We start from the raw sequence: 57,671 nt of genomic DNA on the forward strand, positions 1-57,671 counted from the left end.
CCCCCCCCCCCCCCCCCCCCCCCCCCCCCCCCCCCCCCCCCCCCCCCCCTAACTGCCCCCGCCCCCCCCGACAACTCCACCTACGCCTTCGTCGGCAGCGTCAGATGTGTATAAGAGACAGATATTATTAACTTCTTTTTTAAAATTACTCCCATAAAGATACTTACTATTAGTTAAATATTTATTACATGCTAAGCCAATTATTGAAACTGTTACTCCAGCATTTTGTTTAGCATTGTTAGCCCACTTAAAAGATCGATACCCAAAAGAAATTTCTATTGACATTTTAAAGATTTGAGGCCATAAAATAGGGACTTGTTGTCCTTGAATAATAGAATTCGTAGTAACAAAGCCTAACTTTGCAAAACTATTTTGAAGATACTTAGCTCCCTGTATAAACCAACCAGTAATATAGTCTAAAGAATTAGCCCCTTTTATAAAGGGCATAACACAGTGCAGATCACTTTTTTGAATACTATTCATCTTTCTTGCTCCAAGATATGGTGGATTACCAAACAAGTAAACCTCATCAGCTTTATCATGTGGCATTACTTCTTCCCAATCAAGTCTCAAAGCATTGCCACAAATAATAGCTCCAGCATGTTGTAAAGGTAGTGTAGGTCTAACAGCATCTTGAATTTCTTCATGTAACTTAACATTCATTTGGTGTTCAGCAATCCATAATGAAAGACGTGTAGTATCACAAGCAAAATCATCAATTTCGATTCCATAAAATTGATCTAAAGTGACTGATGGAATATACATTGTTTGATATCCCAAATTATTTTGTTCTTTCAAAATATCAATTTCAAGTTGGCGTAGTTGCTTATAAGTAACAATTAAGAAATTTCCTGAACCACAAGCAGGATCCATAAACTTGATCTTACCGATTCGTTCATAAAGGGCATTTAATTTTTTATTATTCCCCTTTGCTTTTTCAAATTTCTCTTTTAAATCATCAAGAAATAGTGGCTTAATAACTTTCATAATATTAGGTACAGATGTGTAGTGCATACCTAAATGAGAACGACTATCTTCACTAGCAACAGCTTGCATCATTGAACCTAAAATATCAGGATTAATTTGATCCCATTCCAGTTTTTCACCAGCATCAATAATTAACTTTCTTGATTTAGCAGTAAACTTTAAAGATTCATGTGGATCTTTAAATAAATCCCCATCAACATATGGAAACTCCATTAACCAACTTGGTGTATTTTCGGAACGATTCTTTTTCTCTACATCAAGTACACCAAATAACTTACTAATGAAATCATCTAAATCACTACCATCTAAGTTGGTTAGTTGTTTAATCTTATTAGTAAACAAGTTCTTCGAAAATATATCTGTATCTTCAGCAAATAAGCAAAATAAAATTCTTATCAAAAAAAGGTTTAATCCATGTCTACTTACATCGGGATTATCTTTAACAATAACATCATAAAGCTTAGCAAATCTTTCTGCCGCTCTAATATCAGCTGGATTCTCTTTATCAAAATCTGCCTTTTCAATACCATTCCAAGCCAAAAAGAACTCAAACTTTTGAGGTAATCTTTCAAAAGGAGCAGTCAAAGTATCTTCGGTCTTAGTATCATATGCCAGAACTTCTTTAAAATCAGTTACTAAGATATATCTTGGCTTTGAGCCCAACTCATCAATCTTTTCTTTAACATCAGTAAAAGCCTGCATTAGTTCACCATTAGTTTGCTTGTAATATAACTTATTCTTTAAGTAAACCTCACCAGGAACATCAGAAAGATTATTTATTCCCTTTCTTAATTTAGTAATCGTTGCTTTAGGGATGTTATATACTCCCAAAAAGTCATAAATAAAGCTACTCTTATCATCTTTCTCAATAATATTGGATATTTGATCTTCTATTTCAGTTATTGCCATATTATGTTCCTCGCATAAATAATATTCATTAATACTATTATCGTTGAATCTAACATCTAACTCAATACTTCAAACATAACAAAAGCCCTTAGTTATCACACTAAGAGCTTCTTCTTTTTGGCATACTTCTATGTCAATTAATACCTTTTTAAGTAGTTTTTGTTCCTGTTAAATGCTGATATATCGGCATTCCAACTCTAACTAACATAATAGTTTTATTCCCATTCAATAGTGGAAGGTGGCTTACTGGTGATATCATAAACTACACGGTTAATGTGGTCACATTCATCTACAATTCTAGTAGAAATCTTGCTCAAAACATCCCATGGCAATCTTGCAAAGTCTGCAGTCATACCGTCAATTGAAGTTACGGCGCGAATACCGATAGTATAGTCGTAAGTTCTGCCATCGCCCATGACACCGACTGAACGAATACCTGGCAGCACTGTGAAGTATTGCCAAACATCTTCTTGAAGGCCAGCATTCTTAATTTCTTCACGTAAAATTGCATCAGAATCACGCACAATCTTGAGCTTATCTTCAGTAACTTCGCCAAGAACGCGAATACCAAGACCTGGGCCTGGGAAAGGCTGACGCCATACTAAGTCATGTGGAATACCTAACTTTTCACCCAGTTCACGAACTTCATCTTTGAACAACTTACGAAGTGGTTCAATTAATTCAAAGTGCATGTCTTCAGGAAGACCACCAACATTATGGTGAGACTTGATAGTTTGAGCAGTGTTAGTTCCTGACTCAATAACATCTGTATATAAAGTACCTTGTGCTAAGAAGTCAGCATCTTTTAACTTCTTAGCCTCTTCGTTAAAGACTTCGATAAATTCTTTACCGATGATCTTACGTTTTTGTTCAGGGTCAGTTACGCCCTTGAGCTTATTTAAAAATCTTTCTTGAGCATTAACGCGAATAATGTTAACACCAAGATCCTTGTTTAAGGCCTTCATTACTTGGTCGCCTTCGTCTTTACGAAGCATCCCGTGATCAACAAAAATTGCAGTTAATTGATCGCCAATTGCCTTGTGAAGCAAAGTTGCAGTAACGCTTGAATCCACACCACCAGAAAGGCCCAAGATAACTTTCTTATCGCCAACTTTATTGCGGATTTCTTCAACTTGCATATCGATGAAGTCATCCATAGTCCAGTTAGCTTTAGCATTGCAAACTTTAAAAGCAAAGTTCTTCAAAACATCTAACCCGTATTCTGAATTACGAACTTCAGCGTGAAATTGAATGCCGTAAAATTTCTTTTCATCGTTAGCAATTGCAGAAATTGGACAATTCTTGCTCTTGGCAGTTACCTTAAATCCGGCTGGAGCCTTAGTTACCAAATCCCCGTGACTCATCCAAACGTATTGCTCTCTTGGTAAGTCCTCAAATAAGACTGCATTAGGATCCGTTACTTCGATATCAGCACGCCCATATTCTGAGTTATCAGCTTTTTCAACGCTACCGCCTAAGTCGTAACTCATAAGTTGCATCCCGTAACAAATTCCCAAAATTGGAATGCCTAACTTGAAGATTTCAGGATCAACTTTCAAAGCACCCTCATCATAAACACTATTTGGGCCACCAGAAAAAATAATTCCCTTAGGATTCATTTCTTTGATCTTTTCAATGCTCAAGTCATGTGGTAAAAGTTCTGAATAAATACCGAAATCACGAATTCGACGAGTAATCAATTGATTGTATTGACTACCAAAATCTAAGACAATAATTTTATCAAAGTCGCTAAGATTTTTTGTTGCCACGTTTTTGCTCCTTTTGTTCATCTACATTTTTAATTAACTTTACTAGGAAAAAAATAAAAGGTCAATCAAAAATATTAAAATCAGTAAAATTGTTCGGTTTTACAAGACTGCATCACTTAAAATACAAGTAAAAAGCTGAATAATAAAATCCTTTTCGCAAACTTAATTCGCCTTTTTCTGTAAATTTGCTTGTTTTCTAAAGACGATTTTGCTAACATAAAAGGCAACTTAATAATACTTATATATCGTCGAAATAAGGTCGACAGTCTCTACCCGGAACCATAAATTCTGGACTATAGGTAAAACGTCAGATAATTGAGCAATTTAATTAAGGACCTCTTTTACCCTTTAGTCGGGTATGAGTAGGTCCTTATTTGTTTGCTTTTTGGAGGAAATTTTGAAGTTACTAGAAGAAAGAATTCGTAGAGATGGTGCCGTTTTACCTGGTGATGTCTTAAAGATAAATTCATTTTTGAATCACCAAGTTGATCCAGAACTAATGATGCAAATAGGTCAAGAGTTTGAACGTCTTTTTAAAGAAAGCGGCGTAACTAAGGTTTTAACATGTGAAGCATCTGGAATCGCACCTGGTGTAATGACTGCATATTGTTTAAAGGTGCCAATGGTTTTTGCAAGAAAGAAAAAGCCATCAACACTTAACGATGCAGTATATTGGGCAGACGTATTTTCTTATACTAAAAAAGTTACTAATAAGATTTGTGTTGAAGAAAAATTCTTAAGTAAAGATGACACATTATTGATCATCGACGACTTTATTGCTCATGGCGAAGCTGTCAAAGGAATGGTTAATATTGCAAAACAAGCTGGTTGTAAAATTGCTGGAGTCGGTGCAGTCGTAGCCAAAGAATTCCAAGGCGGAAACGAATGGATTAGAGAGCAAGGCTTACGTTTAGAGCCTCTTGCAAATATTTCAAGTTTTGAAAATGGTCAGGTTCACTTTGTAGGAGAATAATAATGCAAAACAAAAATACCCAAGTTAACCACAAAAAAGCAGCTCTCTTAGGTCTGCAACACCTCTTAGCCATGTATTCAGGAGCCATTGCTGTTCCACTTTTAATTGGTACCGCGTTGAAATTTAACTCAACACAGATGACCTATCTAGTTTCAATTGATATCTTCATGTGTGGTCTGGCAACTGCATTGCAGCTATTAAGAAATAAGTACTTTGGAATTGGTTTACCGGTTGTTTTAGGATGCGCCATCCAAGCTGTTGCTCCTTTACAGATGATTGGAAAGAAATTTTCTATCGGAACAATGTATGGTGCAATTATCGTTGCTGGTATTTTTGTATTTTGTATTGCGGGATACTTTTCTAAGATCAAAAAGCTTTTTCCACCAGTTGTAACTGGCTCCTTGATTACGGTTATTGGTTTATCGCTAATTCCAGTCTCTATTCAAAATATCGGTGGTGGCAGTGCCGCTGCTAAAAACTTTGGCGATCCTAAAAATTTAATTACTGGTTTTATCACGGTTGCAATTATCTTAGCTCTCCAAGTATGGGGGAAAGGTTTTATTAAATCGATTGCCGTATTGATTGGTTTAATCATCGGGACTTTAATTGCTGCAGCTTTAGGGATGGTTACTTTAACACCTGTGAGCCAAGCTTCATGGTTTCACTTACCACAACCGTTTTACTTTGGAATGCCACAATTTGAATGGTCATCAAGTCTAACTATGATTATCATTGCCCTTGTTTCTATGGTTGAATCAACTGGAGTTTTCTTTGCAATAGGTGACCTATTAAAAAAGGACATCACAGCGAGCGATCTTAAAAAAGGTTATCGCGCCGAAGGTTTAGCTCAAATCTTAGGTGGAGTATTCAACACCTTCCCTTATACTACTTTTTCTCAAAATGTGGGCCTGCTCGAACTATCTGGAATCACCACCAAAAAACCAATCTACTGGGCTGCTGGATTTTTAATGTTAATGGGATTACTTCCAAAATTTGGTGCTTTAGTTACTATTATTCCTACTTCTGTATTAGGTGGGGCAATGCTTGTCATGTTCACTATGATCGCGGTTCAAGGAATGCGAATGCTCAAAAATGTTGATTTTGAAGACTCTCGAAACATTTTAATTGTAGCAATATCGATCGGCCTAGGATTAGGAGTTACAGTTTATCCACAGCTTTTCCAAAACCTACCTGAAACTGTTCAATTATTCTTAGGCAATGGAATCGTTGTTGCTAGTTTAAGTGCAACTTTACTCAACATTCTCTTTAAGGGCAAAGAAGGTTTGCACAATGACAAAATTATTAAGCGCGAAGAAAAAGCGGACAGTCAAGTATTTGACAATCCACTTTAATTTTCAAAATATTAAAAATCAATCTGCTTTCCGTTGACACTCACTTCATATTCTAAGCTTTGCAAATCGACATGTAATTCTGCTTTTCGACTTTTATCATGATTCATGCGAATAATTCTAATCTCATGGTCGCTAGGAGTTGTAACTTTAATTTTGCCATCAAGATCAAAAGCCGTTTCTGTATTTCTAAATCTAAATAAGTTTAAGAGTTTTGCGACAACTGGACGCTTAACTTCATCAGAAACTTCCTGACGACTATAATAGTGACGATTAATATTGCGTCCTTCTTTAGTTTCTTCTAAGAGCTTAATATCGTTTTTGCCAGCAAGCATCCCTACATAGTATACTTGAGGAATTCCTGGAGCAAAAACTTGTAACAAACGGGCAATAAAGTATTTTTTATCATTATCACCCAAGGCAGAATAAAAAGTTGTATTAATTTGATAAATATCTAAATTATGGTACTCAGCACTTGAGTACTTTTTTTTGACGTTTGCACCAACTTTATATAGTTCTTGGCTAGTATAGTCAACTTCATCAGGACTTAAAATATCACGAGCATCAACTACTCCAATCCCGTCGTGAGTATCTAAAGTAGTAAACTGCTTCATCGGACACTTATTTAGCCAATCGGCCAAGCGTTTACTTTTGCCACTATATAATGAATATAATGTCACCATTGGCAAAGCAAAGTCATAAATAAAGTAGCCATGCTTTGAAATCTTAAATGGCATTGAATAATGTTCATGAATTTCAGGTAAGATCATCGCTCCCTTAGCAGCGATATCATCACGCACCTCAGCTAATAAATCCCAAATTTCTGGTTCTACGAAGAAGTCATTACTATCAAGTTTTTTGACTGCATAAGCAAATGCATCAAGTCTAATAATATCAGCCCCGTGATCAATTAACTGATTTAAAGTTTCTTTGATAAATTCTTTTGTGACCTTTTTACGTACATCTAAATCAATTTGTTCAGGCCCAAAAGTATTCCACAATTTTTCGCTAGTGCCATCAGTAAATGTGATTTCTTGATATGGAGCGCGATCTTTTCTCTTATAGATCAAATCAACATCGGCCTTAGTTGGTCGATCTTTTGGCCAAAATTTGTCCCAACTCAAGAATAAATCAGCATAGTGGCTTTGATCCTTTTTTTCTTGAAAATCCTTATAATACTTAGACTGACGCGAAATATGGTTAATCATAAAGTCAAACATCAAATAATAATCTTCACCTAATTTTTCAATATCAGACCAATCACCAAATTTAGGATCTACCTTCGTATAATCCGTTGGCGCAAAGCCGCGATCACCAGTTGATGGGAAAAATGGCAGTAAATGCACACCACCAACTGCTCCTTTTAAATCTGTATGTAAAACATCATCTAGATCTTTAATATTCTTACCTAAGCTGTCAGGATAAGTAATCAGCATTACTTTGTTAGAAATTGTCATTATTTTTTCTCCCTAATCGATTGCCTTAAAATGATACAAATATGCTTTAAAGTCTCCATGTTCAACTGGATCATAAAGACCTAAATTCATCAATTCATCTCCGCCGTAAACCTTGTGAGTGTTTTGATCTTCATAATGCTTTTCTGGATCAAGACCAACTAGCTTTGTCTTAGTCAAATATGGTTGCGCACTTGCCATTACTTTAACCACTGATAAAACTGCTTCAGTTTTATCTTTTGAAACAGTTTCCCAGGCACATTGATTGCTAGTTTGAGCACTCTTTAAACGATAAAAAGTTCCATATTGGGTAACTTGTCTAATTTTCTTATATTCTGCAACCTGATCCTTAACTGCTTGACGATCTTCTGAGCTCATCTTAGTTAGATCAAGTTCGTAACCTAAGTCACCCCACATAGCAACAATTCCACGCGTATTAAATGGTGTAATTCGACCATTTTGTTCATTTGGACTAACTGAAACATGAGAAGTCATCATTGATTGTGGATAAGCTAAACTAGTACCATATTGAATACTCAATCTATCAATTGCATCACTGTCATCACTAGCCCAAATTTGTGGATTGTAATATGCCATACCAGCATCAAAGCGACCACCACCACCAGAACAGCCTTCAATTAAAAGATCTGGATAAACGTCAACTAATCTTTCTAATAAGTCATAAAGCCCTAAAACATAACGGTGGTAAACTTCACCTTGTCTTGAACTTGGTAAATCTGCCTCATAAATATCTGACAAGTGACGGTTCATGTCCCATTTAATATAATCAATTTTCCCTGAAGCAAGAATCTTATTCATCTGTTCAAAAATGTTGTCACGGACTTCTTTTCTGCCTAAATCCAAAACATATTGATTACGAGATGGACTTGGAGTTCTACCAGGTACGTGCATTAAGTAGTCAGGATGTTCTTTGTATAAGTTTGAATCCATGGAAATCATTTCCGGTTCAAACCAAAGACCAAATTTCAAGCCTTGTTTGTGCACATAATCAGCAAAGTGATCTAAGCCATTAGGGAACTTTTTCTTAAAGACGGTCCAATCACCCAAAGAAGAATTATCATCATCACGATGACCAAACCAGCCATCGTCTAAGACAAACATTTCAATGTCCATCTTTTTGGCATCATCAACGATTGGCTTTAACTTTTCTTCAGTAAAGTCAAAGTAGGTTGCTTCCCAATTGTTGACTAAGATTGGACGAACTTGATCTTTATACTTACTTCTAATAACACGATCATGAATCAAACTGTGGAAGGCTTGACTCATTTTATTTAAGCCTTGAGCCGAATAAACCATCAAAACTTCTGGCGTTTGAAAACTATCCTTAGGATCAAGCTCCCAGTTAAAGTTGAAATCATCAATTCCAATATTGACATGAGTTTGAGCGAATTGATCTTTTTCTACTTCAAACTTGTGATTACCAGAGTAAACAAATGCAAAACCATAAGCATCCCCGGCAAATTCAGTTGTATCAGGATCAACCAAAGCCATAAATGGATTCATTTGGTGACTAGAAGTACCACGGTGACTAGCATAAACATGAATACCTTGATTGATTTTACTGCGGTCAACCCGTCTTTCATGAGCGTGTGCTCCAGGTAAAGTAATTGATTCAAAGTCACGATCAACAAAATCAATCTGCATTGAAGCAACCTTTTCAATATTAACTGGATCATTGCCATTATTAACAACTTTGACTGAACGGGTAATTACTGGACGATCGCGGTAAATCGTATATGCCAATTCGAATTCAACTTGGCTTTTTTCGTCAAGTAAGTTAACAATTAAAGTTTCAGCTTCATCATCGTTTTCTACAAATGAATGTGGCAATCCTACTAAATCTGGCTTACCTGCAACAATCTTATAGCCTTGGTAGGTCAAAAAGAGCGCATTAGAACCATCTTTTTGACGAACAACAGCAGCTGGAGTATGATAGTCCATTTCGCCAGCGCTGCTATATTCTTTAGGCAAAGAGTCACGAGAGAATGTTCTATCAAGTGAGCCTGGCAAGTTACCAGAAAAGCCACGATCTACCCGAGGATAGCGTAATTGACCATGATAATTTTTAATCGCTTTACCAAAATATAAATGAGCCAAAGTTTTCCCATCTTCAACAGATAGTAAATATGAAATTTGATCATTATGTAAATGGAATACCTGCTCGTCTTTATTAAAAGATATCATCTGCATATTTTTCTCCTAAATTAATTCTTTCCTTTAGTCAAAAAGCTAGAACCTTACTGCAGTTCTAGCTTTTGATTTTTTTCAAAATGTCCTAATTATTTAACCGCACCATTGCTCATACCAGCAATAATATTCTTTTGGAAAATTAAGTAAACAATAGTAATGGTGATAATACCTACAACATAAGAAGCAAAACTTGGACCATAGTCGTTGAAGTATTGACCTGTATAGTTGTATTGGAACAAAGGAAGTGTCCACATTTTTGAATCTCTGTTCAAAATTAACAATGGAAGCATAAAGTCATTCCAGAACCACATTGCATTGATAATCAAAGTTGTAGCATGCATTGGCTTTAACAATGGGAAAATGATCTTAAAGTAAGCAGTAAATTTATTAGCACCATCAATTTCAGCTGCTTCATCTAAACTTTCTGGTACGCTTTGTTTAATATAGCTAACATAAAGAAAAAGTGTCTGTGGAACAGCGTAAGTCAGATACAAAATAATCAATCCCCACATATTAGCTAATCCAAGTTTACTCATCATAACTGTAATAGGAATCATAATTACTTGGAAAGGAACAAAGATACCAATAATCAGTAAGATGTACATCCAATTGAAGGCCGTCTTTTTAGACATGTTTCTTGCAATCGAATAAGCTGCCATTGGAACGAAAATCATTACTAAGATAATTGATCCCACAGTAATAACAATTGAATTCCAGAAATAGTTAAGAACACCATCTGCAAACAATCTTTGGTAGTTGGCAATTGTCCAAGGATTCGGCCAAGCAAAGAAGTGTTCCATAATTTGCTTAGTATCTTTGAATGAACTAAGAATTGTATATAGAAGTGGGATAAGAATTAATATTCCTCCAACTACAAGGAGTGCATAGTCCCAAAATTTTTTGGTTTTATTATCTTTTTCCATTCTTAAAGTTCCTCCTTAATCAACCCCATACTTATTCGACAATTTAATTTGAATAAATGAGACAATTGCAATCAAAATGAACAAGACAATCGCAATCGCATTGGCATAACCGAATGAATTATTGTTAAAAGCATAATTATAAACAAGCAAACCCAGTGATGTAGTTGAGTTATTTGGTCCACCAGCAGTCATTGCGAAGATTTGGTCAAATGCTGTCAAACCTGACTTCAACGCTAAAATGAAGACCATTGAAATGCTTGGTAACATATATGGCAATTCAATTTTCCAGAAGATTTGCCGACTATTAGCTCCGTCAACTGAAGCGGCTTCTTTAATTTCATCAGGAATACTTTGAAGTCCTGCCAAAAAGATAATAATTGGCATTGCGACACCTTGCCATAACAATACAAAGATCGTGGCAATAATTGCTCCAACATTTGATCCTAACAAACTAGTTTGAAGCCAACTAATATGTAAAAAGTTCCCAATTGCAGGCAAACCATAGTTAAATATTTGTTTAAAGATCAAGGCTACTGTTAAGCCAGCTAATACTGCTGGGAAGAAAAACCAAGCTCTAAAGAATGTTTGACCTTTAATCTTTGAATTTAAGGCTCTTGCTACCAAAATTCCGATTACAATTTCGCCAACGATCAGACAAATTGTCAAAATCGCAGTAAAGCCGATAGACTTAGCAAAATTTTGATCCATGAAGAGTAACTTATAGTTATTTAAACCAACAAACTTGTAGTTATAAGTCAATCCTGTCCAATTAGTAAAACTGTAAAATGCTCCTTGAAATAATGGAAAATAGAAAAATACAGCTTGTAAAATCAATGGGACTATAAGAAATAGCCAGCCCCAATGTTTTTCTAGAAAACTCTTTGATTTCATTTTTGATTCTCCTTAGTTAGAAGCTTTCATTGGGTTAAAGAAAGTATTCATATCATTAACCATTTGTTGTTTATTACCTGTCATCAAGTAACTTGCCGTTAAGTTAAAGAAGTCATTTTCACTCGTCCAATCTTGAGCAAGCCATACCATATCATGTTTAGTAAAGGCTAATTGTGAAAGACCACCTAGTTGTGAATTAGGACCCTTTTGTTTAACCCCTTTAACTGCAACAGGACTTCCATCAACGTCGTAGTATTTTTGCATTGCTGCTGGGGTAGTCATATAGGCAACAAATTTTTCAGCAGCTTTTTTATGCTTAGACTTAGCAGAAATTGATAAAGCTAAATCTCCAGATCCGACTGTCATTTCATGACCTGCTTTAGCAGCAGGAAAAGCAAATGTTCTTACTTTAAACTTAGGCTTTTGCTGATTAATCATTGGTAAAGCCCAAGAACCATTTGGCATGATCAAACTCTTTCCACTTGCAAAAGAAATAACCGCATCGTTATAACTTGCACCTCTCCAGTTCTTTTGAGCATTAAATCTTAACAAATTAAGACGATTGAAATCCTTTTGAATATAAGGATTATTTACTTTGATACTGTTTGGAGCAGAAAATCTCAATAAATCATTTGCTTGTTTGGCTCCGCCAGTAACAGTGGCTAATGATAATTGATGGTAACCATTTAAAGTCCATGGTTCAGTTCCGGCCACTGCAAATGGAGCCTTGCCACTACTTTTAATCTTCTTAACAAGAGCTTCAAATTCGCCCCATGTCTTTGGTGGTTTTATTCCTAGCTTTTCAAATTCGGTTGCATTATAGAAAAAGCCATAAACATTTGCACTCAATGGTGCATTATAAATTTTGCCGTTTATCTTAAATGAATCAGCATAGTGATTTTTGATATTTTTAATATATGGGGCATGGGTCATATCTTCGAAGTAACCAGCTTTAGCCCATTCTCGATAATCAATGTTTTGTGGATAAATATTGATTACATCAGGAACATCACCTGAAAGCATTCTTGTTTTTAATACAGTTCCTGCATTAGGAACATCTGATTCTTTAACGTGAATGTTAGGATTCTTCTTTTCAAAGTCCTTAATGATCTCTTTTAAAGTACCAGACATTTCTTTTTTCTGATTGAAAAACTCAATCGTAACTTTTTTATCTTTTTGACTCTCTTGACTAGTGCCTTTATTGCCACAAGCTGTTAAAGTCAGGCCGAATGCAGCTAGCCCAACTAATGCTAGTTTTTTGACCCATTTTTTCATATAGTTTCGCTCCTCCAAATTTAAATTTACTACTTAAAGTCTTAAACTTAAGTAAGCGTTTGCAATTAACAAATTAATAATACCTCACTATAGATAATTTTCAATGGATTTTCACAAATTTACACATTTATTTTTTATATTTCCTTATTTTTAGCTATTAGTGATATGATAATTTACATATGGAGGTGGAAATCATGCCTGTAACTATTAAAAATGTTGCTGAAAAAGCAAATGTGTCGATAGCAACTGTTTCTCGTTATCTAAATCATAGCGGATATGTAAGTCCAACAGCGGCTCTTAAAATCAAACAAGCAATTGCAGATGTCGGCTATAAGCAAAAAACGACAAGCTTTATATCTACACAAGTAAAGCTTGTCGAAGTTAATTTTCCAAATATTGATAATCCTTTTTATGCTGAATTATTTGAATATCTTTCTAGTTACTTAAAAGAAAAGGGATACGACTGCATTTTGCACCTAGATCATTTTCGAATTCAAGATTTCGATTATTATTTAGATCGGTTTAAAAAGCATGAAATCTCTAGTCTAATTACTAGTTCCCTACTCAATATTTCAAAAAAGGATTTAAATCGAAATTTTCCGATCATTAGTTTTGATCGTAAGATCAGTCCTAAAATACCAACTGTTCAATCGAATAATCTAGACGCTGGCACACAAATTGCGCAAGCAGTTTTAAGTCGTGGCAAGCAAAAAATTTTAATTATTGCTGGCGCCAAAGAAGATTATTATCCAATTAATGATCGCATTAAGGGAATGATGCGTGTTTTTAATAACAACAATATGAAGATTACGCTTAGATCATTAAATGCTAGTGAATCGATTATTGCTAAGAAAATTATGATTCAACAATTCTTGCAAAAGAACGAATACGATGCAATTTGCTGTACAGATGATATTACTGCTCTTTTAGCTAAACAATCTAGCGATCTTTTAAAGATAAATCCATTAATTACAGGTTTTGATGGCACCAATTTAATTCAGACGCTTTTTCCTTCCTTGATTACCGTTCGTCAGCATACCAAAGAATTAGCCCAGCTAATGAGCGATCTACTTATTAAAAAAATGCTCCACCCACTTTATCCACTTGAAGATATCTATATTCTTCCAGTACATCTAGTTAATCAATTTAATCAATAATTTAGTCACTTTAATTACAACAAAAAAGGTCTGAAGCTGCAGCTTCAGACCTTTTTGATAAAGTATGAATTTTAGTTATCTACGACTGTAACGTCGCCGCCTAATTGACGAATTTTTTCTTGAACGCGATCATAACCACGCAAAATATTACCCGCATTGGAGATAACCGTTTCACCATCTGCCATAAGACCAGCGAGCATTAAGCATGCTCCAGCTCTAATCTCTCCAGCACTCACGTGTGCTCCATGAAGCTTAGAAGTTGGATGAACTAAAATAATATTATCTTCAACTTTAATATCAGCACCCATCTTTTGGAGTTCTGGAATATGTCCGACACGTTTAGGATAAATATTATCAATTACGACGCCTTCTCCTGACTTGGCAGTTAATAAAAGCGGTGTAATTGGCTGCTGCAAATCCGTAGCAAATCCAGGATAAACGTCAGTCTTAACTTGAACCATCTTCAAGTCGCCGGCTGGATATACATATAGCGAATCTTCGTCAGAATCAATGACTACGCCCATTTCTTCGACTTTAGCTAAGTATGAATCTAGGTGTTCTTCAATAATATTATGAATCCTAATCCCATCTCCTATACAAGCTGCCAAAGATACATAGGTTCCTGCTTCAATACGATCGGGAATAATTGTATGCGGAATCTGAGCTTTAAGTTGCTCTACTCCCTCTATCCTAATTGAATCAGTTCCTGCCCCACGAATTACAGCTCCCATATTGTTTAAAAATGTAGCTAAATCAATGATTTCGGGTTCCTTGGCAGCATTTTCGATAATCGTTTGGCCTTGAGCTGTAACACTAGCCATAATAATGTTCATCGTTGCGCCAACTGAAGGCATCTTCAAATGAATTTTTGCGCCATGAAGACCATCTGCTGGAGCAGTAATAATTATCTGATCATTTTCATTAGTAACTGTTGCTCCAAGTGCTTCAAAACCTTTAATATGCTGATCAATCGGACGTGGGCCAATATCATCGCCTCCAGGAAAACCAACAACAGCTTTTCCAAAGCGACCAAGTAAAGCTCCCATAAAATAATAAGATGCACGAAGAGACTTAATTTTTCCTGCTGGCAGAGGACTCATCTTAATCTCATCAGGATTAATTTCTAAAGTCGTCTCATGGAAATTACACTTAACATCCATTTCAGTGAGCAGGTCCATTAAGTTATCAACATCCGCAATTCTCGGTACTGCTTCTAAAGTAACGGGAGTGCGAGAAAGTATTGACGCTGGAATCAAAGCAACCGTGGAGTTCTTGGCTCCACCTATCCATACGTCACCCTTTAAGGGCTTTCCGCCATGAATAATCATTTGTTTCATTGGGGAAACAATCCTTTTCATCTTATTTGTAATATCAAAAATGTATCACAAAATATAATATAGAAAAATTGACAAAAAAACAAGAGGATCAGTCTATACCAACCCTGCTTGTTATCAAATTTTAATCTTCTTTATCAGAGTGTAAGCTTTTTGGTAATTAATCAAATTTTGATTCAGGCAAGTTACTTGCAGCTCCAATAAATGCTTTAAACAATCCTTCAGGACGTTGTGGACGACTCAAAAATTCTGGGTGATATTGAGCTGCAATAAAGAATTTGTTCTTTGGCAATTCAATAATTTCTACTAAACGATTATCTGGTGAAACTCCAGAAAAGACCATCCCTGCTTTTTCAAAAGCTTCACGATAATCATTGTTAAACTCGAAACGATGACGGTGACGTTCTTGAATTACATCTTGATCATCGTAAGCTTTACGAGTCTTAGTGCCTTGCTTTAAAGCAGCTGGATAAAGTCCTAAACGCAAAGTACCGCCGATATCTTCAACGTCACGTTTATCAGCCATAATATCAATAATATTATTCGGAGTCTTAGGATCAGCTTCTGCAGTATTTGCATCCTTTAATCCTAAAACATTTCTAGCATATTCAACGCTAGCCATTTGCATCCCTAGACAAATTCCTAAGAACGGAACATCGTTTTCACGAGCATACTTAATTGCAGTAACCATTCCTTCAAGACCACGAGTACCAAATCCACCAGGAACAATCAAACCATCTGAATCTTTCATGATATCAGCGATATTATCTTCAGTAATATCTTCAGCTTGAACCTTATCGACTTCAATCTTGGTATTGTAAAGATATCCAGCATGTTGCAAGGCATCTGTTACCGAAATATATGCATCTTCTAATTCTACATATTTACCAACCAAGGTAATCTTAGTAGTATGTTTTAAGTTCTTTGCTCTTTCATCAAGTTTAGTCCAAGCTTCCATATCTGCTTTAGGAAGTGGACTTTCAAGATGCAAGAAATCACATACTAATTGATCCATCCCTTGTTTTTGGAAAGAAAGTGGAACATCAAATAGTGAAGGTTCATCAATTGATTCAATGATTCTTTCAACTGGTACGTCAGTAAAAGTAGAAATCTTATTCTTTAATTCTTGAGCTACTGGCTTTTCAGCACGTAAAACAAGCATATTAGGTTGAATACCAATACTGCGAAGTTCTGCTACTGAATGTTGAGTTGGCTTAGTTTTCATTTCGTGGGCTGCGTGAAGATAAGGAACCAAAGTACAGTGAATGTACATTACATTTTCCTCACCCACTTCACGACGCATTTGACGGATTGCTTCCATGAATGGAGTAGATTCAATATCACCAACAGTACCACCAATTTCAGAAATAATGACATCTGAATCAGTAGTAAGTGCAGCACGCATGATCTTCTTTTTAATCATATCAGTAATATGTGGAATTACTTGAACAGTGGCGCCATGGTAGTCACCGCGACGTTCTTTTTCAAGCACTTCTTTATAAATTTTACCGGTAGTAACGTTTGAATACTTACTTGTTCTAACATCCACAATTCTTTCATAGTGACCTAAATCAAGATCAGCTTCTGTACCATCATCAGTTACATAAACTTCACCATGTTGGTAAGGATTCATTGTACCAGGATCAATGTTGATGTATGGATCGAATTTTTGCATGGTAACTTTTAAACCACGATTTTTTAATAAACGTCCTAAACTTGAAGCGGTAATTCCTTTACCTAAAGATGATACAACCCCACCAGTTACGAAAATATATTTGGTCATGCCTGCTTCCTTCCCTTTCAATAAAAACAAAAAAAGCTCCCACTTGGGAGCTAAATGCACATAGAGTGCCCATACAAAATACTAAAGGGAATTTATCTCTTCGTCAAGTATTTTATTCATCATCATCGTCATCTAAATCATCTTGATGAAGTTCTGATAATTGACCTTCGATACCATCATCTAAATCATCATCATCGTTAGCATCATCTAAATCGTCGTCATCAGAGTACTCATCATCATTTTCTTCATCATCAATATCCAAATCGTCATCTTCTGGATCATCAGAATCGTAATCGATAATGTCGTCGTCATCAGCATCTCCAATAAAGGCATTAACCTTCTTGTGGTGCTTTTTACGTGGAACGTCTTCTTCGTCTTCAGGGTGATTTACTTCTTCATCCACTGATTCAAATGGGAACCATGAACGTAATGCCCAAACGTTGTCACCCATAGAAATAAATTCGCCGTCAGTGTTTAAATCAGTATAAAATTGTGGTAAACGTTCACGGATCTCTTCATCACTCTTGCCCAAGAAATTTTGAACAGCGTTCACGATGTCAGCAAAGGCCATTCTCTTGCCGCTATCTTGCAAAATTGCTCGAGCAACTTCAATCATTGACAATTCGTCTTTATTTTGGCCCTTAAAATCATCTAAACCCACTAATGGCACGTCCTTTCACTTTAAATCTTTACCATTTTACTAAGCTTGGTGGTAAAAATCAATCTTGATTGCATAGTTACCTACTAAGTATAGACCAGAAAAGAGATCATATTCAACATTTAGTTGCATATTCTCTCCGATTTCTCCAGAAAAATCTAGTTTATTGGTGACACTAGTTAAATCCATAATCTTAGAATGAGCAATAATACGACAATTCTTCTTTTCACCTGGTTCAAATTTCATCATCGTATAATCGTTGTCTTCAATTTTTCCACGCTGCATCACCAATTCTTTTGGCTTAATCAGCAATTTAACGGGTACATTGCCGTTTTTATTTTCTTCTTGATAATTTACCCTAAAGCCGGTGTCAATCTTCTCTATGGTACCAAAACCAGTGCGAGAAAAGGTGGCACTTTCATCTTCTTGAGTAATTTTGCTTGTTAGTTTAATTTTTATATTTTCCATCATACAATTGTCCTCAAAAATGCCCTGCATAGCCAGATCGATGCATTATTGTTATAATCAATTTTAGTAAAGAAATAAAGAATTTTGATTTTTAGTAGACTAGAAAATATTATAAGAAAAATGGAAAAATTTCAAAGCGAACAATTAGATCATGAAAAAGTATTTCGTGATCCAGTACATACTTACGTACATGTTAAAGACAAAGTTATTTTTGATGTAATCAATGCCAAAGAATTTCAACGTTTAAGACGTATTAAACAATTAGGTCCAGCAAGTTATGTTTTTGCTGGCGCAACTCATACACGTTTCGAACATAATCTAGGTGTTTATGAATTGACACGCCGCATTTGCAATATTTTTGAAGAAAAATATCCAAGCAGACAACCTGGTGATGGCTTATGGGATAAAAACGAAACATTACTTGCTGAATGTGCCGCACTTCTTCACGACATTGGTCACGGACCTTATTCTCACACCTTTGAGCACTTATTTGACACTAATCATGAAAAAATGGGACAGCAAATTATTACTGACAAAAATACTGAGGTTAACAAGGCATTACGTCAAGTTGGACCTAACTTTCCTGAATTAGTTGCTAGTGTCATTGCGAAAACTTATCCTAATCCTCAAGTGGTGAAATTAATTTCAAGTCAAGCAGATGCCGACAGAATGGATTACTTATTGCGGGATGCTTATTTTACAGGCGTAACTTATGGTGCGTTTGACTTAACTAGAATCTTAGAAGTAATTCGTCCTTACCGTGATGGGATTTGTTTCACTTACAAGGGAATCCATGCAGTTGAAGACTATATTATCAGCCGCTATCAGATGTATCAACAAGTTTACTTTCACCGGGTAAATCGTTCAATGGAAGTCATCTTGCATCATTTATTACAGCGAGCACAAAAAATTTATCAAGAAGGTAAACTACAGGTTATACCACAACTTGCGGCCTTTTTAAAAGGTGAATGGGATTTAGATGATTACTTGCGTTTAGATGACGGCGTCATGGAAACTAACTTTTTATGGTGGACCCAATCTGGTGACCAAATCTTATCCGATCTAGCTAGCCGCTATCTATATCGCCATCCTTTAGAAAGCGTCAAAATCAATGACGAAACTAAGAATTTAATTCCTAAACTGGATAAATTAATCGAACAGGCAGGCTTTAATCCTAAATACTACACTGATACTAATTCCGCATTTGATGAACCTTATGATGCTTATAAACCTACAGGTAAAAATGCGCATAGTCCAATTGAAATTATGCAAGAAGATGGAACTTTAGTAGAATTATCTGAAGTCAGTCCATTAGTAAAATCATTAAATGGAACACTTCAAGGTGACGAGCGCTTCTTCTTTCCTAAAACAATGGTCAAACAAAGCAGAGAACCTCAAATCTTTGATCCAATTTATCAGGAATTTCAAAAATATATCCGCAATAATGAATTACATTATTTACGAAGACCCAACAAAAAATAAAAAAAGATCCTTGGTTATAAAAATACAACCAAGGATTTTTTATCGGATCTTAGTTCTTAAACTTATTTGCTTCAAAACGAGTATCAAATAATGGACTAACTGGCTTATGTTCTTGGATGAACTTAATAGCTTGACCCATTAATGGTCCGACAGACACTACTTCAGCCTTAGATAATTGTTTTTCTTCAGGTTGGTTAATTGAGTCGGTCAAAATTAACTTCTTAATTGGAGAAGCATTCAAACGATCAATTGCAGGTCCAGATAAAACTGCGTGAGTAGCTGAAGCATATACTTCAGTAGCACCTGCATCAATCAAAGCTTGTGAAGCTAAAGTAATCGTACCAGCGGTATCAATCATATCATCGATAATGATCGCACGTTTACCTTTGACATCCCCGATAATGTTCATAACTTCAGCAACATTAGCTTTAGGACGACGTTTATCAACAATAGCAATTGGAGCTTTCAAAAACTCTGCTAACTTACGTGCACGAGTTACACCACCATGGTCTGGTGAAACAACAACAGCATCTTTTTCCAAATTATGGCTTAAGAAGTAATCTGCTAAAAGTGGTGCTCCCATCAAGTTATCAACTGGAATATCGAAGAAACCTTGAATTTGTGGTGCGTGTAAATCAAGTGATAATACACGATCAGCACCAGAAGTTTGAATCATATCCGCAACTAATTTAGCTGTAATTGGTTCACGTGCGCGGGTCTTACGATCTTGACGAGCATAACCATAATATGGCATTACCACATTAACAGTGCGAGCTGAAGCACGTTTAACTGCATCAATCATGATTAGTAATTCCATTAAGTTGTCATTAACTGGCGCACTAGTTGATTGGATTAAATAAACATCTTTACCACGAACTGATTCGTCGATATTGATTTGGATTTCTCCATCACTAAAACGTTTAACGCTGGATTTACCTAGCTTTACACCCACAGTATCAGCAATTTTTTCTGCTAATGGCTTGTTAGAGTTGAGTGCAAAGAGTTTAATATTTTCGTCTAATTTAGACATAGTTTCCTCCGCAAAAAAAGCTTACATATCAACTATTATAATAGCAAAAAAATGACCAAGATGCTTAGATTTTAAAAAAAGAGTTGAATTTTTCAATCCAACTCTTTAGTCAATTTATTTTAATCCCATTCTTTATCTTTTGATAAAGGTAACTTATGCCAGTAATCAGGTTTATTAGTTTGACGTCCTCTGGCAATAGCCATGTCGTATTTTTCAACATCTTTTGTAATAGTTGAATCAGCTGCTACAAAGGCATGATCAGCAATGTTAACTGGGGCAATAATTGTTGCACCTGCTCCGATAAATGAGTGGTCACCCACATTAGTATGGAACTTTTTAACTCCATCATAGTTAGAAAAGATAGTACCACAACCAATGTTAATATCTTTACCTAAAGTAGCATCTCCAACATAAGTTAAATGACCGACCTTAGTATCTTCACCAATTTCAGCCTTTTTAATTTCAACAAAGTTACCGATATGAGCACCCTTGCGGATAATAGCTTGTGGACGCAAGTGAGAATTTGGACCAATGTCGGTGTTATCATCCATTTGAGCTTCTTGAAGAGTTGATGAAGTAATAGTTACATTGTTGCCAATCTTAGAATCAACAATTCTTGATCCGCTAGTAATGTAACATTCGCTACCAATTTCAGTCTTACCTTTAATTACGACATTGCCTTCAATAACAGTATCATTACCAATCTTAACATCGCTATCAATATATGCAGTATCTGGATCAATAAAGGAAACACCATTACACATATGAGATTCGTTAATACGTTTTTGCATAATCTTAGTAGCTTGAGCTAAAGCAATCCGGTCGTTTACTCCTAAGCTTTCGCTAAAATCAGACATTTCGTAAGCCCCAACTTTTTTGCCAGCTTTACGCATAATTTCTAAAACGTCAGTTAAATAGTATTCACCTTGAGCATTATCATTGCCAACTTGCTTTAAGGCATCAAATAATTCTTTATTATTAAAGGCAAAAACACCAGTATTAATTTCATCAACAGCTAATTCTTGAGCATTGCCATCTTTTTGTTCAACAATACGCAAAACATTGCCTTCATCATCACGAATAATTCTTCCATAACCAAATGGGTTAGGTGCTTTAGCTGTTAAAACAGTAGCACTATTACCATCAGTTATGTGTTTTTCAAATAAATTATTGAAAGTTTCACTAGTAAATAAAGGTGTATCACCAGTTGCAACTAAGGTGACACCATCTAAATCAGCTAATAAATCACTAGCTGCCATTACAGCATCTCCGGTACCTAGTTGTTTTTCTTGAAAAGCAAATTCTGATTGGCCTGCTAAAACATCTTTTACCTTTTCAGCACCAGTTCCCACAACCGTAATGATCTTATCAGCATTAGTGCCTTTAGCTGCATCGACTACATGCTCTACCATAGTCTTACCACAAACCTTATGTAAGACTTTGTAAAGTTTAGATTTCATTCTGGTACCTTTACCAGCAGCTAAAATAACTACGTATTTATTCATTTATGTTTGATCCCCTTTAATTTTAACTAGCTATAAGTATAGCATTTTTAAAAACGATCGAAATCAGTCTGCTCTAAAAAGTTACCTGGTTCTACTTTGATCAACTTTTTATTTCGATCCACTTCAGTAATTTTAATCAAAGACTGGTAGTCATCAACTACTTTTTGAGAAGCGTATTTAGTTTCACACAGAACGCTCATACCTACTACATGGCAGTCAAACTCATTAACTAATTCTTCCATACCAGTCAACGTGCCGCCGCCTTTCATAAAGTCGTCAACAATTAAGACATTTGAACCGCTTGGCAAGCTTCTTTTAGCTAATTCCATTTTTTCAACGCGATCACTTGAAGAAGCAACATAATTAACTGAAATAGTAGCACCTTCTGTAATTTTAGGGCGTCTTCTAACTAATACAAATGGAACATTCAAAAAACGGCTTACAGCTTGAGCAATCGCAATCCCTTTAGTTTCAACAGTCATCACATAGTCAACATTGCTATAGGCATATTTAGTTGCAATTAATTGTCCAATTTGACGCAAATCCTGTGGTGAACCCAAAATATCTGATAAATAAACAAAATTTCCTGGCAAAATTCGATCAGGTTCTTCAATACGATCAGCAAGTTCATGCAAATATTCACTAGCTTGTTTTTTACCGACAAAAGGAATATAACGTACTCCACCGGCAGCTCCAGCAACTGTTTCTAAGATACCATCTTGGTTGCTAGCTAAAGTATGCTTCAATATTGCAAGATCTTCAGAAATTGAAGACTTAGCTGCATCATAGCGCTCAGCAAAAAAAGGCAGCGCAATTAACGTATGCGGTCTTGCCAATAAATACTTCACCATATCAACTAATCGTTCTGAACGTTTCATGAATTTTACCTTCCTAAGTTTGTATTTCCAAAAATTAATAATACTCTATAAACAAAAAAATCACTAGCATTTTTTATCAAAGACTAGTGATTGTTCGGAATTTTATTAAGTTTTTATCTACATTTCATCAAACTCAAGTTCAATGTTCTTAGTTAAAAGATCTGTGTAACTGTAAGATACTCTCTCAAAATTATTTTGATCTTGATCTAAATCAACTACAAATACTGCTCGATAAGTCTTAGTTAACACACCTTTTCTACGCGTAACTTTCTTGCGACCTGCTTGAGCTACTACTACTAAACTCTCACCCAAGTGAGAGTCCAAATTCTGCTTAATTGCCGTTAAACTCATTGGCACTGGACGTCACTCCTTTATGTATGAAACATATTCTATCACAAATTCTATATATTATCAAGGATAGCTATGCTTGACGGCTAGCTAGAGCTTTAGAGAGGGCAATAAATTGATCTAGTGTCAGCTCTTCGGGACGAACTCTTAAATCTAACCCAAGATCAGTAATTAATTTTTCACGTTCATCTTTATCAGCAATAAAAGTCTTTAAGTTGTTAGACAAGGTCTTTCTGCGCTGAGCAAAAGCAATTTTTACTACATGATCAAAATACTTGTAATCAGAAATATCTGGTTTTTGAACTAAAGGACTGAGTACAACTACCGCAGAATCAACTTTAGGCCTTGGCATAAAAGAAGTGCTTTTAACATCTAAGGCATATTTCACATGCATTCTAGATTGTACAGCTAGTGTTAATGGGCCATAGGCCTTAGTTTTAGGAGCAGCAGTTAAACGTTCAGCCACTTCTTTTTGCATCATTAAAGTCAAACTAACAAAGTTTAAATCGCTTTTAATTAGATCAAAAATAATTGGGGTAGTAATGTAATATGGTAAGTTGGCTACAATCTTAATTGGCTTATTTAAGTCCAAAAAACCTGCTGTATCTTTTTCAAAATCAGCTTTTAAAACATCCTTCATTACCAACTTAAAGCGTTGATCTAACTCTTGACCTTCAATAGTTTGTGGTAATTCATTATGCAAAATTTCAGGCAAATCTTGATCTACTTCATAAGCCAAAACTTTAGCACCAGCTAATAATAATTGCTCAGTTAAAGAACCAATGCCCGGACCAATTTCAATTACTTGATCATTTTTGGTAATATCAGCAGCTTTCACAATTCCTTTAATTGCATCAAGATCTACTAAAAAATTTTGTCCCAAATTCTTTTTAGCATGCATAAAATAGCGATTAATAATTGCCTGAGTTCTAACAGGTGTACCAATTGCAATATTATTGGACATGACTGACAGCCTCCTTAAGTTGCTCATAACTAATGCCAAACATGTTTAAACGTCGCAAAAACTGCTTAGCATTGCCGTAACCAATTCCCAACTCGATTCCAACTTTTTCTCGTAAGATTCTTGCATCAGGTCCCATTCCTAGGCCTAAAGCAAAATACTGCTCACGGCTAATTTCCTGACCGGTATTTTTTACTTGATGTAGATCAGCTAAAGCTCGCTCTAGTGCCTCTTTAGACGCATGCTCAACACCTAAGCTATTGCCACGTTTAGTTGGCTCGCCTTCTTTACGAGTTATGAATGCTTGCTTAGCATTTGGGACAACACGACTAACAAGTTTTCGAATTCTTTCTCCATTATAGTCAGGATCGGTAAAAATAATAATTTCACGGCTTTGAGAAAGCTTAGCTATTTGAACTAAAGTTTGTTCAGATACTTCTGAGCCATTAGTTTCAATTGTTTCAATGCCAGGGAAAAATTGTTTCAAACGCTTAGTATCATCACGTCCTTCGACAACTACTACGGCATTAAAATGTTTATTATTTGATTCCATATATTCTCATCGCGTTTTCATAAGTATGTTGGGCAACTTGCTCAACACTGGTATTTCTTAAATTAGCAATTGCTTGAGCTACATAACGTACATAACCCGTTTCATTTTGCCGGCCTCGATAAGGCTTAGGTGTTAAATAAGGAGCATCAGTTTCAATTAACATCCTATCCCAAGGTACGACCTTGGCAGATGCATGCACATCGACTGCTTTAGTAAAAGAAACAACCCCCGAAAATGATACCATCATCCCTAAATCAAGAAACTTTTTAAGCCACTGAGGATCACCATTAAAATTATGGATTATTCCACCATATTCTCCTACATGACTATCTTTTAAAACTTGATAAGTATCTTCAAAGGCATCGCGAGTATGAATATTGACTGGCATCTTTAATTCATGGGCAATATCTAATTGCTCAGCAAAAACTTTCCTTTGAATATCTCTTGGTGACTCATCCCAATAATAATCAAGACCAATTTCGCCTAAAGCAACACATTTATCAACTTGCAATTGTTCAATTAGCTTATCTTGAGCCTTTTGATCAAAATCTTTAGCAACATCAGGGCAGTAGCCGACAATTGCATACAAATTATCAAAACGTTGGCTCAAATCAATTGCTCGCTCATTAAATTCTGGATCTTGTCCAGCTACAGCTGCCTTAGTTACACACAAGCTTTTTGCTCTTTGCAGATAAAATTCTTCTTTTCCTCTAAAGGGCTCATCATTCAAATGAGTATGTGAATCAAAGATTTCCATTATCCTAAAAGTGCTCCTACTTCATGCTCGTCGCCAACCAAGGCTAATTTAACCTCGCCTTGTTTTTCACTAGATAAAAGCATTCCTTGGCTAAGTTGTCCTAACATCTTACGTGGTTTAAGGTTAGTGACTGCTAAGACTTTCTTACCTACTAATTCTTGCTCATTTGGATAAAATGCAGCAATTCCACTTAAGATTTGACGATCTTCACTTTCTCCAAAATCAAGTTTAAAGGCGAGTAGCTTCTTTGAACCCTTGACTGGTTCTACGCTCAAGATCTTACCTACTTTAATTTGGACCTTATCAAAATCATCAATAGAAATTTCTGGTGTCTTGACTGCTTTTTGCTGACTACGAGTTTGCTTTTTAGGCTTTGCCTTAGCCATTTGCTCTTTGATGTATTTAACTTCAACATCGTTCTTTAATCTTGGGAAAATCGGCTTTGGATCAGCAGTTACTTTATTGTTCCAGCCATAGGCACCCCATTCGAGTTTAGTTGCGTTTTTATCATCTAAGCTCAAACCAAGTTGTTCAAACATCTTAACTGGGCTTTGTGTCATAATTGGACGAATTAATAATGCCACCAAACGTAAACTCTCTGCTAGGTTAGTCATAACGCGAGAAAGTTCTTGGCTTTTGCCTTCTTTGTTTAAAACCCATGGCGTTGTTTCATCGATGTATTTATTAGCACGTGAAATTAACTTCCAGATAGTATCTAAAGCCTTAGAAAAGTGAAGTTCATCCATTTGCTGATGATAAGTTTCGATAGTTTCTTGAGCAATCTTTCTTAAATCAGCACCTAATTCATCTTCATCATTAGCTACTGGAGCAACTAAGCCATCTTGGTATTGATTAATCATTGAAACAGTTCTGTTGAGTAAATTACCAAGATCATTAGCCAAGTCAAAGTTAACTCTTTCTACAAAGTCTTCTGGTGTAAAAATACCATCTGAACCAAATGGAATGGCGCGCATTAAGTAATAACGTAAAGCATCTAAGCCGTAACGTTCAACAATCATTTCTGGGTAAACTGCATTACCTTTAGACTTAGACATCTTGCCGTCTTTCATTAATACCCAGCCGTGACCAAATATTTGCTTAGGTAGTGGTAAGTCCAATGCCATAAGCATAATTGGCCAATAAATTGTATGGAATCGAACGATTTCTTTACCAACTAAGTGAACATCAGCTGGCCAATATTTTTTAAAGAGTGAATCATCATTTGAGCCATAACCTAAAGCGCTGATATAGTTAGACAAAGCATCAATCCATACATAAACCACATGCTTGGGATCACTAGGCACAGGAATTCCCCAATCAACTGTAGTACGAGTAACTGAAAGATCTTCTAGTCCTGGCTTAATAAAGTTATTGATCATTTCTTTTTCACGTGAATGCGGCAAAATGAATTCTGGATGATCCTTGTAATATTGAAGCAAGCGATCCGCATATTTACTCATCTTAAAGAAATATGATGGTTCCTTGATTAGCTTAACTTCATGACCTGACGGAGCTTTTCCTCCAATAACTTTGCCATTGTCATCTCTATAAACTTCGGCTAATTGTGATTCAGTAAAGTATTCTTCATCTTCAACTGAATACCATCCAGTATATTCACCTAAATAAATATCGCCCTGCTTTAAAAGCTTTTCAAAGATCTTTTGAACAGCTTCAACGTGCTGCTTATCAGTAGTACGGATAAACTTATCATAAGAAATATCTAGCATCTTCCATAATTTTTTATATGAAGCTGCCATTTCATCTACATATTCTTGAGGCTTAATATTTTTTTGAGCCGCCTTTTGTTCAATCTTTAAGCCGTGTTCGTCATCACCAGTTAAAAAGAAGGTATCATAACCCTCATTACGCTTATAGCGAGCCATGGCATCAGCCGCCACTGTAGTATAAGCATTACCGATAGTTAATTTTCCAGATGGATAATAAATTGGCGTCGTAATATAAAATGTTTTCTTTTCTGCCATAATTTTCTGCTCCCTCATTGTTTTATTGCTAGTATATCATAGCATTCCAGTAAGCAAAGGTGGACAAAAAAGAGAATCTTTAAGTGATTCTCTTTCTAAATTCAAATTATTCTAGTTAGTTCTTCGCGGCTTCAAATAATCTTTTCATTGGCGCTCGCATTAAAGTTCCTTTAACGACGTTATTAGTAACCTTGCTTGACAAAATTTCAGGTACTACTCCAATTGTAGCAGCTAAAGCAAAAATGATCGCATTAATTATGCTACCTTTGGTCACGTCACTGACTAACAAGACAAATGGTAAGATCACAATACTTGTAGTCAGAAGAATTTTGATAATATCTTTAATGCCAATATCAAGCACTGCTTGTCCAATTTCATTTTTTGAAACATCTTGAGCTAATCTACCAAAGACACTATGGTTGCCACGTGCAAAGACAACACCTACTCCACTACCTGATACTACACTAGTGCCTTGAAAAGCAATGTTAGGATAATCCAAATAATGATTGTCCATTTGAGCAGCTGGCTTTTTTACTGCATCTTTACTAACTGGTTTATTTTGACCAGTCAAAGAACTTGCAGAGCAATATAATTCATTGGTTTCAATTAAGCGCATATCAGCCGGAACAATGTCACCAGCTTCAAGATAAACCAAGTCACCATTGACTAAATTTTTAGCTGATAAAATTTGTTTTTCATCATCACGACGAACAGTAATTTTATGAGTACTACGATCTAATAAAGTTTCAATTTCACTATTAGTATGCATATTTTGAATAAAGTTAATCAATGAAGCAAGTAATGCAACGGTGAAAGTAATTGCGGTAATGCTTAAATCTTTTTGGGAACTTACACAAAGGTAATTAGTGAAAAAAGAAACTACTGAAATTGCAAGTAATACAAAAATAAATGGTGTCAAAAATGATTCAATTAATAAGTGAATCGTTTGATTGCCTTTTTTGGTAGTGATTTCGTTTTTACCATAAGCTTGTAATCTTTGGCAAGCTTCCTTACTTGGTAAACCACTAGTTGAAGTTTTAAGGCGTTGCAATGTGGCGAATTTTTCTTCTTGCGCAATTCGACAAACTAACTTCATGTCTGCAGTTAATTTTTTGTCGGAGTTGGTAAATCTGAGCATTTTCAACATCCTTTCATAAAAAACTAGCAAACAAACGAAAAAGACCGATGCAAAAACTGCATCGGTCTTTTTAAGCGATCTTATATACTCGTCGTTCAGTTTTAACACTACGTGACGTAAGGTTATAAAAATATAACTAGCTGGCTGGGGAGGGCCTTATATCGACGATCCCTGTTTGACCCGTTGGCATCTCTGGATGTTGCTGGGCGACAGCATGTGTTCACGTAGGAGTCTCACCTAACAGTTTATTTGCTTTACTTATTTAATTTCTATAATTACTTTAAAGAGATTTTTCAAATTAGTCAAGCACTTAATTTAATTTTTTATCTTCCAATGTTGATACCAGCTAAATGCCGCTGTTGCAATGACCGCAATCACTATCCCCCATACCAAATTAACACTTTGTGGGTGGTTGATTTTTTGCATTTGTTCTTGCGTCAATGTGTTTTTATCACCCGGAAAACTATATTTTTGATCTACTAATGTTGTGCAAGCATTAATTACTAAAGCAATACCTTTATTGAAAGTACTACTTTTACTGCTTCTAAGATCCTTTCCTGCATAACGAATAATATTCGATATTTGCGTTTGAGATAAAACTTTTTCTAAACTTTTACCTACTAGAATCTGCACATTCTTGCGATCATTTTTACTATGTCCTGTTGCGATAATAACTTGTTTAGCTTTAGGCTTTATTTCTTTGATTTGATCATCATTTTTAACAGAAACCAAAATAATTTGCGGCTTTGCTTTAGTTTTACGATAGTAATTATTCTTAGTTTCAACTAATTGGCGCGTAGCATCATTATAGAAATTCAATGGATCTTTGACACTTGAACTTCCCATAGCCATTAAAAGTAACATTAAGGGTAAGAAAAACAGGCAAAATACTTTATTCTTCATTTGCATCTTCAGCCTTTTTCAAATGATCTTCTAGACTTTGCACATATTTACGCTCTAAGCGCACCTGTTCGATCGCTACGCCTTTTTCACGCAATAATTTTAAAGCTAGAGGATTGTCATGGTAATCATAATAATAATTAATCTTCTTAATATCCGCTTGCACCAGGCACTTACTACAGTTAAAACATGGAAAATAGGTTACATAAATTTCTGTATCTTCAGTCGAAATACCATTTTTGGCACACTGAATAAGAGCGTTCATTTCTGAATGAATAGTGCGCACGCAATGACCATCAACCATTAAATGACCAACATCATCACAATGTGGTTGACCAGAAACACTGCCGTTATACCCTGTTGCAATCATCCGGTCATCTTTGACTAAGACGCTACCTACCAAAGCCCGATCACAAGTTGAACGTTGCGAAATGACTAAAGCCTGCATCATAAAGTATTGTTTCCAAGGAATTCTATCGCGTGACATGATAAACCTCTATTTACGATCAAAATAATTTAAACCAATAGCATCTCGAACTTCATTTAAAGTCTTATTAGCAACTTCATTTGCTTTCTTAGAGCCTTCGATCAACATTTCATAAACACTATCAGGATCTTGAGCAAATTGCTGACGACGTTGTCTAATTGGGGCTAATTCGTCTTCTAATACCTCATTAAGGTATTTTTTAATCTTAACATCCCCTAAACCGCCTTTTTGGTACTGCTCTTTTAAATCAGCAACTTTTTCTTTATCTGGGGCAAAAACATCAAGATAAGTAAAAACAGTATTGCCTTCAACTTGACCTGGATCTTCAACGTGGATATGGTTTGGATCAGTATACATTGACATAACTTTCTTATGAACTGTTTTAGCATCGTCAGATAAGTAGATGGCATTACCTAAAGATTTTGACATCTTAGCATTTCCATCTAAACCAGGAAGTCTGCCTTGGCCTTTTGGCGGGAAATAGCCTTTTGGCTCAACTAAAACATCACAATTATAAACACGATTAAAAGTCCGCACAATTTCACGAGTTTGCTCAAGCATCGGCTCTTGGTCATCTCCTACAGGAATTACAGTGGCCTTGAATGCCGTAATATCCGCAGCTTGAGAGACTGGATAGTTCAAAAATCCTACAGGAATTGAATCTTTAAAGTTCTTTTGCTTAATTTCAGTTTTAACAGTTGGGTTTCTTTCAAGACGAGCAACAGTTACTAAATCCATGTAATAAGCAGTCAATTCAAACAAAGCGGGAATTTGCGATTGAACATAAATGGTGGATTTTTGAGGATCCAATCCCACAGCTAAATAGTCAAGTGCTACTTCAATTAAACTATTTCTTATTTTTTCAGGATCACGTGCGTTATCAGTCAAAGCTTGCGTATCTGCAATCATGATATATGGATCATATTTACCCTCATTTTGAAGCTTAACGCGGTTTTTTAATGAGCCAATGTAGTGACCAATATGAAGTTTTCCAGTTGGACGATCACCAGTTAATAATATTTCTTTTGCCATAATTTTCTCCTTAATTAAATATCGATTCCATGGTATTTATAAAGCCTTTAATATACTTGCTATTCTAGCAAAAATCCTTCTTTGTTCAAAGCTGGTCTATTCTTGTTAAAATGAAATTGTGTTAATTAATCAGAAAGGAAATCTCATGTGTAATCACTATCAATTACCGACCTTAAAAGAAATTGAACGCTATTTAAAAGGAGACCTGCACCTGCCATTAATTGCACCAAGTTTTGAAAAGCAGAAATTTGATAAGCCACTAGAAATTTATCCTAAAAGTGCCGCACTAGTCCTGCTTTACCAGGATGACAAATTGCAGATTGTCCCTAAAAAATGGGGATATCCAAGTCCCTTCAAGGATAATCAGGTGCTTTTTAATGCTAGAGTCGAAAGATTTTACGAAGCTAAAAAGTCAATGTGGGATACTTCTTTTGCTCGCAGGCGCTGCATTATCTTAGCTAGTCAATTCTTTGAAGCAGGTAAGCAAACTTATACTACTAGTCAAAATAAAACCTACCACCAGCAATTTTCTTTTAAGGAAAAAGATACTCCTTTGACGATGATTGCTGGCATTTATGATCAAGATGATTTTGCGATGGTGACTACTAAACCAAATAAAGTTATGGCGCCAGTCCATGATCGAATGCCATTAGTCCTTAATGCTAGTGAATTACGTCAATGGCTTTTTCAAAACTTTACTTCTTTATTAGATCGAAGTAGCTTTGATCTTAGCCGTATCCAGTTGCCAGAAAGAAAATAAAAATGCTATAATTAACTCGTTATGCGGGTATAGTTTAATGGTAAAACACCAGCTTCCCAAGCTGGGGATGCGGGTTCGATTCACGCTATCCGCTTATTAAGCTAAAAAAAGACGAGCAATCGCTCGTCTTTTTGTTTTTCTATTTAAATTAAAACAATTGCGAAAATTCCATTTAATATAGCTAAATAAATTGGAATCCACATTGATTGTGAATACAAATAAGTCCAGGCTAACGCCATTCCAATAATGACATCAATAACAAATAAGGAAAGTGAGCACTGAAAATTAAGAATACTAAAGAACAGCCCAGAGCAGAAAATTCCTAAAATTCCCGTGACTAGGCTGCTTTTTCTAAAAGCGTAGTTAAAGAAAAAGCCAACTGTCAAAAACTGCTGAAGTGCCGGTAAGATAAAGCCATGAGAAAAAATCAAAAACCAAAATAGTGGTGTGGAATCTCTTTTAGCATAGAGTGCTTGATAATGTGCCAAGGGAAGCTCACCTTTAGCCTGCATATATGCAATCAAAATTCGGCCTGCAATAACTAAAATCGTCATTGCCAAAATAAAACCATAATCTCCTAAAAAAGAAAGCGAAAAGCCTGATTGAAAATAGCGATGCTTTTCACGATTGAAGCGTCTAATATAGAAAAGTAAAGCTACTAAACTAAACAAAACAAAACAGATTACTCCAACCAAATGCACTTTATAGCCAATTACACTTAAAGACTTAAGACCAAAAACAATTAAATATAAAACTAAATAAACACCATATCTAATTAAATTTCCTTGCATTGATGTTGGTGCATTTGTATTCACTAAATCCACTCTCCTTAAGACTCTGCATCTTTTTGATTATACCAAAAATAAGGTCTTGGAGTTTATTTTTTGAGTAAAATGTTATTTATTTCAGAAAGTTTAATTAATTGATGATCAATTATTATCTGATCCTCACTATACCCCTCTACAAAGCCGCAAATATCAGGCAAATAATTTTCTTGGCTATCAAGCTGTTTTAATTGCACACTAACTTGATAGTGATCACCATATGCTTTAATTAAGAGCTCACTGATTCTTTTTTGAGTTAAAGTTGGACGCTTATGATAAATGATACTTTTTTGGGCATTGTCTTGATTAATTTTAGCGGTATGATCGCTGAGATAATATCCGGCCCATTTTTTCATACCACGATCTTGATAATTTTTAAAAAATCTCTCTACCCGTTCATCAAAATCCTTACTCATAAGCATTACCGCCATTATGACCACCTACTAAAGAACTACGTTCAATAGCAGTTGCCCCTGGCAGTAAACTAGAAGCTTTAACCAAACTAGCAAAACCATAAATTCGGCGAATCTTATCAACAGTTCGATCAAACTTAAATTGCTTGATCTGACTGTCCACTGAACTAAACAGTGACAATTGCTGGTCGGTATCCGGAATTAATTTACCAAAATCAACGCCAATTTCTCTAACAATCTGACCGCCCCACTTCTTTCTAAATAAAGCCACAAGCTCACTGGTTAATTCATGATTACTATTAGTAGCAGTAATAGTTTCACTTGTTACAAAACCACCTCGATGGTCTCCAAATTGTCTTTCTTTTAATGAATAACCAATAAATAAAGTAATCCTTTGAGTTTGAAAATTATGAGCTCTAATTCTAGCAGCTACCTGTTCGCCAATTTCTCTAATTACAATTTCAATTTCTCGTTGGTCAGTATAATCACGCGCTAACACTTGCGAATTCGAATAACTTTTGCTTTTGGGAAAATATTTATGACTAATAATACTGCGATCAACACCCCAACTCATTGCAAAGAGCTGATCACCCATGATGCCAAATTCTCGATGAAGCAGTTCTGGGTCACTATGGGCTAACTCATACATATTGTTAATGCCAATACGTCTTAAATGATTAGCAGTCCGGGTATTAATTCCCCAGACATCTTCTAAATTCTTTATCTTCCAAACTGTATCGGGGACTTCAACATAATGCCAAAAATCAATCATCGACAAACGATGTTTAGCAGATATATCCATAGCAAGTTTTGCTAAAAGCGGATTTTCGCCAATTCCACATGTCGTATAAAGTCCTAAAGTATCATGGATATCTTTTTGAATCTTACGTGCAACTTCATAAGGGTCACTGCCAAAAAGATGCCAGGATCTAGTCATATCCAGCATGCTTTCATCAATTGAATATGTGTGTAAATCTTCAGGTGCACAATATTTTAAAAAGATTTTTTTAATTTCCATAGACTTTTTAATGTATAAATTCATATGTGGATCTACCCTATATAGATCAGGCGTTTGCGTCTTCGGAGGCAAATTTCTTTGCCGCATTACATTTCTCAATCCGTATTTTTTCTTAGCTAAGGGTGATGAGGCCATAATCAAGCCGCCATTGGTATTTTCTTGGCGTGAAATTACACATAAAGCGGTCGTCATCGGATTCAGACCTAGTCGAATACATTCACAGCTTGCATAAAAAGACTTATTATCGATCATAAAAATTAGGCGCTTAGGCTCATAACGATAGTCATACATGATTATCCCTCTCTTCGAACGTATGTTCTTAATAAGCTTAAACTAATTTCCAAATAGTTGCAAGAAAAAAATAAGTTAATATTTGACAGCGCTTTCTAGCTTATTTAGCATATAGTTTTGTAAAGGAGTGATTATTTATGAATCTTATTGCGATCGATATTGGTGGTACAAGTATTAAGTTTGCCAGCTGGAAAAATAATAAATTACATAAGGAGTTTTCAATCGATACTCCTCAAGATTTGAATACTTTTTATGAAGAATTAACTGACGGAGTTAATGAGCTAAAACAAAAAGTTAATGCCTGTGGCGTAGCCATTTCTTCTCCAGGTGCTGTAAATAAAGAAACTGGTGTCATTGAAGGTGCCAGTGCCCTGCCTTATATTCATAACTTTAAGATAGTTCCTGAATTAGAAAAAAGATTCGGTCTACCGGTAAGTATTGAAAATGATGCAAATTGTGCAGCCTTAGGAGAATTAGCTGATGGCACAGCTAAGGGATGCAGTAGTTTGGCATTCTTTGTCATTGGTACAGGTGTTGGCGGCAGCATTATTATCAATCAAAAAATATGGCATGGCGCTCACCTTTATGGTGGAGAATTTGGATATATGTTAATTGATGGAAAACAATTAAGCTCCATCGCATCCCCTGTTGCTATGGCTAAGCGCTATAACGAGCAAACCGGCAAAAACTTTGATGGAAAAACTGTCTTTGCTTTAGCTGATGATGGTGATCCAATTGCTACTAAAGAAAGAGATATCTTGCTCCATGCCCTAGCAAGCGCAATTTTCAATATTCAACATAGCTTTGATCCAGAGAAAATTGTCTTAGGCGGTGGAATTTCCAATAATCCAGAACTAGTAGCTCTGATCAATGATGAAATTGATCGAATTCGTCATAACTTTGACATTACAACTTTAAAACCTGAAATTAGCGTCTGTCAGCTGAAAGCTGATGCTAACTTACGAGGCGCAATTGCTGATTTTGAAAATGAACATCAAAAATAATTCTTTAAAAAGCTTGAGTTTTCAAGCTTTTTTCTTTCGCTCTAAATAAAAGTATATATTTTTGATTTAAAACTATTTACTTTACGTGCAAAAAGGCCTTATAATAAAAATGTACTTTATGAAAGCACTTACACAGGAGGATAGAAATAATGAACAATAACCGTAAATTACCGTCCGACTTTTTCTGGGGAAATTCAGTTTCAAGTATGCAAACTGAAGGTGCCTGGAACGAAGATGGTAAGGGCTTATCCGTTTATGACATCCGTCCAGCTACAGAAAATACCACTGACTGGCATGTAGCAATCGACGAATATCATAGATATGACGAAGACTTAGACTTGATGAAAGAAATGAATATGAACATGTACCGGATCCAAATTTCCTGGTCACGTGTTTGTCCTGATGGCGATGGCGAGTTCAACGAAAAAGGAATTGCCTTTTATGACCGCTTAGTTAACGCCATGCTTAAACGCGGCATTGAACCAATGATTTGCTTATATCACTTTGATATGCCACTTCATTTAGCCAAAGAATACAACGGCTTTATGTCACGCCATGTAGTTGACGCCTTTGTACGATTTGGTAAAAAAATGATTGATCATTTTAGTGATCGTGTTAAATATTGGATCGTCTTTAACGAACATAACCTTTACTTCCAAGATGAAGTCTTCCAAATTTCTGGCTATGAAAAAGGTGATAAAACCTTAGATGACATGTATACCATCTTTCATCACACTATGATGTCGCATATTCGTTTAGCAAATTACATTCATGAAAAATACAGCGACGTTAAAATTGGTGGCATGCTGGCTTATGCACAAATCTATCCTGAAACTTGTCAGCCAAGTGATGTTTTAGCCGCTAAACAAGCAACCGAATTCTTAGATTTTAATATTTATGATGCCGATACCGGTCGTGGCTACTCCCCTCAAGTCATACAGTATGTTAAAGATCATAATATTCAAATGGATATTCGTGATGAAGATTTAGTTGAAATGAAGAAGGCAAAAGCTGACTTTTTGGCATTTTCTTATTATTCTTCAAATGTTTTAGACTCAGATAAAATTCCAGAAAATACCGCACCTAACCGCTACTTAAACGATGCAACTGTAGAAAATAAGTTTCTTAAAACTAATGACTGGGGTTGGTCAATTGATCCACTTGGCTTTAGAAATGCCATTACTACAATGTACAATCGCTACCATATTCCTGTCTTTCCAATTGAAAACGGAATTGGTCTTAAAGAGCACTGGGATGGCGAGCATATGATTGAAGATGATGAACGAATTGCTTATCATCGTGACCACATCAAAGCCTTAAAAGACGCTGTCTTTATCGATGGGGCTAAAGTAATCGGCTACTTAGGCTGGGGCTTAATTGACATTCCTAGTTCTCATGCCGATATCGAAAAGCGCTACGGTGCAGTCTACGTTAACCGCACCAATCATGATCTTAAAGACTTAAAGCGCGTTCCAAAGAAGTCATTTTACTGGTTCCAAAAAGTCTTAAAAGACAATGGCGATGAACTTTAAAGAATAACTAAAGGAGAAATCATGGACAATTCAAAAATCCAAAATTCTAAAGCTATCCAAGGCTTAACCAAGATTGCCGTTAAACTAGGTAACCAAATTCACCTGCGCTCATTACGTGATGCCTTTGCCACGATCATGCCCCTTTATATCCTGGCTGGATTAGCAGTTTTATTAAATAATACTGTCTTTACCTGGATTTTTCATGGTAAGACATTAGCAGATGTCCAATATTGGGGAACTGTTTTAACAAACGGTACCTTGAATATCTCAGGTATCTTAATCGCTGGACTTATTGGTTATCATCTTTCCCAAAACCGCGGCTTTAAGAACCCACTAGCTGCTTCAATGGTATCAATTGCGACTTTGATTGTAATGATGCCTAACGTAGTTCAAATCATCCCAGATGGAGCAAAAAAAGCTGTTAGTGCAACTGGTGTGATGCCTTTTACTAATTTAGGAACTGGCTCAATGTTTGCTGGCGTAATCATCGGATTACTTGCTACTGAATTATTTGTACGTCTATCTAAAGTTAAAAAATTCCAAATTAACTTAGGCGACAACATCCCTCCTGCTGTCGGACAATCTTTCAGTGTTTTAATTCCTGTAATCATTGTTTTAGCCTCATTTGGTATCATTTCAGCTCTTTTATATGACTTATTTGGTATGAATCTGATTAACTTAATCACTACTTTCATCCAAGAACCATTACGTCATGTTGGAACGAGTTTATGGGGTACAGTTTTCTTATATGCTTTAGGAAACTTACTCTGGTTATTTGGAATTCACCAAGCAGTTATTTACTCTTCAATTCTTGAGCCATTATTAATCGTTAATATCACTGAAAATATTGCAGCTTACCAAGCTCATGTAACTATTCCAAACATTATTAATGTGTCTCAAATTCAGACTTTTGCCTTGTTAGGTGGGTCCGGTTGTACTTTGTGTTTATTAATTGCAGTCTTTCTGGTTTCAAGAAATAAAGCTTCTAAAACGGTAGCAAAATTGTCTATTGCTCCTGGTTTATTCAATATTAACGAACCTGTTATCTTTGGTTACCCGATTGTCTACAACATTACGATGGCAATTCCATTTGTTTTAATTCCTACTATCGGTATTATTCTTTCATATGTTGCTACTAGCATTGGCTGGATTAGTCCTTGTGTAATTCAAATTCCTTGGACAACCCCAGTAATTGTTGCCCCATTTTTAGCTACTGCTGGTGACTGGCGTGCAGTTGTCTTACAAGTATTAATTTTAGTAATCGGTGTCTTAATTTACATTCCATTTGTTAAAGCTAACGATAGCGTAATGGCAGCAACTGCAAAGAACGAAGAAACTGAAGAAGGAGCAAATAGCGAAGCAGAAAATGCTTAATTATTCAAAAAAGTATTAAAAAAATTGTTCCGGAACAAAAAAATAGTGTATAATGAAAGTGCTTTCAAGGAAAAGGAAAGTACATACATTTATTAATTTAGATAAACACTTTTATAATCAAAGGGAGATAATTATTATGGCAGAAAAAACTATTATGTTAGCATGTGCAGCTGGTATGTCAACTTCATTACTTGTTTCAAAGATGCAAAACGCAGCTAAGGCTGAAGGTAAAGACTACAAGATCTTTGCTACTGCAGCTTCTGGTATTCAAGATGAATTAGACAAAGATCACCCAGACGTATTGATGCTTGGACCTCAAGTTCAATACATGAAAGACAGTGTTCAAAAATTAACTGATGCTGCAGGTATTCCATTAGCAGTCATTAACATGCAAGATTACGGCATGATGAATGGAGAAAAAGTACTTCACACCGCAATGGAATTAATGGGCGAAAAATAATTAGATATTAACTTTAAAGAGATGCTGTAGACAATGCAAAACAATGTCTCCAGCATTTTTTATTTTTTAAAAAAACGAAACTTAAAGGAGCTAGTCACAATGGCACAAGAAAATAGTCAAAACATGGAAGTCGTAATGGGAATTATTATGCAAGCTGGTAATGGTAAAGCTGCCGCAATGCAAGCCATTCAAGCTGCTAAGAAAGGCGACTTTGAAAAAGCAGATGATTTTATTCACCAAGCAAATGAAGCTTTAGTTAATGCCCACAATGTTCAAACCGACATGCTTACTAAGGAAGCTCAAGGCGATCACGTAAAAGTTGATTTATACATGGTGCACGCACAAGATCACTTGATGACTGCGATTACTTTTATTGATTTAGCTAAAGAAGTCGTTGATGTTTACAAGAAGTTAGCCGAAGAAAAATAATCATGCCCGAAGCAAAGTATCTAAAAGTTGCTCGGATAATTCAAAATCGCATCAAGGACGGGACTTACAAAACACAAACTCCCCTGCCTGATCAAGAGGCCCTCGCGAAAGAACTCGGCGTCAGTCGTTTGACTGTGAAAAAAGCGCTTGATGGTCTAGAACGCAAGGGCCTTGTTTATAAGCAATCAGGTCTTGGAACTTTTGTATTAGGCGATATTCCAATTAAGGAAAAAAACGACGCTGCTGCAAATGGTTTTTTTGGCTTACAAGAGGAAATGGGTAAAGATCATATCACAAGCGAAGTGCTTCATTTCACTATTGACTTTCCCAACGAAGAAATTCAAAAAAACTTGCGCATAAAAAACAATGAACCGGTTTATAATATCCTGCGCTTGCGTCGACTTGACCAAAAGCCATTTGTATTAGAGCACACTTACATGCCGGTTAAATTAGTTCCAAATCTTGACTATGTGGTCTTGAATGATTCAATCTACGAGTATCTACATAAAGAATTGAAGTTAAAGTTTAGTGTTGCCTATCGTAAAATCAAAGCTACTAAAGCCGACAAATGGGATCAAGAATTTTTAAAAGCAAAAAAAGATGATCCAATTTTGGAATTAGAACAAATTATTTGGTTATCCAATGGTCAACCAATTGAATATTCTACTAGTCGCAATCGCTTTGATGAACGTAATTACGTAGTTTTAGAAACTAAAAGTTTTTAATTAGTAAGGAGGAAACATGGCATTACCAAAGAATTTTATGTGGGGCGGCGCAAGTGCCGCTAACCAATATGAAGGTGGCTTTGATGAAGGCGGTAAAGGCTTAAATGCTGTCGATGTTTTAACAAACGGATCTGCTACAGAGCCTCGAAAAGTTACCTGGAAAAAAGCTAATGGCGAAAGTGGAACAACTGATTTAGTTTGGGGCAAAAAATTTTCTTTACCTCAAGATGCCACACCTCAACTAGTTGACGGTTACTATTATCCTAGCCATCAAGGAACTGATTTTTATCACCACTATAAAGAAGACATCAAATATATGGCCGAGATGGGCTTTGACGTTTTTCGTTTATCTTTAAATTGGTCAAGAATCTTGCCAAATGGTGATGATGAAAAACCTAACCAAGAAGGCTTAGCATTTTACGATAAAGTCTTTGATGAATGCGCAAAATACGACATTAAGCCCCTAGTTACCTTGTCTCACTATGAAACTCCTCTATCACTTATTCAGCGCTTTGGTGGCTGGAAAGATCGTCGTTTAATTGATGCTTTCACCCACTACAGTGAAATTGTGATGAAGCATTATAAGGGGAAAGTTAAATATTGGCTTACTTTTAATGAAATTAACGCCATGGACATGGCTCCTTATATGGGTGGCGGTTTAATTGATGATAGCGAGCAAAACCGTGCTCAAGGTGCTCATAATCAATTTGTTGCTAGCTCTAAGGTAGTTAAATTAGCTCATGAAATCGACCCTCATAACAAAGTCGGCATGATGTTAGCTTATAGTGCAATTTATCCTTATACTTGTGATCCAGCTGACCAAATCAAAGTCATGAAAGCTAAGCAAGAAATGCTCTTTTATTCTGACGTTCAAGCTGGCGGACGCTATCCGGATTATCGCTTAAAGCAATACCAGCGAGATGGAATTAAACTAGATGATCGCCCTGAAGATTATGACCTAATTAAAGATTATCCAGTAGACTTTTTAAGTTTTTCTTGCTATACATCAAATGTTTTAACGACTCATAACAAAGAAGCTAAGGCCAATGGTAATGTTTCAGCTGGTGGCGTTGTGAACCCATATTTAGAAAGTAACGCTTGGGGCTGGGCAACTGATCCTGACGTCTTACGTCTAGCTTTGAACGATTTATGGGATCGATATCATAAACCTCTCTGGGTTGTCGAAAATGGCCTTGGCTGGGATGATAAGTTAGAAGATGATCACTCAATTCATGATGATTACCGCATTAAGTACCTCCGCTCTCAAATCAAATCTATGGAGCAAGCCGTAGATTTAGATGGCGTCGATTTAATGGGTTACACCATGTGGTCAGCAATTGATTTAGTGTCTAACGGGACTGGCGAAATGAAGAAGCGTTATGGCTTTGTTTATGTTGATCGTGATGATCGCGGAAACGGATCTTTAAAGAGATATCCTAAAGATTCTTTCGACTGGTACAAAAAAGTTATCAGTTCTAACGGAAAAGACTTAGACTAATTGCAAAAATAAGTTTAAAATAGATACGAAAACTCACATCACGAAAAGAGATCTAACTTTAAGGTTAGATCTCTTTTTGTATACTTATTCAATTATTAAACTAGAGAGTTATACGTAATCTAAAATACTTTAAATCAATTCATCAGCACTTTGGTCAAAGAACTTAGCATTTTTATAGTGATAGACCAAACGAGAAGCGTCAAAAATTTCGCCATCATCAAGATAATAAAAATCATGTACTTCTAATGCCGGATCACCTGGCTGCAATTGCAATATTTTTGCTTCTTGATCGTTTATTTTCTTAATCTGCATATACTTATCTGAAAAACGAATCTCATGCCCCAGAGCCTTTCTAATATAGCTAAACAGGGATCCTTCAGCCAGTTGCGGTGTCAAAAATGGTACAACAGACTTTAAATAATATGATTCTTCATAAACGAAGGGCTTATCATTATCTTTTCTTAGACGCTTAATTTCAAAGCAGGGCTTTTTTCCAAGCAATTCTTGAGCCCACTTAGGAGGCTGTTTTACTTCTTTAACACTATAAACCACACTTGTTGGATTAGATAAAACATCCCCAAAGCCCCGGTTAGTCCCTAAAGACATGAAACCTTTCCCAGTTTGTGGCGAGGTTCTAACAAAGATCCCTGAGCCTTGTATTTTATAAACCATACCTTGTTGATCTAACAAAGTTAAAGCTTGCAAGACTGTCGACTTACCTACTTTAAATTGTTCCATCAAATCTGTAATTTTGGGAAGTTGGTCCCCATGCTTCAAATTTTTTTCAGCGATATATTTTCTTATCTTATTAGCAACAACTTGATATTTTTTCATAGTATTTCTCTTACTTAAATAACTCTAATTCACATAAAAAATCTCCGTAGGTTTGTGCCCATGGAGATTTTCACTTAATTGCTTATTATTTTTGAGCAGCATTACTTGCCTCATCAGCTTGTTCTTGCTTAAGAAGCTTATTGTCGTAGTGTTTGATAAATGGATACCAAATAAAGAAAGCAATAATTGCATTTACTACGGCCAAAACAAATCCTTGCCAACTAGCAGTAGCAATCATACCACCTAAACCAATAGGTGTTGGCCAAGGTTGTTGGAAACGAATTACTGGTACGATTCTTAAAGCAATAGCTGCATAAGCGACCATTGAACAAGCCATTGGTGCAAGCAAGAATGGTACAAATAAATATACGTTATAAACAATTGGTAAACCAAACAAGATAGGCTCGTTAATGTTGAAAATAGCAGGTACTGCTTCAAGTTTACCTAATTCGTGTAATTGCTTAGATTTGGCTGCAAAGGCCATCCACATAGCCATACCTAAGGTAGCACCAGATCCACCCATAAATACAAAGGCATTAGTAAATTCACCTGCAAACACGAGATGAGCTCCGTGAGCATTAGCAGCCATATTAGATAAAACAATTGCTTGATAGAAACTTGAAATAATAGTAGCACCGTGGATACCGAACCACCATAATAGCCCGATTAGGAAGAAGATAATTAATACTCCCCACCAACTTCCAGCAATGTTTGAAATAAATGAGAATGGAATGTATAGAAGTTGGAAAATATCAGTACCTAAAACAATTAAGATAACGTCAATAACGGCAATAATAAAGGCAATTAAGAAACCTGGAATCATTGCTGAAAATGAATTAGAAACACCAGCAGGAACAGATGCAGGCATTTTAATTCTTAAATTATGTTTCATACAGTAACGGTAAATTTGAACAGTTAACCAAGCAACAATTAACCCTGTAAAAATACCAGTTGCACCGATTCTAGTTAAACCAGAACCAGAAACACCATAACCATTTGCGACAACGTTACCATCTTTTAAGATGTTAACCCAAGCAGTTTGTCCACCTTTCCAAATTAATTGAGGAACAGTGATAAATAATCCCATCAAAGTAAGAAAAACTGCGTTAAGTGGGTCAAGCAACAAATTTTCTTCTTTACGATAAATGTCAGCATAGTTATATGCAAATGATCCAGCAAAGAAGATCGCGATAATACCCATTGTGGCATTGTAAATAACTGTATAAATGTTGTTAAAACGACCAATTGTTGCATTATAGAAGTCCACAAACCAGTCAGCCTTAATAACTTGTGGCAATACAGTTAAGATCAAAAACATTGATCCAATAATTGAAAAGGCAATGATTGAATATCCGGCACCCATGATTGCACGTACAAAACGTGAACCAGAGAACTTACCGAGATACTTCATCATATTATCCTTAAATGAAGGTTTAGCAGTATCTGACATAATTTAATCCCCCTCTTATGTGTCTACTGTCTGTTTCTTTCAAATGTCTTAATTGCTCGTAAGTACTTATCTTTCCCACTTTGAATAGTTTGAATTCTCTTCAAAATCAGAATACAGCCTAGAATTCCCGCAATTAAAATTGTAAAAATTACATGTGAGACTCCGCTTGTAGTCATGAATGGGAAAAATACTTTTCCAAGTGGGCTGTAGCAAATAGCGGCTAAAAGTACATTTGAAATCAGTTGAACTCCATAATACAAAGTCGTAAATCTCAAATCAGTATCTTTTTTGTGCCACTTGCTAGCTTGCTCAATAGAAGCAATTAGAATTAAAGTTAATAAAATTCCCGCTACGATTGAAGCAACAATATCTTGATAGGAAACTGAAAAAACTAGCCAAAATAGATTTGTAAATACATAAGCTGCTGAAAAGTATCTGATCATCAAGTAGCGGCTAAAATACATTGACCGTACACTCATGTCATGCTTTTTAGCTTCTAATTCTGGATCTTTTTTAGCCATATTGTTTCTTTCCTTTCTGAATTGTTCCTAAACAATTTTGACAACACCTGTATAATATACTAAAATGAAAGTGCTTTCAAGAGTAAAACAAAAATAATTTATTTTTTTCGAAAGGAAGTATTATTTTATGACTGGATATAAGATGCCAAAGGGCTTTTTATGGGGTGGTGCTGTTGCTGCACACCAATTAGAAGGTGCATGGAACGAAGATGGCAAAGGAGTCTCAGTAGCTGATGTAATGACTGCTGGTTCTGTAGATAAGCCTCGTGAAATTACTCATGGAGTTGAGGAAGGAAAAAATTATCCTAACCACTCTGCTATCGATTTTTATCACCACTATAAAGAAGATATTAAATTAATGGCTGAAATGGGCTTTAAGTGTTTTAGAACCTCGATTGCTTGGACTAGAATCTTTCCTAATGGCGATGATAAGCAGCCAAATGAAGCAGGACTGAAGTTTTATGATGACTTATTTGCTACATGTCATAAATATGGAATCGAACCCGTTATCACTTTAGCCCACTTTGAAATGCCATATCATTTAGTAGAAAAATATGGTGGCTTTACCAACCGTAAGGTAATCGACTTTTATGTTCGTTTTGCTGAAACTTGCTTTAAGCGCTACAAAGACAGTGTCAAATATTGGATGACTTTCAATGAAATTGATAATCAAGCTGACTGGGCTGGTAAGTTCCAAACTATGACTAACTCTGGTTATTTTGTTGAAGATCAAAAAGATCCGGAAGCTGCAATGTTTCAAGCTGCTCACTATGAATTAGTAGCTAGCGCTATTGCCGTAATTAAGGGTCACCAAATCAATCCTAACTTTAAGATTGGTTGTATGATTAACTTCACCCCATTTTATCCAGCAACTTCTGATCCTGAAGATGTTTTACTTGCTCAAAGAGTAATGCAATTTAGAAGTTGGTTCTCAGACGTTCACTGCTGGGGCGAATATCCAAAAGCTGTTGAAGCTTACATCGAAAGACATGGCTATCGTCCAGATATCACTGAAGAAGACCGTCAAGTTCTTAAAGATGGTACAGTTGACTATGTTGGTTTTTCATACTACTCATCAAATAATGTTTCCGCAGATAAGATGACTGTTGATGATGATAAAATTGACATTCCAGCTGTAACTATTGCAAACAAGTACTTAAAACAAACCGACTGGAACTGGACAATTGATCCTAAAGGCTTAAGATGGGCACTTAACTTCTTAACTGACCGTTACCACAAGCCGTTATTCATTGTTGAAAATGGTATGGGTGCTTATGATAAAGTTGAAGCTGATGGCTCAATTCATGATCCATACAGAATTGAATACTTAAAAGAACACATCATTGCCATGGAAAGAGCTGTTAAATTCGACGGAGTTGACTTAATGGGCTACACTCCATGGGGCTGCATTGACTTAGTTAGTGCTGGTACTGGTCAAATGTCTAAACGCTATGGCTTTATTTACGTTGATAAAGATGACGAAGGCAAAGGAAGCTTAAAGCGTTCTAGAAAAGATTCCTTCTACTGGTACAAGAATGTTATTGCATCAAATGGTGAAGATTTAGGAAAAGAATAACTTTTTAAATCAGTTTCATTCGACAAAAATGGACTCACAATATGCGAGTCCATTTTTATTTTCACTAAGATTTTCTTAATTCTGCTTACTCTCAAGCTAAATAGTTTATTTTTTTAAACAAGCTATTACAATGGGTGGTGTAAGGAAATGAAGATAATTCTCAAGAAAGGAAGTTATTTGTATGGCAAATGATTTAATGAAGAGTCGTAACCACGAAATGATTGATCAGTTAAACGATTGGTTTGGTTTTCCAAAAGACTTTTTTGACGATAGCTCAATCAAAAATATCATGCAATCAGATGTTGCAGAAACTGATAAGGATTATATCGTGAAAATAGATATGCCTGGAATGGATAAGAACGAAATCAATGTTTCTTATAACAATGGAACCTTGAATGTTTCAGGTACTCGCAAGGCTTTTACTAATCTTGATGATAAAAAAGGTACTCTTATCCATGAAGAAAGAAGCGTTGGTAGAATTCAAAGAAGTTATCACCTACCAGATGTCAACGCTAAACAAATCACCGCTAAAGATGAAAATGGCGTTTTGACTGTTATCTTGCCAAAACAAAGTGCACAAGATAATAGCAATAATATTACTGTTGATTAAGTTAATAAGAAACAAGTCCAAGATAATCTAAAAGACGTAGACCAGTGGCCTACGCCTTTTATTTGACTGAGATTATTTTCACTTGATAACTACCAGCTGGAGCTTCAACTTTTACAGTCTCTCCAGCCTTCTTTTTCATTAAAGCTTGACCTAGTGGTGAATCAAAAGAAATTTTACCGCTTGCTAAATCTGCTTCCATTCGGCCTACAATTCTATAGTTTTCGATTGCTTCATCATCTTCAAATTGCAACTGTACATTTGAGCCTAAATCAATCTTGCCATCATCTTGTGGCTTTACAATCTCCGCATAACGCAATTGCTTATCTAAATAGCGCAGGCGACTTTGTAAGTGGCCTAATTCCATCTTCGCGGTAGTATATTCTGAATTTTCAGATAAGTCCCCCATGCTTCTAGCTTCTTGTAAAATCTTAATTCCCCTTGGACGATCTTTTTTTAAGCGTGCTATTTCATCTTCGATTTGTTTATAGCCTTGTGGCGTCATCTTTTGAAAATAAACCATTTTATCTATTACTTCTTAATTAAGTGGTGTTTCCTTTCCAGTTGCTACATCCTTGTAATAGATTTTACCATTTTTCATCACGTAATTATTAATAACTGCGCCAGTCTTTTTCTCAGCTACACTATAAACGCCATTACCACCTCGAACTTCAAAATCTTGCAATCCAGTTCCTGCAGGATATTGATCACGCTTGATTGTATCGTTAACAATTAACTTGAAGTTTTGCTCTCCTAATTGATCGTTAGAATTTGAAGTATTTGAACTTTGATTATTTGAGTTTGAATTATTCATATTTGAGTTACTTGATTGTTGAGAATTAGTAGCATTATTGGTTTGAGTGCTATCAGAATTTGAAGATTGGTTAGATGATTCACTATCTTCGTTATCAGAATCTTCAGTATGTTTTTCTTGATGCTTTTTAGTCTTATGATGACTCTTTTTACTGGTTTGACTAGATTTTGCATCGCTATTATCACTCTTAGCAGAGTTATTAGAACAGCCCACCGCAAATAATACGGTTAATAGTGTCATACCGGACAATAAAACTTTTTTATGCATTGTATTACTTCCTTGCTTTTATTTTTCTATATATTTTATAAAAATCGGTTTAATTATACCAACCAGAAAACTGGGGTCAATTAGCTTTTGCATATATGCAAAATTTCGTCCTTTATCTCATTACTAATATCTTTTTCTATATTAAGCTAGCAGTTTGAGGTAGAATATTAAATGTAAGATTATAAATATATGAAAAGGAAGTATGAAATTATGTCTCACGAATTAACTTTTCAAGAAATAGAAGGTTTCCGCAAAGATTTTGATAATTCCAGAAACGACGTTGTTTCTCGTGCTGCAATGCGTTCTGGTGTCCTTGAAGCTTCATTCAATCCTAAAGTTGAAGAAACTTTAAATGATGTTTTTTCAGTTGAAGTTAAAACTGACAACGTTACTAACCAACAACAATCCGGCCGTTGCTGGTTGTTTGCTACTTTGAATACTTTACGTCACTACTTTGGTGAAAAGAATAACTACAAGAACTTTACTCTTTCTCAAGCTTATAACTTCTTCTGGGATAAGATTGAACGCGCTAATATTTTTTATGACATGATTATTGACACCGCTGATAAGCCATTAGACGACCGTACTGTCAAAGCATATTTGAACTTTGCAGGTACTGACGGTGGTCAATGGGCAATGGCAGCTTCACTAGTTAAGAAATACGGTGTTGTACCAACTAATGCTATGCCAGAAACCTTTAATACTAACCACACTTCTGGCTTTGCTGACGCTTTAGCACGCAAGGAAAAGAAAGATGCTTTAGTTTTGCGTAAATTAGTCAACGAAGGCAAGATGGACGAAGTTGAAAAGAAGCGCAAGGAATTCTTAAGCGAAGTTTACCGTATGACTGCAATCGCTGTTGGTGAACCACCTAAGAGCTTTGACTTAGAATTCAGAGATGACGACAAGAAACTTCACTTAGAAAAAGGTTTAACTCCTGTTCAATTCTTTAATGAATACTGGAAAGATTTTGACTTTTCTGATTATGTCTGCTTAACGAATGCACCTGATCATGAATATGGCAAACTCTACTCACTTCCATTTGAGGATAATGTTGAAGGTGGTATCCCAATTACTTTCTTAAACGTACCAATGGAATACTTAAAAGATGCTGCAATCAAGCAATTGAAGAGTGGTGAAAGTATTTGGTTCGGTAATGACGTTTTGAAAGAAATGGATCGCAAGACCGGCTTTTTGGATGATGAATTATACAAGACTGATGACTTGTTCAATGTTGATACCAAGATGTCTAAAGCAGATCGTTTAGCTACTGGTGAAGGTGCCGTAACCCACGCCATGACCTTGGTTGGTGTTGACTTAGACCATGAAGGGGACGTTCGTAAGTGGAAAGTTGAAAACTCATGGGGTGATAAATCTGGCCGCAAGGGTTACTTCACAATGAGTGACGACTGGTTCAACGACTACGTTTATGAAGTAATTGTTCACAAAGATTACTTAACTGATGAGCAAAGAAAGATTGCTGATTCAACCCCTACTCCACTTCCAGCATGGGACTCACTTTCATAATAATAAAATCAAAAATATTTTAATATTTTGCAAATATGCAAAAAATGGTAAGACTGACGAATTTTTAGTCTTACCATTTTTATTTGTACTTTTTTAATTGATACTACTTTCACGCAAAATAACTTTTGTATTAACAACCACCTTAAATGGCTCCTTAAAATCATTATCGATTAAATTTTGCAGCACACAGACAGCTAACTTTCCCATTTCATTAGTATCAACGTGAACACTGCTCAAAGCCGGATTGGCAAATTCAGCAGCCGTTGTGTCATTAAAAGAAATTAAACTAACATCTTCTGGAACTTTAATATTGTTTTCTCTTAAGACTTTCAAAGCTCCAATTGCCATTGCATCATTTGCAACAACTAGTGCTTGCGGTAATTTCACGCCTTGATCTAACACTTCTTTAATTGCTTGATATCCACTTTCAGGAGTAAATTTTCCTACAAAAACATTGTCTAAATTAAATAAGCCTAGTTGGGTCATGTAACTTTTGAAGTCTTGGAAGCGAAAGTCAATTAGATTATTTTTATCATAATCAGACGCTAAATCTCCTGCCAGCATCCCAATTTTCTTTTGATTATGCTCTAAGAAATGATCAATTATCTCTTTCATACAAGCATGAAAGTCAGACACAATACAGCTATAGCCTTGATCTAAAGTGTTTTCATCTACAAAAATCATTGTTTTTTGATATGACTTTATTTCATCTAATCGCTTTTTTGAATACTGCTGATGACCAATTACAATAATTCCAACACAATCAGCTAGACCAGCCAAACTATCCCTATCATAGACAATGATCGTTTCATAATTCAAAGCTGCGCCAGCTTGCTGGATACCATTTCTAATTGAATAATAGTACAAATCCTTAATTTCTTGATCTGCGTCACACCATAAAACAACGCCAATTTTCTTGAGTCTTCTTTTATAGTGACGTTTTGCCTTATCATAGTGAAGCTGCTCTGCAATTTGGAAAATCTTCTTACGCGTTGAATCATTGACCGATAATGTACGATCATAATTAAGCACTCTTGAGACAGTAGCTGGCGACACGTCAGCCTTAGCAGCAATATCTTTAATAGTTGCCATCTGGATCCTCTTTTAATAAGTAAAATATTTTTTATTTACTAAAACATTTTACCATTATTTTTATATAAGGCAGCTAAGGTAAAGTCTAAAACATATCGATCCTGTGCATCTAATAAAAACTCAGGATGAACTTGAGCGCCCCAAGAGTCATCCCCACCAACTCCCATTTGAGCAGCAATAACACGGACATAAGTATATCTACTTGGGCCTAAATCAGATAAATGATCTGTAGTTTCAAGTTGACTTGTTGAATATGGCAAAGCTGAAACATTGAGTGGCGTCTTATTAGCAAGAATTCTAATTCCATCGCCAGCTTTATTCAAAAGATCATATTGACGAACCTGACTGCGATTGCCGCATTCTTGTAAGCGTAAATATGGAGTTAGATTATCTTGTACTTTTCCTTTATAAATTCCAAAATAAGATCCAGCTAAACGATCACTATAACTTTCATTAGGACCTAAACCATAATATTGATAACGATCATAATCATTTGGAATCGCGAACTCTAAGCCAAATAACGGCAACTTCCCTACTTTCTGAGCACCAGGGAAGATTGCTTGGATATTAATCTTGCCACTTTTATCAATGCGATATCGAATGTCTAGCTTATCTTTTAAAGCAACCGGCAAATCAAATTGAGCATTAATTTCAACAAATTCTTCTTCTTTTTCAAAATTCAAATCTACCAGCTTCATGAATTTACCAGCATTTTCCCATTGTGCCATCTCAAAACCGTAACAAGCGCCCCGGTCATTATCAGTTAATGGCCGCCAAAATGTTGGCTGCATCAAAGTTTGTAAAAATTCACTACCACCATAATTGATTGAAACTAATTTTCCTCTTTCCTTGGAAAGTAAAATACTATAATTATGTCCACTAAAGCCAAAATTATAATCGCTATCAATTGGGGTGCCTGCTCCATCTGGCTCGAAAGTTGGAATGGCTTTATGTACTAAAAATTGAACTTTGCCTAACTGGTATCCTGCATCAGCCCAGTCATTGCTTTGGGCTAAAATTTCACTTACTTGATAGATTAGTTCATCTGTTGGTTCAAAATCGATTTTGGGCCATTTAATTTTAAAAACTCCAGACTCAGTTGGCATTACATTTATAGTCAGTGAATGACTCCAGATAACTCGACCGTTAAGTAAGACATTGGCAACAAACTTCTCTTTTTCCAGATCGATGAACAAATTTTTATTTTCTACTGTTAACTCTTTATCATTCAACTTCATCTGAACATTATTATATAAGGCTTTAACAGCTGCCATTTTCGGTGAAACTACTCGATTAGCAAAAACTAGCCCATCACCACAAAATTCATAATCTGTTGGTCGATCATCAAAATCGCCGCCGTAAGCTAAACTGCCATTTTTCTCAATGCCCTGATCGATAAAGTCCCAAATAAAACCACCTTGATACTGAGGATATTTTTCTAAAGCAGTATAAGATTGTAGGTCACCTACTGAGTTGCCCATGGCATGCATATATTCACAAGAAATATATGGTTTTTTCGGATTAGACATTAAATATTCTTCAATTTCGTGTGGTTTAGCATACATTCGGCTTTCGATATCGCTTGCTTGATCAAATTTACGATTATGCGTCACTCCTTCATAATGCACTAAGCGATGAAGATCATTTTTACGCAAGAAATCTGCCATCTTAGCTATGACACTACCAGCATAGGATTCATTACCACAAGACCAGATCAACACACACGGGTGATTATAGTCACGCTGCATCATATTATTAGCGCGATCTAAACATGCAGCCAGCCATATTTTTTTACTTGCGGGTACATTATAAGTCGCATCTTCTTTGCCTACTTTTTGCCAGGTACCATGAGTTTCTAAATTGGTCTCATCAATTACATAGAGGCCGAGTCGATCACACATCTCGTAAAAATAAGTCTGATTTGGATAATGGGATGTTCGAACCGCATTGATATGGTTGCGTTTCATGGTTTTAAGATCCCAAGCAATATCTTTTTTACTAATGGCTCGCCCAGCTTGACAATCAAATTCGTGTCGATTTACACCCTTGAAAACAATTCGGCGGTTATTTAAATACATAATTCCATCACGAAGTTTGAAGCTGCGAAAACCTAGTTGAACTTGACTAACTTCTTGCAATTTATCCTTGAGATATAACTTTACTCTCAAAAAATAGAGATTAGGATTCTCACTACTCCAAGTTAGAACTGCTAACTTACGCCAATTTAAATGAACGCGCTTGTTTTCAACACCAACTTCGGTTTTGCGGATTACTTGCCCCTTATTATCCATTAACTCACATGATAAAAAGCTGTTATCGATATCCCCGTCTAATTTGAAGTCTGCTTTAAGTTGACCTTCACTTAAGTTCTTGCTTAAAGTGGGTGTAAGATGAACATCCTCTAAATGTAAATCAGCCTTAGCTCTTAATTCAACGCTTCTAAAAATTCCAGTTAAACGCCAAAAATCCTGATCTTCCAGCCAAGAAGCCGATGAGTATTTAAATACAGCCACACAAAGGCGATTATTTTTTTCTTGAAGAAATTCAGTAACTTCAAATTCACTTGGGGTAAAAGAATCTTCACTATAGCCAACAAATTTTCCATTTAGCCAAACATAAATCGCAGTTGCCGCACCTTCAAAACGTAAGTTAACTCTTTTATCTTTTAAACCATTTGCTAAATCAAAATAGCGTACATAAGAGGCAACTGGGTTTTCTTTTTTAGGAATTAAAGGTGGCTCCAATTTTTCATGACCATCGAATGGATATTGCACATTGACATATTGAGGTTTTCCATAACCTTGTAATTCTAAATTGGCTGGGACATCTACAAAGCCAAAACCACTATCATCAAAACCATTTTCATAAAAATCCTTAGCCCAAAGATTAATATTTTTTACGTAATTAAGCTTCCAGCGTCCATCTAAGTTTTGAATTAAACTTGATTTTTTTTGAAGTAATTGCTCGTCACTAGCATATACAACGTGGTCTGAATGAGCCGCAACTGTATTGACTGCAAAAACTTCTGGATTTTCTAGCCAGGATAAATCTGCTCTATTTTTTCTATTTTTCATCATTTTCTACCGCCTTCAACTTATAAACAGTCTCCATCTTTTTCACCATTGCGCCAAATGGCTGCTTTTGGGATATACGAAACTCTTTAGAATTAACAATCAGCACGATTACTGAATCATCTAACTTAGACTTTTTAATTACAGGATCCCAGAATTCAATTATTTCTTGTCCTTTTTTTACTTTATCACCATTATTTACATAACTGACAAATCCTGTACCATCTAATTTTGCAGTCCCTAGACCAATATGAATTAACACAACTAATCCATTTTCATTTTCAATTAGGACATAATGCTTGGTAGGAGCAATTACTTTAACTGTTGCATCAAAAGGAGCATAAACCTTTCCAGACTCAGGCTCAATCGCAAAGCCGCAGCCCATCAGTTCACTAACGAAAGTTTCATCCTTAATTTGACTTAGTGAAAGCAATTTTCCAGTAATCGGACTTTTTAAAGTAAATGATTCATCACTTTTGACTTCACAATGAGCGTGCTTTTTAGTAAAAAGACGTTCTAATTGATCAACGATCTCAGCATGTTTATCTTCAGTCAGCCAAATCTTTCTAGCAAAAATAAAAACTGAAACAAGGAGCATAATTGCTGGAAAAGCAAACATACAAATTTTAAAAATCTCTTGTTGATGACTACTGATGTCTTGCATCCGAGCGCCTGTCGTCATCCCCGCCATAACTGCTACTAAAGAAACAAACCAATTTGATAAGGCGCCACCTAATTTATCTATTAAAGGGCGAATTGATAAAGTTAAAGCTTCATCGCGGTGACCTGTTTTAAATTGTCCATATTCAACAGCATCAGAAATGATCATCAGCACTACCAAAAATGCTAAAGGTTGCGGAATAAAAAACAACTCAGCTCCCACTAAAACAATTGCCAAACTGCCATGGGCTAAAGCATAAATACTAATCCCCGTTAACATTGTTGCAATGCAGATATAAAACAATCTCTTACGATTAAACTTTCTAGCTAAGGATGGAAATAAAGTTACTGAAATGAGTCCGACAACTGTGTTAATGCTGTATAAAATCGTATAACCATGCGCATTTCCCAAAATATAAGAAAAATAATACAGCTGCAAAGAATTCAAAGTATTCACGCCTAGCCCATAAAACCAATAAGCTAGAGCTAACCCCATTAACTGATCATTCTTAGTTAATACCTTGAAGACCTGACTTAAAGTAGTCTTTTTCTTATTTTGACGTAAATTAGATTGGATCTCATGAGTCCCAACTCCAACAGCTAAGGCTGATAAAATTCCAATTACTGCTACTAAAAAGGCAAACCAAAACCAGCCTTGTTGATCACCATTAGGATTAGACTTGTTTGCGGAAAAAAACAAAACCAGCGGCATAATCACTACACCTACAATATTAGCTCCAATTGTTGAGCCAATACGAGCCCCTGTAGCTATTTTTTCTCTTTGACGAGAATCAAAAGATAAGGCCGGAATCATGGACCAAAAGCCGGTATCTCGAAATGAATAAAAAATGTCCATAATTAAGTATAAAAATGCAAATGCAATTAAGTAGATGATTGGAGCGTTTTTATTTAATCCACCAAGATTAGTAAACAAACTTAATAAGGCTAAAGAACTAATAATGCCTCCACACACAACCCAAGGTTTGAACTTTCCCCAAGGTGTGATTGTCCGATCGATAGCATTTCCAATTAGCGGATCAATTAATACCTCACTAATGCGAATGATCGCAATTAAGTTAGTGATCATGAAGATCATCTGACTATCACCAGCTTTAAACAAGTGAGTCGTTACAAACACAATAAAATATGTCGACAGCGTCGCATAAAAAACATCATTGCCAAATGCCCCAAAGGCATAAGACAGATTAGAAATCCTATTTTTCATAAATTTCCTCCATCGCTGCTTTCCTTGTGACCATATTCTATAATTGTTTACTAAATTTGTCTATATTTAAGTAAACTTTATTACTGTATTAAAGCTTAGTCCTATTTACCAAAATATTGACATATCAATTGTTTATCAATGAAATCTTCACCATATATTTTAGTAAATTTTATTAGGGATCTTTAGTAAATACTATAGTAAACATAAAAAACCACTAGCTATCATTTTCGATAACTAGTGGTTCTTCACACTCTAATTTTTTAAACATTCCATTCATCCATGAATTCATCTACAAACTCATGCATAAATTCAGTACGCCTATGCGCTTCTTTTTTGCCGCCAGGTGTATTCATCAACTTTTCCAAATCAAAAAGTTTTTCATAAAAATGATTAATAGTTGTTTCTTCATGGTTGCGGTATTGATCATGACTAATTAATTTCTCTGGTTTGATTTTTGGATCATAAATCAAATTACCATGCTTACCACCATAAGTAAAAGCACGCGCAATTCCGATTGCCCCTAAGCTCTCAATTCGATCAGCATCTTGCACGTATTGGCCACTTAACGGGAGCTTATAGTGATGCTCAATGTTCGCAGAAAAAGACATGTGCTGGATAGTAAACAAAATATCTTTAATTTCTAAATCACTAAAGCCTACTTCGGGTAACAGTCCGCAAATCTCTTGTATAACTTTTTGAGGATCAGAGCAGATTTTTTCATCAATCGTATCATGCAAAAAACTTCCTGTTCGAATAATTGCCACCATTCTGCTTTCAGGATGGGCATCAGGATTATCTTGCAAATACATTTTTGTAGCTAAATTTGCAACCCGCTGTCCATGATAAAAGTCATGTCCAGTACGTTCATTTGCTAGTTGTTTTTTGGTAAATTCTTCTACTTGGCTAATGTCCATCATCAATTCCTCCTAGCTCGCTTATATTTTTATTCTATCAAAAAACCTACTACGCAAAATCACGTAATAGGTTCAAATATTTCATTATGCCATCGAATCCCAACAAGGAACTTCTGTTGCAGGTCCTTCAGAAATTTTTACTAACTCATCTGATAAGTACTTCTTTTTAACAACAACTTTAAAAAGATATTCATCAAACCACTTATCATCCATCACAAAGTAGCCCTTATCACCAACTTTAGTTCCCCATGAGTTTTCAACCTTCCATTGACGACTCTTGCCATCAACTACATCAACACCTACCAAAGTCATCGCATGCGTTGAACCACTTGCACCAGTTTGTAATCTTTGCTTTTTATCAAGCTTAGTTTCAATGTTGAAAATCGTGTCCGTTTCATATAGGTCGGCAGATAAAATTCCCTTTTGACGATCACTAGATTTACCTACATCACAGCCAAACCAAATAGTCTCGCCAGCTTGCAATTGCTTAATTGCAGCTTTCTTCAAGTTTTCAATTCGAGTATTCAAGAATCTAACTGGACTGCCTCCTGCAACATTATCTTCAAATGGCAAACTAAACAATTTGTCATATTCGTGATCAGGAGCATTAAATAAAACTACATAATCATCAAGATCATCAGTGAAATATTTGTGCCAAAAGTCTAATGGTGTCAAGCCTTCATCCAATTGATAGTTGCCATCATCATCTTTAAATTCGAGATCAAATTTTTGGACAGGTTCACCAAAAGCGATAACTGCCATACGGTAAACTTCGCTCAAAAATTCTTGACGTTTAGCTTGAACTTCATCGTCTTTGCCAGCTTGAACTAAATCACGCAAAACCAATCCATCTTGACGTAATTTCATATTGAGCGCTTGGTTAAAAGCGGCAGTATTGTTAGCGGTAAAACTCTCTGCTTGCGCATAATCTGGAACTAAGCCATATTTTTTAATCAAAGAAACAGCCATGTGCCATTGTCCACCATCAGTATCAGGTGCTTGTAAATAAAAATGAACAGTTCGATCATCAATCGGCTGATCAGCAGTTTCTATAATGTGATTAAAAAAGATATTTGCTCTTTCAATTCGATCCCAGAAAAAGAGATAACTTTGCGAGAATACAAAATTTTTAGCCTTATTTGCTTTAGCAAATTCATGACGCAAAGTATTAAGAGCCGCAAATAACCAGCAGCGTCCTGATTGTTTTTGATCAGTCACATTGTCAGTGGGAATTTCAATAGAGAAGGTACGATTTAGAGCGCGAATACCTTCCGTATTTAAACTAGCCTTTTGTAAACCATTAGTTACAACTGCAAGTTCAGCAATGCGATTTTGTTTATCAGCTTGATAGTCTTTTTGAAATTTGGCAATTTCATCTAAAGTTAGTTCATGATCCATATTATTTTTTTCTTCTTTCTGTAAGAGATAGATTTTATTCTTTTAATAACCATAATATAACTACTTACAAAAAATCAATATTAAATATAAATTACTAAGAATAAGCCATTTCCCAGATTTGAACTGGGGACCTCCTCCTTACCACGGCGGTGCTCTACCTCCTGAGCTAAAATGGCGACTATATTGTATCAAA

50 protein-coding genes, 2 tRNA genes, 1 pseudogene and 2 riboswitches are annotated in these 57,671 nt (G+C 35.7%); of the genes and pseudogenes, 16 read left to right on the plus strand and 37 right to left on the minus strand.

Annotation, left to right across the window (positions count from 1 at the left end):
- Positions 1-153 precede the first annotated feature (153 nt).
- Both Q0Y70_RS00430 and guaA read right to left on the minus strand, forming a co-directional pair.
- Positions 154-1,896: pseudogene (locus tag Q0Y70_RS00430) on the minus strand (DNA methyltransferase); the annotation flags it as partial.
- Between the two features lie 215 nt (positions 1,897-2,111).
- Positions 2,112-3,665, minus strand: a complete 1,554-nt coding sequence (guaA, locus tag Q0Y70_RS00435) for a glutamine-hydrolyzing GMP synthase (protein ID WP_297815169.1) — start codon at positions 3,663-3,665, stop codon at positions 2,112-2,114.
- A 218-nt stretch (positions 3,666-3,883) separates the two neighbouring features.
- Positions 3,884-3,981, plus strand: a riboswitch (purine riboswitch).
- An 81-nt stretch (positions 3,982-4,062) separates the two neighbouring features.
- On the opposite strand from guaA, the gene Q0Y70_RS00440 reads away from it, so the two are divergent.
- Positions 4,063-4,638 carry a xanthine phosphoribosyltransferase gene (locus tag Q0Y70_RS00440; RefSeq protein ID WP_297815172.1) on the plus strand — a complete coding sequence of 192 codons (576 nt, stop codon included), beginning with the start codon at positions 4,063-4,065 and terminating at the stop codon, positions 4,636-4,638.
- Between the two features lie 2 nt (positions 4,639-4,640).
- The gene (locus tag Q0Y70_RS00445; RefSeq protein WP_297815175.1) at positions 4,641-5,990 is read left to right on the plus strand and encodes a nucleobase:cation symporter-2 family protein; all 1,350 of its coding nucleotides are present in this window, start codon (positions 4,641-4,643) and stop codon (positions 5,988-5,990) included.
- Positions 5,991-6,001: 11 nt separating this feature from the next.
- Here Q0Y70_RS00445 and gtfA read toward each other — a convergent pair whose 3' ends face one another.
- The 5 genes from gtfA to Q0Y70_RS00470 all read right to left on the minus strand — a co-directional run bounded on the left by gtfA (position 6,002) and on the right by Q0Y70_RS00470 (position 12,741).
- Positions 6,002-7,444 carry a sucrose phosphorylase gene (gene gtfA, locus Q0Y70_RS00450; RefSeq protein ID WP_297815178.1) on the minus strand — a complete coding sequence of 481 codons (1,443 nt, stop codon included), beginning with the start codon at positions 7,442-7,444 and terminating at the stop codon, positions 6,002-6,004.
- 12 nt (positions 7,445-7,456) lie between these two features.
- Positions 7,457-9,652, minus strand: coding sequence for an alpha-galactosidase (locus tag Q0Y70_RS00455; protein ID WP_297815182.1), 2,196 nt, complete (start codon positions 9,650-9,652; stop codon positions 7,457-7,459).
- An 89-nt stretch (positions 9,653-9,741) separates the two neighbouring features.
- The gene (locus Q0Y70_RS00460; protein WP_297815185.1) at positions 9,742-10,575 is read right to left on the minus strand and encodes a carbohydrate ABC transporter permease; all 834 of its coding nucleotides are present in this window, start codon (positions 10,573-10,575) and stop codon (positions 9,742-9,744) included.
- Between the two features lie 15 nt (positions 10,576-10,590).
- Positions 10,591-11,466: a carbohydrate ABC transporter permease gene (locus Q0Y70_RS00465; RefSeq protein ID WP_297815188.1), complete on the minus strand. Its 876-nt coding sequence runs from the start codon at positions 11,464-11,466 to the stop codon at positions 10,591-10,593.
- Positions 11,467-11,478: 12 nt separating this feature from the next.
- Complete coding sequence (locus tag Q0Y70_RS00470; protein WP_297815191.1) at positions 11,479-12,741, minus strand: extracellular solute-binding protein; 1,263 nt, start codon at positions 12,739-12,741, stop codon at positions 11,479-11,481.
- Positions 12,742-12,935: 194 nt separating this feature from the next.
- Between Q0Y70_RS00470 and Q0Y70_RS00475 the strand changes: the two genes are divergently transcribed.
- Positions 12,936-13,898, plus strand: a complete 963-nt coding sequence (locus Q0Y70_RS00475; RefSeq protein WP_297815194.1) for a LacI family DNA-binding transcriptional regulator — start codon at positions 12,936-12,938, stop codon at positions 13,896-13,898.
- Between the two features lie 71 nt (positions 13,899-13,969).
- Here Q0Y70_RS00475 and Q0Y70_RS00480 read toward each other — a convergent pair whose 3' ends face one another.
- The 4 genes from Q0Y70_RS00480 to Q0Y70_RS00495 all read right to left on the minus strand — a co-directional run bounded on the left by Q0Y70_RS00480 (position 13,970) and on the right by Q0Y70_RS00495 (position 18,141).
- Positions 13,970-15,235 (minus strand): UDP-N-acetylglucosamine 1-carboxyvinyltransferase, encoded by a 1,266-nt coding sequence (locus Q0Y70_RS00480; protein WP_297815197.1) that lies wholly within the window; start codon positions 15,233-15,235, stop codon positions 13,970-13,972.
- Between the two features lie 157 nt (positions 15,236-15,392).
- Entirely contained in the window at positions 15,393-17,015 is a 1,623-nt protein-coding gene (locus tag Q0Y70_RS00485) for a CTP synthase (RefSeq protein WP_297815199.1), read from the minus strand.
- Positions 17,016-17,127: 112 nt separating this feature from the next.
- Positions 17,128-17,676 (minus strand): DNA-directed RNA polymerase subunit delta, encoded by a 549-nt coding sequence (gene rpoE, locus Q0Y70_RS00490; protein ID WP_297815202.1) that lies wholly within the window; start codon positions 17,674-17,676, stop codon positions 17,128-17,130.
- Positions 17,677-17,715: 39 nt separating this feature from the next.
- A complete protein-coding gene (locus Q0Y70_RS00495; protein ID WP_297815364.1) occupies positions 17,716-18,141 on the minus strand; it encodes a DUF1934 domain-containing protein in 426 nt (141 codons plus the stop codon).
- Between the two features lie 120 nt (positions 18,142-18,261).
- Here Q0Y70_RS00495 and Q0Y70_RS00500 point away from each other — a divergent pair, with 120 nt between their 5' ends.
- Positions 18,262-19,623, plus strand: coding sequence for an HD domain-containing protein (locus Q0Y70_RS00500; protein WP_297815205.1), 1,362 nt, complete (start codon positions 18,262-18,264; stop codon positions 19,621-19,623).
- A gap of 49 nt (positions 19,624-19,672) precedes the next feature.
- Here Q0Y70_RS00500 and Q0Y70_RS00505 read toward each other — a convergent pair whose 3' ends face one another.
- The 12 genes from Q0Y70_RS00505 to trpS form a co-directional block, all read right to left on the minus strand.
- Complete coding sequence (locus tag Q0Y70_RS00505) at positions 19,673-20,653, minus strand: ribose-phosphate diphosphokinase (RefSeq protein WP_297815207.1); 981 nt, start codon at positions 20,651-20,653, stop codon at positions 19,673-19,675.
- Between the two features lie 119 nt (positions 20,654-20,772).
- Entirely contained in the window at positions 20,773-22,158 is a 1,386-nt protein-coding gene (glmU, locus tag Q0Y70_RS00510) for a bifunctional UDP-N-acetylglucosamine diphosphorylase/glucosamine-1-phosphate N-acetyltransferase GlmU (protein ID WP_297815210.1), read from the minus strand.
- A gap of 47 nt (positions 22,159-22,205) precedes the next feature.
- Complete coding sequence (gene purR, locus Q0Y70_RS00515) at positions 22,206-23,036, minus strand: pur operon repressor (RefSeq protein ID WP_297815212.1); 831 nt, start codon at positions 23,034-23,036, stop codon at positions 22,206-22,208.
- Between the two features lie 117 nt (positions 23,037-23,153).
- Positions 23,154-23,393: a Veg family protein gene (locus Q0Y70_RS00520; protein ID WP_297815215.1), complete on the minus strand. Its 240-nt coding sequence runs from the start codon at positions 23,391-23,393 to the stop codon at positions 23,154-23,156.
- 64 nt (positions 23,394-23,457) lie between these two features.
- Positions 23,458-24,348, minus strand: a complete 891-nt coding sequence (rsmA, locus tag Q0Y70_RS00525) for a 16S rRNA (adenine(1518)-N(6)/adenine(1519)-N(6))-dimethyltransferase RsmA (RefSeq protein ID WP_297815218.1) — start codon at positions 24,346-24,348, stop codon at positions 23,458-23,460.
- Positions 24,338-24,898, minus strand: a complete 561-nt coding sequence (gene rnmV, locus Q0Y70_RS00530; RefSeq protein WP_297815223.1) for a ribonuclease M5 — start codon at positions 24,896-24,898, stop codon at positions 24,338-24,340. The genes rsmA and rnmV overlap by 11 nt, the downstream gene beginning before the upstream one ends.
- Positions 24,885-25,655 carry a TatD family hydrolase gene (locus Q0Y70_RS00535; protein ID WP_297815225.1) on the minus strand — a complete coding sequence of 257 codons (771 nt, stop codon included), beginning with the start codon at positions 25,653-25,655 and terminating at the stop codon, positions 24,885-24,887. Before Q0Y70_RS00535 ends, rnmV begins: the two co-directional genes overlap by 14 nt.
- Positions 25,655-27,637: a methionine--tRNA ligase gene (metG, locus tag Q0Y70_RS00540; protein WP_297815228.1), complete on the minus strand. Its 1,983-nt coding sequence runs from the start codon at positions 27,635-27,637 to the stop codon at positions 25,655-25,657. Before metG ends, Q0Y70_RS00535 begins: the two co-directional genes overlap by 1 nt.
- Positions 27,638-27,752: 115 nt before the next feature.
- Positions 27,753-28,775, minus strand: coding sequence for a cation-transporting P-type ATPase (locus Q0Y70_RS00545; protein ID WP_297815230.1), 1,023 nt, complete (start codon positions 28,773-28,775; stop codon positions 27,753-27,755).
- Between the two features lie 79 nt (positions 28,776-28,854).
- Positions 28,855-29,027: riboswitch (M-box (ykoK) riboswitch) on the minus strand.
- A 63-nt stretch (positions 29,028-29,090) separates the two neighbouring features.
- Positions 29,091-29,678 (minus strand): TPM domain-containing protein, encoded by a 588-nt coding sequence (locus Q0Y70_RS00550; RefSeq protein ID WP_297815234.1) that lies wholly within the window; start codon positions 29,676-29,678, stop codon positions 29,091-29,093.
- Positions 29,668-30,162, minus strand: a complete 495-nt coding sequence (locus Q0Y70_RS00555; RefSeq protein WP_297815236.1) for a deaminase — start codon at positions 30,160-30,162, stop codon at positions 29,668-29,670. Before Q0Y70_RS00555 ends, Q0Y70_RS00550 begins: the two co-directional genes overlap by 11 nt.
- Positions 30,163-30,171: 9 nt before the next feature.
- Positions 30,172-31,194 (minus strand): tryptophan--tRNA ligase, encoded by a 1,023-nt coding sequence (gene trpS, locus Q0Y70_RS00560; RefSeq protein WP_297815238.1) that lies wholly within the window; start codon positions 31,192-31,194, stop codon positions 30,172-30,174.
- A 145-nt stretch (positions 31,195-31,339) separates the two neighbouring features.
- On the opposite strand from trpS, the gene Q0Y70_RS00565 reads away from it, so the two are divergent.
- Together Q0Y70_RS00565 and Q0Y70_RS00570 are read left to right on the plus strand one after the other, a co-directional pair.
- The gene (locus Q0Y70_RS00565; RefSeq protein WP_297815243.1) at positions 31,340-31,954 is read left to right on the plus strand and encodes an SOS response-associated peptidase family protein; all 615 of its coding nucleotides are present in this window, start codon (positions 31,340-31,342) and stop codon (positions 31,952-31,954) included.
- A 23-nt stretch (positions 31,955-31,977) separates the two neighbouring features.
- Positions 31,978-32,048 (plus strand) — tRNA-Gly (locus tag Q0Y70_RS00570).
- Between the two features lie 49 nt (positions 32,049-32,097).
- Here Q0Y70_RS00570 and Q0Y70_RS00575 read toward each other — a convergent pair.
- From Q0Y70_RS00575 to Q0Y70_RS00585, 3 genes are all read right to left on the minus strand, one after another.
- Positions 32,098-32,769, minus strand: a complete 672-nt coding sequence (locus Q0Y70_RS00575; RefSeq protein ID WP_297815244.1) for a type II CAAX prenyl endopeptidase Rce1 family protein — start codon at positions 32,767-32,769, stop codon at positions 32,098-32,100.
- Between the two features lie 62 nt (positions 32,770-32,831).
- Positions 32,832-33,194: a hypothetical protein gene (locus tag Q0Y70_RS00580; RefSeq protein WP_297815247.1), complete on the minus strand. Its 363-nt coding sequence runs from the start codon at positions 33,192-33,194 to the stop codon at positions 32,832-32,834.
- Positions 33,187-34,500, minus strand: coding sequence for a Y-family DNA polymerase (locus Q0Y70_RS00585; protein ID WP_297815249.1), 1,314 nt, complete (start codon positions 34,498-34,500; stop codon positions 33,187-33,189). Before Q0Y70_RS00585 ends, Q0Y70_RS00580 begins: the two co-directional genes overlap by 8 nt.
- A 137-nt stretch (positions 34,501-34,637) precedes the next feature.
- Between Q0Y70_RS00585 and Q0Y70_RS00590 the strand changes: the two genes are divergently transcribed.
- The 7 genes from Q0Y70_RS00590 (at position 34,638) to Q0Y70_RS00620 (ending at position 41,522) form a co-directional block, all read left to right on the plus strand.
- A complete protein-coding gene (locus Q0Y70_RS00590; protein WP_297815251.1) occupies positions 34,638-35,504 on the plus strand; it encodes an ROK family protein in 867 nt (288 codons plus the stop codon).
- Positions 35,505-35,653: 149 nt separating this feature from the next.
- The gene (locus tag Q0Y70_RS00595) at positions 35,654-37,036 is read left to right on the plus strand and encodes a glycoside hydrolase family 1 protein (RefSeq protein WP_297815253.1); all 1,383 of its coding nucleotides are present in this window, start codon (positions 35,654-35,656) and stop codon (positions 37,034-37,036) included.
- Positions 37,037-37,057: 21 nt separating this feature from the next.
- Positions 37,058-38,410, plus strand: a complete 1,353-nt coding sequence (locus tag Q0Y70_RS00600; RefSeq protein WP_297815256.1) for a PTS sugar transporter subunit IIC — start codon at positions 37,058-37,060, stop codon at positions 38,408-38,410.
- A gap of 136 nt (positions 38,411-38,546) precedes the next feature.
- Positions 38,547-38,870 carry a PTS sugar transporter subunit IIB gene (locus tag Q0Y70_RS00605; protein ID WP_297815258.1) on the plus strand — a complete coding sequence of 108 codons (324 nt, stop codon included), beginning with the start codon at positions 38,547-38,549 and terminating at the stop codon, positions 38,868-38,870.
- Positions 38,871-38,969: 99 nt separating this feature from the next.
- A complete protein-coding gene (locus Q0Y70_RS00610) occupies positions 38,970-39,299 on the plus strand; it encodes a PTS lactose/cellobiose transporter subunit IIA (protein WP_297815261.1) in 330 nt (109 codons plus the stop codon).
- A gap of 2 nt (positions 39,300-39,301) precedes the next feature.
- Positions 39,302-40,024, plus strand: a complete 723-nt coding sequence (locus Q0Y70_RS00615) for a GntR family transcriptional regulator (RefSeq protein WP_297815264.1) — start codon at positions 39,302-39,304, stop codon at positions 40,022-40,024.
- Between the two features lie 16 nt (positions 40,025-40,040).
- A complete protein-coding gene (locus tag Q0Y70_RS00620; RefSeq protein WP_297815267.1) occupies positions 40,041-41,522 on the plus strand; it encodes a glycoside hydrolase family 1 protein in 1,482 nt (493 codons plus the stop codon).
- A 129-nt stretch (positions 41,523-41,651) separates the two neighbouring features.
- On the opposite strand, the gene Q0Y70_RS00625 is transcribed toward Q0Y70_RS00620, so the two are convergent.
- The 3 genes from Q0Y70_RS00625 to Q0Y70_RS00635 all read right to left on the minus strand — a co-directional run bounded on the left by Q0Y70_RS00625 (position 41,652) and on the right by Q0Y70_RS00635 (position 44,327).
- A complete protein-coding gene (locus tag Q0Y70_RS00625) occupies positions 41,652-42,356 on the minus strand; it encodes a GntR family transcriptional regulator (RefSeq protein ID WP_297815269.1) in 705 nt (234 codons plus the stop codon).
- An 85-nt stretch (positions 42,357-42,441) separates the two neighbouring features.
- Entirely contained in the window at positions 42,442-43,806 is a 1,365-nt protein-coding gene (gene celB / locus Q0Y70_RS00630; RefSeq protein ID WP_297815272.1) for a PTS cellobiose transporter subunit IIC, read from the minus strand.
- Positions 43,807-43,829: 23 nt separating this feature from the next.
- Entirely contained in the window at positions 43,830-44,327 is a 498-nt protein-coding gene (locus Q0Y70_RS00635; RefSeq protein ID WP_297815275.1) for a PTS cellobiose transporter subunit IIA, read from the minus strand.
- Between the two features lie 127 nt (positions 44,328-44,454).
- On the opposite strand from Q0Y70_RS00635, the gene Q0Y70_RS00640 reads away from it, so the two are divergent.
- The gene (locus Q0Y70_RS00640) at positions 44,455-45,903 is read left to right on the plus strand and encodes a 6-phospho-beta-glucosidase (protein ID WP_297815277.1); all 1,449 of its coding nucleotides are present in this window, start codon (positions 44,455-44,457) and stop codon (positions 45,901-45,903) included.
- A 181-nt stretch (positions 45,904-46,084) separates the two neighbouring features.
- Positions 46,085-46,513 (plus strand): Hsp20/alpha crystallin family protein, encoded by a 429-nt coding sequence (locus tag Q0Y70_RS00645; protein ID WP_297815279.1) that lies wholly within the window; start codon positions 46,085-46,087, stop codon positions 46,511-46,513.
- Positions 46,514-46,571: 58 nt separating this feature from the next.
- On the opposite strand, the gene greA is transcribed toward Q0Y70_RS00645, so the two are convergent.
- Both greA and Q0Y70_RS00655 read right to left on the minus strand, forming a co-directional pair.
- Entirely contained in the window at positions 46,572-47,033 is a 462-nt protein-coding gene (greA, locus tag Q0Y70_RS00650) for a transcription elongation factor GreA (RefSeq protein WP_297815282.1), read from the minus strand.
- Between the two features lie 15 nt (positions 47,034-47,048).
- Positions 47,049-47,591, minus strand: a complete 543-nt coding sequence (locus Q0Y70_RS00655; protein WP_297815284.1) for a hypothetical protein — start codon at positions 47,589-47,591, stop codon at positions 47,049-47,051.
- 210 nt (positions 47,592-47,801) lie between these two features.
- On the opposite strand from Q0Y70_RS00655, the gene Q0Y70_RS00660 reads away from it, so the two are divergent.
- Positions 47,802-49,118 carry a C1 family peptidase gene (locus Q0Y70_RS00660; protein WP_297815286.1) on the plus strand — a complete coding sequence of 439 codons (1,317 nt, stop codon included), beginning with the start codon at positions 47,802-47,804 and terminating at the stop codon, positions 49,116-49,118.
- Positions 49,119-49,211: 93 nt separating this feature from the next.
- Here Q0Y70_RS00660 and Q0Y70_RS00665 read toward each other — a convergent pair whose 3' ends face one another.
- The 6 genes from Q0Y70_RS00665 to Q0Y70_RS00690 all read right to left on the minus strand — a co-directional run bounded on the left by Q0Y70_RS00665 (position 49,212) and on the right by Q0Y70_RS00690 (position 57,654).
- Complete coding sequence (locus Q0Y70_RS00665; protein ID WP_297815289.1) at positions 49,212-50,210, minus strand: LacI family DNA-binding transcriptional regulator; 999 nt, start codon at positions 50,208-50,210, stop codon at positions 49,212-49,214.
- A 38-nt stretch (positions 50,211-50,248) separates the two neighbouring features.
- Positions 50,249-53,284: a glycoside hydrolase family 2 TIM barrel-domain containing protein gene (locus Q0Y70_RS00670; protein ID WP_297815367.1), complete on the minus strand. Its 3,036-nt coding sequence runs from the start codon at positions 53,282-53,284 to the stop codon at positions 50,249-50,251.
- Positions 53,274-55,166 (minus strand): glycoside-pentoside-hexuronide (GPH):cation symporter, encoded by a 1,893-nt coding sequence (locus Q0Y70_RS00675; RefSeq protein ID WP_297815291.1) that lies wholly within the window; start codon positions 55,164-55,166, stop codon positions 53,274-53,276. The genes Q0Y70_RS00670 and Q0Y70_RS00675 overlap by 11 nt, the downstream gene beginning before the upstream one ends.
- 260 nt (positions 55,167-55,426) lie before the next feature.
- Complete coding sequence (locus Q0Y70_RS00680) at positions 55,427-56,080, minus strand: HD domain-containing protein (RefSeq protein WP_297815294.1); 654 nt, start codon at positions 56,078-56,080, stop codon at positions 55,427-55,429.
- 84 nt (positions 56,081-56,164) lie between these two features.
- The gene (locus Q0Y70_RS00685) at positions 56,165-57,478 is read right to left on the minus strand and encodes a C1 family peptidase (protein ID WP_297815297.1); all 1,314 of its coding nucleotides are present in this window, start codon (positions 57,476-57,478) and stop codon (positions 56,165-56,167) included.
- A 103-nt stretch (positions 57,479-57,581) separates the two neighbouring features.
- Positions 57,582-57,654, minus strand: a tRNA-Thr gene (locus tag Q0Y70_RS00690).
- Positions 57,655-57,671: the final 17 nt, after the last annotated feature.

The organism is uncultured Lactobacillus sp., from assembly GCF_947367085.1.
Taxonomy (GTDB): Bacteria; Bacillota; Bacilli; order Lactobacillales; family Lactobacillaceae; genus Lactobacillus.

Coding starts and splice junctions, on each gene's coding strand:
- Q0Y70_RS00445 (WP_297815175.1), top strand. CDS start 4,641: ATGCAAAACAAAAATACCCAAGTTAACCACAAAAAAGCAGCTCTCTTA.
- gtfA (WP_297815178.1), bottom strand. CDS start 7,444: ATGACAATTTCTAACAAAGTAATGCTGATTACTTATCCTGACAGCTTA.
- Q0Y70_RS00455 (WP_297815182.1), bottom strand. CDS start 9,652: ATGCAGATGATATCTTTTAATAAAGACGAGCAGGTATTCCATTTACAT.
- Q0Y70_RS00460 (WP_297815185.1), bottom strand. CDS start 10,575: ATGGAAAAAGATAATAAAACCAAAAAATTTTGGGACTATGCACTCCTT.
- Q0Y70_RS00465 (WP_297815188.1), bottom strand. CDS start 11,466: ATGAAATCAAAGAGTTTTCTAGAAAAACATTGGGGCTGGCTATTTCTT.
- Q0Y70_RS00470 (WP_297815191.1), bottom strand. CDS start 12,741: ATGAAAAAATGGGTCAAAAAACTAGCATTAGTTGGGCTAGCTGCATTC.
- Q0Y70_RS00475 (WP_297815194.1), top strand. CDS start 12,936: ATGCCTGTAACTATTAAAAATGTTGCTGAAAAAGCAAATGTGTCGATA.
- Q0Y70_RS00480 (WP_297815197.1), bottom strand. CDS start 15,235: ATGAAACAAATGATTATTCATGGCGGAAAGCCCTTAAAGGGTGACGTA.
- Q0Y70_RS00485 (WP_297815199.1), bottom strand. CDS start 17,015: ATGACCAAATATATTTTCGTAACTGGTGGGGTTGTATCATCTTTAGGT.
- Q0Y70_RS00495 (WP_297815364.1), bottom strand. CDS start 18,141: ATGGAAAATATAAAAATTAAACTAACAAGCAAAATTACTCAAGAAGAT.
- Q0Y70_RS00500 (WP_297815205.1), top strand. CDS start 18,262: ATGGAAAAATTTCAAAGCGAACAATTAGATCATGAAAAAGTATTTCGT.
- Q0Y70_RS00505 (WP_297815207.1), bottom strand. CDS start 20,653: ATGTCTAAATTAGACGAAAATATTAAACTCTTTGCACTCAACTCTAAC.
- glmU (WP_297815210.1), bottom strand. CDS start 22,158: ATGAATAAATACGTAGTTATTTTAGCTGCTGGTAAAGGTACCAGAATG.
- purR (WP_297815212.1), bottom strand. CDS start 23,036: ATGAAACGTTCAGAACGATTAGTTGATATGGTGAAGTATTTATTGGCA.
- rsmA (WP_297815218.1), bottom strand. CDS start 24,348: ATGTCCAATAATATTGCAATTGGTACACCTGTTAGAACTCAGGCAATT.
- rnmV (WP_297815223.1), bottom strand. CDS start 24,898: ATGGAATCAAATAATAAACATTTTAATGCCGTAGTAGTTGTCGAAGGA.
- Q0Y70_RS00535 (WP_297815225.1), bottom strand. CDS start 25,655: ATGGAAATCTTTGATTCACATACTCATTTGAATGATGAGCCCTTTAGA.
- metG (WP_297815228.1), bottom strand. CDS start 27,637: ATGGCAGAAAAGAAAACATTTTATATTACGACGCCAATTTATTATCCA.
- Q0Y70_RS00545 (WP_297815230.1), bottom strand. CDS start 28,775: ATGCTCAGATTTACCAACTCCGACAAAAAATTAACTGCAGACATGAAG.
- Q0Y70_RS00550 (WP_297815234.1), bottom strand. CDS start 29,678: ATGAAGAATAAAGTATTTTGCCTGTTTTTCTTACCCTTAATGTTACTT.
- Q0Y70_RS00555 (WP_297815236.1), bottom strand. CDS start 30,162: ATGTCACGCGATAGAATTCCTTGGAAACAATACTTTATGATGCAGGCT.
- trpS (WP_297815238.1), bottom strand. CDS start 31,194: ATGGCAAAAGAAATATTATTAACTGGTGATCGTCCAACTGGAAAACTT.
- Q0Y70_RS00565 (WP_297815243.1), top strand. CDS start 31,340: ATGTGTAATCACTATCAATTACCGACCTTAAAAGAAATTGAACGCTAT.
- Q0Y70_RS00580 (WP_297815247.1), bottom strand. CDS start 33,194: ATGAGTAAGGATTTTGATGAACGGGTAGAGAGATTTTTTAAAAATTAT.
- Q0Y70_RS00585 (WP_297815249.1), bottom strand. CDS start 34,500: ATGTATGACTATCGTTATGAGCCTAAGCGCCTAATTTTTATGATCGAT.
- Q0Y70_RS00590 (WP_297815251.1), top strand. CDS start 34,638: ATGAATCTTATTGCGATCGATATTGGTGGTACAAGTATTAAGTTTGCC.
- Q0Y70_RS00595 (WP_297815253.1), top strand. CDS start 35,654: ATGAACAATAACCGTAAATTACCGTCCGACTTTTTCTGGGGAAATTCA.
- Q0Y70_RS00600 (WP_297815256.1), top strand. CDS start 37,058: ATGGACAATTCAAAAATCCAAAATTCTAAAGCTATCCAAGGCTTAACC.
- Q0Y70_RS00605 (WP_297815258.1), top strand. CDS start 38,547: ATGGCAGAAAAAACTATTATGTTAGCATGTGCAGCTGGTATGTCAACT.
- Q0Y70_RS00610 (WP_297815261.1), top strand. CDS start 38,970: ATGGCACAAGAAAATAGTCAAAACATGGAAGTCGTAATGGGAATTATT.
- Q0Y70_RS00615 (WP_297815264.1), top strand. CDS start 39,302: ATGCCCGAAGCAAAGTATCTAAAAGTTGCTCGGATAATTCAAAATCGC.
- Q0Y70_RS00620 (WP_297815267.1), top strand. CDS start 40,041: ATGGCATTACCAAAGAATTTTATGTGGGGCGGCGCAAGTGCCGCTAAC.
- Q0Y70_RS00625 (WP_297815269.1), bottom strand. CDS start 42,356: ATGAAAAAATATCAAGTTGTTGCTAATAAGATAAGAAAATATATCGCT.
- celB (WP_297815272.1), bottom strand. CDS start 43,806: ATGTCAGATACTGCTAAACCTTCATTTAAGGATAATATGATGAAGTAT.
- Q0Y70_RS00635 (WP_297815275.1), bottom strand. CDS start 44,327: ATGGCTAAAAAAGATCCAGAATTAGAAGCTAAAAAGCATGACATGAGT.
- Q0Y70_RS00640 (WP_297815277.1), top strand. CDS start 44,455: ATGACTGGATATAAGATGCCAAAGGGCTTTTTATGGGGTGGTGCTGTT.
- Q0Y70_RS00645 (WP_297815279.1), top strand. CDS start 46,085: ATGGCAAATGATTTAATGAAGAGTCGTAACCACGAAATGATTGATCAG.
- greA (WP_297815282.1), bottom strand. CDS start 47,033: ATGGTTTATTTTCAAAAGATGACGCCACAAGGCTATAAACAAATCGAA.
- Q0Y70_RS00655 (WP_297815284.1), bottom strand. CDS start 47,591: ATGCATAAAAAAGTTTTATTGTCCGGTATGACACTATTAACCGTATTA.
- Q0Y70_RS00660 (WP_297815286.1), top strand. CDS start 47,802: ATGTCTCACGAATTAACTTTTCAAGAAATAGAAGGTTTCCGCAAAGAT.
- Q0Y70_RS00665 (WP_297815289.1), bottom strand. CDS start 50,210: ATGGCAACTATTAAAGATATTGCTGCTAAGGCTGACGTGTCGCCAGCT.
- Q0Y70_RS00670 (WP_297815367.1), bottom strand. CDS start 53,284: ATGAAAAATAGAAAAAATAGAGCAGATTTATCCTGGCTAGAAAATCCA.
- Q0Y70_RS00675 (WP_297815291.1), bottom strand. CDS start 55,166: ATGAAAAATAGGATTTCTAATCTGTCTTATGCCTTTGGGGCATTTGGC.
- Q0Y70_RS00680 (WP_297815294.1), bottom strand. CDS start 56,080: ATGGACATTAGCCAAGTAGAAGAATTTACCAAAAAACAACTAGCAAAT.
- Q0Y70_RS00685 (WP_297815297.1), bottom strand. CDS start 57,478: ATGGATCATGAACTAACTTTAGATGAAATTGCCAAATTTCAAAAAGAC.